Consider the following 57,495-nt stretch of genomic DNA (forward strand, 5'->3'; position numbering starts at 1 on the left):
GTAGGAAAAACTGAATCTGCATTTATTCCGGCTTCCCTGTTTGTTGCAAGGTGATAGACATAAATACCGACTGTACCTTTAAAGTCTTTGGCGAGCTCTACTAAAGCTTCCTGTAATTCAGTATCAGTCTCAGGTTTTTGAGCTTTAACTTCATTAAAATTACCTGAGCACAGGAAAAAGAGCAGAAATAGGGGGTAGATGTAAATTCGCATAGCTAAAATGGATTATAATCTTACGAATATACAATTAGAATGGAAAATATCTTCTGATTTCTATAGAACCGAAAATTTTTTGGAATTTTCCAGTATTTTCATTTTTCTGAAAGTGCATCTTCCGGTGTAATTCAGGGATTACTATTTAGTAAACCTGCATCAGGAAGGCAACTTTTGCCCAATTGGTTCAAATGTATCTTGAAATCAAAAAAAAGGCTGCCTAAAACCACTTTTTTCGTCAACCTGAACTTGTTTCAGGTTCGAACCAATTCCGGAAATCGGAATAATAAGATTCTGAAGTAAATTCAGAATGACGATTTTAGCTCTTAGACAGCCTCTTGTGAAGTAATCCTGGTAAATGAATTTACCAGATATTAATTACCTGTTTAGAATAGTATTCAGCGTTTCACTTGGACGCATAGCATTACTGGTTTTTTCCTCAACTGGCTGATAGTATCCACCTATATCTACAGGAGAGCCTTGTGCCCCGTTGAGCTCTTCAATGATCTTGTTTTCATTGTCCTGGAGCTCTTTCGCTATAGAAGAGAAATGCTCTTTCATTTCAGTATCTTTAGACTGGCCGGAAAGAGCTTCTGCCCAATACAGTGCCAGGTAAAAATGGCTTCCGCGGTTATCCAGTTCATTCACTTTTCTTGATGGGGATTTATCATTTTCCAGGAATTTCTCTGTTGCAGTATCTAAAGCTTCAGATAAAATTACGGCTTTCTCATTGTTGTATTTACTTCCAATGTGCTCAAGGGAAACAGCCAGCGCTAAAAACTCACCAAGGGAATCCCATCTCAAATGCCCTTCTTCCACAAATTGCTGAACATGTTTAGGGGCAGAACCACCGGCTCCTGTTTCAAACAATCCACCTCCATTCATAAGAGGTACGATAGAAAGCATTTTTGCACTGGTACCTAATTCCAGAATAGGAAAGAGGTCGGTTAAATAATCACGCAATACATTTCCGGTGACAGAAATAGTGTTTTCTCCTTTTTTTACTCTTTCTAAGGTAAACTGAGTAGCCTCATCTGGAGTCATGATTCGTATGTCCAGTCCGGAAGTGTCATTTTTGGGTAGATATTTATTTACTTTTTCTATGATCTGTGCATCGTGAGCACGGTTTTTATCCAACCAGAAAATGGTTGGCCACTGGGTTGCTCTTGCACGGTTCACTGCAAGTTTTACCCAATCCTGGACAGGAGCATCTTTTGTCTGGCACATTCTCCAGATGTCTCCTTTTTCAACGCTGTGCTCCATTAAAACATTCCCTTTGGAATTTTTTACCTGTACAGTTCCGTCTTCAGGAATTTCGAAAGTTTTGTCATGAGATCCATACTCTTCGGCTTTTTGAGCCATGAGTCCAACGTTGGGTACAGTTCCCATTGTGGTTGGATCAAAAGCACCATTCTTTTTACAGAATTCAATGGTAGTCTGGTAAACTCCGGCATAACTGCTGTCGGGAATTACTGCTTTGGTATCCTGAGGTTTACCTTCAGCATTCCACATTTTTCCGGAAGTACGAATCATTGCCGGCATGGATGCATCTATGATCACATCACTTGGAACATGGAGATTTGTAATTCCTTTATCTGAATTTACCATGGCTACATCAGGTCCATCTTTCAGGTCGGCCTGAATATCTGTTTCTATAGCATTTCGTTTGTCCTCCGGAAGGGTATGGATGGCACTCAATACTGCGCCAAGGCCACTGTTTGGATCTGCCCCGGCAGATTTTAAATCTTGTGCATATTTGTCAAAAACATCTTTAAAGAAAACCTTTACAGCATGCCCAAAAATCACAGGATCTGAAACTTTCATCATGGTTGCTTTCATATGCAGAGAAAAAAGAACTCCCTTTTCTTTGGCATCTTTTACCTGTTCTTCAAGAAAAGCTACCAAAGCTTTTTTGCTCATGTAGGTGCCATCTATGATCTCACCTTTTAAAATATGAAGGTCTTTTTTTAATATTTCGGTATTTCCTGAAGCTGTTTTCAATTCAATTCTCACAGTATCTTCTTCCTGAAGAGTCACAGATTTTTCATTGGAATAAAAATCTCCATTGCCCATTGTTGCTACATGACTTTTGGAATCTGAACTCCATTTCCCCATGGAATGCGGATTCTTTTTAGCGTAATTTTTAACCGCTCTTGGTGCACGTCTATCAGAATTTCCTTCTCTCAAAACAGGATTTACAGCACTACCTTTTACTTTATCATATTTAGATTTGACCTCTTTTTCGCTGTCATTGGAAGGCTCGTCCGGATAGTTGGGCAGGTCATAGCCTTTTTCCTGTAGTTCTTTAATAGCAGCTTTAAGCTGTGGGATAGAGGCACTAATATTTGGTAACTTAATAATATTAGCTTCAGGCTTTTTTGCCAGTTCTCCAAGTTCTGCAAGAGCATCTGCAACTTTTTGAGAATCTGTTAATTTTTCGGGAAATTGGGAAAGGATCCTTCCAGCCAGGGAAATATCTTTGGTTTCCAGATCGACATTGGCGGGTTTGGTAAAGGCCTGTACTATGGGAAGAAAGGAAAAGGTGGCTAAAGCGGGAGCTTCATCCGTTTGAGTATAAATAATCTTAGATGTCTGTGTCATTATATTTTTGAATTTTTAGGTAATACACCGCAATTTACTATTTTAAAAGTTTTTTTCATAGGTAATTATCTCTAAATGGTATGAAAGCAGAGGGCATAAAAAAGCCATTTCACTATATAAGATAATGAAATGGCTTCTGTTGAAATAACACTTTATCGTTGAATTTTACATTCTTTAAATAAGATTTTTCATCATCTTATAACGTGTGTTATTTCATTTTGAAGAATTAAATCTCAGTACCCTGAAATTTGAATACTTCAAAAACGTTTTTATCGGATTAAACCATCCATGGTTTGCATGATGTTGTTTAAAAGGATAAAAACTATGCAAAGATCAAATGCTTTACAAAGAATTGAAAGGAAAACTCCTTGCGACGTTTTCTGCTTTCAAAATTCTTATATTAAATATACAATATTATATCTATGAATGCAAATAACTACAGGTCAGAAACTTATAAAAATATCATAAATTTATACTTTAAAATTTACTCATAAAAAAAGCCCTGTAATTTACAGGGCTTTTGATATTGTATTTTGAGGTGTTATTCTGTCACAGCGCGATATGCATTCACACGACCTTTTCCGAAGAACGTGCTTTTGCCACGACCATCTATCTGATCTGCTGTTTGTTCAATTTGTTTAGCAACTTCTCTTGGATCCATTTGTCCACCATTCTTACCAATAATCAAAGCTGCAACTCCTGAAACATGAGGTGCTGCCATACTTGTTCCAGACATCCAGCTCCATCCTGTTGGAGTACTACTCAAAATATAGTCAAAATGATGAACAGAACCATCTTCATTGAATGTATCAAAATCTCCTCCTGGTGCGGCTACATCTACCAGAGATCTTCCATGAGTGGTATAACTTGAAGGGATGTCATAGTTGGCATCAGGATTAAAATTCCATCCATCTGGTGCTGTTGCAGAAACAGTGATCACATTATTCAATCCTCCAGGAATCTTTACGTCAGATCTGTTACCGTCGTAATTCACTCCGTCATTTCCTGCCGATGCAACTACGGTTGTTCCTTTTCTAAAGGCATAATCTATAGCTCTTTGCTGCGCACGGATTACTTCCTGAATGTATACTGCAGGAATGTGATAAGGAATTCCATCTGCATCAATTAACCATCCGTTTTTGCTTAAGGTAGCTCCTAAACTCATGTTTACAACATCTGCACCGGTGTTAGCAGCGTAAATGATACCTTGATTTATTGCACTGAAAGGTCCGCTTCCGGTCACTCCAGAAAGTACCTTTACGGCAACTAATTCGGCGTTTGGAGCAACTCCTATCACTCCCATATTATTGTCGGCCGCGGCTACGGTACCGGCTACATGGGTTCCATGTGCAGAATAGCCCGGTGCTGCGTTCCATCCTTCACCTTCAATAAATGACATTGAAAGATCAACATTAAGGTTAGGTGCAATATCAGGATGGCTTGCGGAAACGCCAGAATCCAGAATATAAACAGTAGCGCCTTCACCAGTGTAACCTGCATTCCAGGCTTCCGGAGCATCAATGGCATCCATGCCCCACAGATATGAGAAATAAGTCTCATCATCTCCAATACTTGGGGGATTAGCCTCTGCAGTAATTTCTGAAGGAATCCATTTGATTTCATAATCAGGTACTACAGACTGGATTTCTCTGTTTTTCAAGGTGTTTTTTACAAAATCAGCATCTTTGGAGCTAACTACAGCGATTCCAATTTCAGGAATTGTGCGGATAATTTTTCCGGTGCTGGTTTTAAGATAGTCTTCAACACTTTTGGTAAGTTCATCACTTTTTGAGATCACCATATAATTTTTATAAGGTGCTTCCTGTAATTCAACGGCTGCAGTGTCAATTTCTTCAGCGGTTTCTTCTTTTTCACAGGATGTAAATACGACTCCGAAGGCGAAGACCGTCATTAATAATCTGGGTAACTTAAAATTTTTCTTCATAATTTAGAATGGATTAATTAATTGTTAATGAGGCCAATATAAACACAAATTTGCTATTGCTGAAATTTTTAACGTTTAAGGATATCATTTGCGTATTCGCTGGTGTCTCCTGGTTTAGATTATTTAATCCATAAAAAAAGAGCTCCATTTTTGGAGCTCTTTAAAATAAATTGAAGATGATGATTATCTTCTAGCTTCTTTGATTCTTGCCTTTTTACCGGTAAGTTCTCTAAAGTAGTAAATTCTTGCTCTACGTACTTTACCTCTTTTATTAACTTCAATTTTTTGAAGCGCAGGAAGGTTTAACGGGAATATACGCTCAACTCCTACAGTACCACTCATTTTTCTAATGGTAAATGTTTGTGAAGAACCGGTTCCTCTTTTTTGAATTACAACTCCGCGGAAAAACTGCGTACGGGTCTTGGCGCCCTCTGTAATTTCATAATAAACTGTGATAGTGTCTCCGGCAGAAAATTCCGGAAAATCTTTTTTTGTAACAAATTCGTCTTGTACAAATTTAACTAAGGATTCCATAAGTAATGGTTTAAAATAAAGTCCAAAACAACATTCACGGTTTTCGCCAGAGGTTGGTTCAGAAACGATTGCAAAATTATAAAATTAATTTTTAGTAGAAACTACTAAATCTAATTATTTTTTGTTTACTCTTCGAGCAGGTCCGGACGTAGCTTTTTAGTCCGTTCATAAGCCTGTTCCTCCCGCCATTCCTCAATTTTCGGGAAATTTCCCGAAGTTAATATCTCAGGTACTTTCCAGCCATTATATTCTGCCGGCCTGGTATAAATAGGGGGAGCCAGTAAATTGTCCTGAAAAGAATCGGTTAAAGCAGAAGTTTCGTTGCCCAAAACACCCGGCAATAATCGAATAACGGCATCACACAAAATAGCGGCACCCAGTTCGCCACCCGAGAGAACGTAATCCCCAACAGATATTTCCCTAGTTACAAAATATTCCCTTACCCGCTGGTCTACGCCTTTATAATGTCCGCAGAGAATAATGATATTTTCTTTCAGGGAAAGTTGATTGGCTATTCCTTGCTTTAAAGTCTCCCCGTCTGGCGTCATGTAAATTACTTCGTCGTAATCTCTTTCTGCTTTTAAGCCCGAGATACATTTGTCAATGGGTTCGATCATCATCACCATCCCCGCTCCGCCGCCAAACTGATAATCATCAATTTGCCGGTAATTATCGGTTACATAATCCCGAAGGTTATGTAGATGGATCTCTACAAGGCCTTTTTCAATCGCTCTTTTTAAAATTGAAGCTTCAAAAGGGCTTTTCAGAATATCTGGAACAACAGTAATGATATCTATTCGCATGATAAAATATTAGCTACGGGAATAATTATTTAATTCCGCAATGGGGTGCAAAAATAAGGTTTTGCAGTCGTTTCTCTCAGGAAATTCAGTAGCAAAATTAAGATCTTATTTTGCTACTTTCATATGCTTGTTACGCTCATCCTGAAGTTGTCTGCCCATTCGCTGCTCTTTTTCCAGAGCTTTTGCTCTAAAAATTTCAAATTCTTTTTCGGTTTCTATCAACTTTTTGCGTGATTCCTTCGTGCGGGCATTGCTACTTTTAAAGCGGGCAAGAAGAAGTACAACTGCCAGTACAAGAACCCCCACGATTCCCCACATAACGGTAGAGTAGGTGCTTTTACTTAAAGGCATTCCAAGGAAACTGATCGAATCTTTTTCGGCAGTTACCTCTATTAACTGATTTTGAACACTAGCTAAATCAGTTTTTAAATTTGTTATGGTGTCTTTCTGGGTTTGTAAGGAAACTTCGTAACCAGTGATCTCGTTTTTCAACTCACCAATATAATCTTCAGTTTTATCCTGTAACGTGGTCAATTCGTTGAAATCAACTACTTTATATCCTTTAAAATTATTGGAGTTTTCAATGAGCTCTGAAAATTCCCTGTCAATAGGATTATTTGCAGGGGTGGATTGTGAATGGCCTATAAATGTTACCAGTAATAACGAAAGTGTGGAAATAATATACCTTTTCATGGATCAAATTTTTGCATGGTTATTCCTTACACAACGAGCAGCACAACTTCTTATTCCAGGTGTCTTAATTAAAATGATAAATAATTGAAATGGAAAATGATCTAATTCCTATTTAAGCGCATTATTGAAATTAAAATGCATATCTACTTCGGTGTTGATAAATAAGAAACGGTCTATGGCGAATAATTCGGTAATCCCTGAACTACAATACGGGTCTTTTCTTGAACATAAGTCTTTGCTGTGATTTTAATTTTCCCGTTCATTTCCGGGGAAGAACTTTATGTAAAGAAGAGGCTGTCTAAAAAACCCGATTGATGTCAACCTGAACTGGTTTCAGGTTCTTATTGAAATAAGGACAATAAGATTCTGAATAAAATCAGAAGGACGTTTTAAAGTTTATAGACAGCCTTTTCACGATCAGGATTATTAAGCTATTAATAATAGGTATACCTTCTCACTTTGGCAATATATTTTGCAAGACGTATCACCTGATGGCTGTAACCATATTCATTGTCATACCAAACATAAAGAATGACCTTTTTGCCATCTTCAGTAACTATTGTTGCTTTACTGTCATAAATAGAAGGCTGGGCAGATCCTACAATATCACTTGACACCAGTTCATTATCCAGGGAATATTTTATTTGTTCTACCAGATTTCCTTCAAGGGCATATTTTTTCATGATGGCGTTTACCCCTTCTTTGGTAATTGGGTTTTCTACCTCAAGGTGAAGAATAGCAAGGGATCCATTAGGAACCGGCACCCTAATGGCGTTTGAAGTTAACTTTCCTTCAAAAACAGGAAGTGCCTTGGAAACTGCTTTTCCGGCACCAGTTTCGGTGATTACCATATTGAGTGCTGCGGCACGCCCCCGGCGGTATTTCTTGTGCATGTTATCTACGAGATTCTGGTCGTTGGTGTAGGCATGGATGGTTTCAAGGTGACCATGAACCACACCCAAAGAATCATCCATGGCTTTTAATACCGGAGTAATGGCGTTGGTAGTACAGGAGGCGGCAGAAAAGATATCTACTTCATCTGGACTGTATTCCAGGTGGTTTACCCCGTGAACAATGTTTGGAACTCCTTTTCCCGGGGCAGTCAATAACACCTTTGCAGCTCCTTTTGCCGACAAATGTCTTTTCAAGGCCTCTTCATCCCTGAATGCTCCGGTATTGTCAATAATTAATGCATCTTCAATGCCATATTGGGTATAGTCAATTTCTTCCGGATTATCTGCCGTGATCATATGGACGGTGGTTCCGTTGATCACAAGGCAATTCTTTTTGATGTTTACGGAAACTATTCCTGAAAAATCTCCGTGAACAGAATCATTTTTCAGCAATGAAGCGCGTTTTTCAAGAACAGTGGCGTCTATTTTTCCGCGGGTGACAATAGCTCTCAACCGTAACTGACTTCCTTTTCCTGTGCGGGCCATCAATTCCCTGGCCAGTAATCTCCCAATTCTTCCGAAGCCATAAAGAACCACATCTTTTGGGATTACTTCTTCAACTTTTCTGGCTTCTTTCAATTTTCCAGAAACAAAAGCGGTGGCATTGGAGGAGCTTTCATCTTCAAGATGATACTCATAGGTAAGTTTGCCAATATCCAACTTTGCCGCAGGAAAATCAAGCGTTTTGATTGCATGGGCAATCTCTACGGAATCAAAAATAGAAATAGGTTTTTGTACAAATTCACCTGCATATTCATGAAGGTTTAAGATGTCACTTACATTTCTATCTATTAATTGATTTCTGAAAAGAACCAGTTCAATGGATTTGTCATACCACAGGTCGCTCACAATTTTAATAAATTCGACGGCTGCACGTCGCCTGTCGGCCTGGAAAGCAAGTTCTTTCTCGTAAACTTCGTTTGTACTCATATTCGTTGGTTGTGGGTTTAAAATAAAATTTGCTGCAAAAGTATATATTTCAATCGTTTTCGTAAAAATAAAGTGTCATAAAAAAACCTGCCCTTTTACCGGCAGGTTATGATTAATTTTATTCCTGAATTATCTCCAGACGTACTTCTGTTTCTCTCCATTTGGGGCAACGAAGGTTACACTAATGGGCTCTGAACTGTCTTTATTGCTGATGATTCTTTTTACATCATCCACATTATTCACAGCCTGATTGTCTATTTCTGTTATAATGGTTCCTGTAAGTCTTTCAGATTCCATTTGTGGTGTAAGTCCGCGGGTGATTTTTACTCCGTTTTTTACTTTGTTCTTTTTAAGATCGCTTTCACTGGCATTGGTGACCTCGAGCCCTATTGCCTGGATAGGGAAAACTTCATATTCGGTTAACCGGACATTTAAGGCTTTTTCATTTCCGTTTCTAAGCACATTTACCTGTACAACATCTCCAGGCCTTTTAGAACTTATATATCCTATAAGATCTGAGAATTTTCTAATTTGAACATTATCAATTTTCCTGATAACATCACCAGATTTGATTCCACCTTCTTCAGCTCCGCTTCCAGACTCCACATCGCTAACATAAACACCTTCAGAAATACTTCGGTCAAGCTCTCGTGAGTCCGCTGCTTCTGTTCCACGTATTCCCAGGATTCCCTGTTGTACGTTTCCGAATTCCATAATATCTTCTACGATCTTTCGGGCATTATTGGAGGGCACAGCAAAGGCATAACCCACATAGCTTCCGGTTTGAGAGGTAATAGCTGTATTGATGCCTATAAGCTCCCCGTTAATATTCACAAGGGCACCACCACTATTTCCGGGATTTACGGCAGCATCTGTCTGAATAAAGGAAGAGACATTTTGATCCATTCCTAGATCTCTGGATTTAGCACTAATTATTCCGGCAGTTACAGTAGAGGTAAGGTTAAAAGGGTTTCCAACGGCCAGCACCCATTCCCCGATCCTTGCATCATTGGAATCTCCGAAAGGTAAATAACTAAGGTCTTCGGCATCAATTTTTATTAATGCGATATCCGATTTTGGATCCGTTCCAATAACTTCAGCTTCGTAATTCTGATTATTATTAAGGGTTACCTGCAATTTATTGGCTTTCTGGATAACGTGGTTGTTAGTCACTATATAGCCATCGGGAGAAATAATCACTCCAGATCCAGCTCCGCGTAAGGCAAGATCTCCCTGAGTTCTTTGAAAAGGGCTTCTGGTTACGGCAAGATTCTTAACGTGAACTACCGAGTGTACGGTTTTGTTTGCAGCTTCTGTGAAATCTACATTTGTCCCACTTACTCTGTTGGAGTAGTTCGCTGGAATATATTCCGGAAGACTGGCTTTTTCTTGTGAAAAAAAATCCTTTTCTTCAAAAAACATCTTGTAACTACCCAAAGTAAGCACACCGGCCAAAATAGAAACAAATACTAAGCTTATTAAATTTTTCATATTTTTAAAGTTGTATTACTAATAGGTTAAACATTTATTTTATTTAAATTTTATGTGATTTCCTGTTTTTACGGTCATTTATCACCGGGGGGTTCTATGCTTATTTATATCTTTGCAGCTGTTAAAATAAATTCATGGCGCTTTCTTTTTATAAATATCAGGGTACTGGAAACGATTTTGTGATGATCGATAACCGTCAGCAAGTAATATCCAAAAACAATACCAAATTGATAAAGCACCTTTGTGACCGAAAATTTGGCATTGGCGCAGATGGATTGATCCTGCTCGAACAACCAGATAATCCCAATGAAGATTTTAAGATGGTGTATTTCAATGCGGATGGGAATGAAAGCAGCATGTGCGGGAACGGTGGAAGATGTATCGTGGCCTTTGCGGGTTTTCTGGGAATTATCGGGAAAAAAGCAGCATTTTCGGCTATAGATGGGTTTCATGAAGCCAGCATTGAAGATGGTAGGGTAAGCCTGAAAATGGCAGAGGTGAAGAAGGTGGAAGAGAATTATTCTTATCTGTTTTTGAATACAGGTTCTCCTCACCACGTCATTTTTTCCGAAGGAATTGAGAGTCTTGATATTAAAAAAGAAGGGGCGGCAATACGTTATTCAGAATTGTATAATAAGACAGGCGGTACCAACGTGAATTTTGTTGAGATAGAAGCTGAAAATGTTCTGAAAGTAAGAACTTACGAGCGGGGCGTGGAAGATGAAACATTATCCTGTGGAACGGGAGTGACAGCGGTGGCAATTGCGGCCTATGTTACCGGAAAGGTTTCTTCGGCACCAGTACAGCTAAAAACACCAGGAGGCAAATTGCAGGTGTCTTTTGAAAAACATGGGGAAAACTTCCGGAATATATGGTTAACAGGACCGGCTAAGCAGGTATTTAAAGGTTTTGTGGAATGCTAACACTTTACGGTCAAAATATTTTCCTAAGAGCCCTGGAGCCTGAGGATTTCGAAATGATCTTTTCGGTTGAGAATAACGAAGAATTCTGGGAGATAAGTACCAACAGTACACCGTATTCCAGGTATATCATTAAGCAGTATATTGAAAATTCCCATAAGGATATCTATGAAGTGAAGCAGTTACGACTGGTGATCTGTACAAATGATAAAACCCCGGTAGGTTTGATTGACCTGTTTAATTTTGAACCAAAACACAGAAGGGTAGCGGTGGGAATCGTGATCGATAATAAAGAGAACAGGGGGAGTGGATATGGCGGTGAGGCTTTGAAATTGCTGTGTAATTTCTGTTTTGCACACCTGGGCTTACATCAAATTTATGCCAATATTGGCATAGATAATGTTCCAAGTCAGCAGCTGTTTGAAAAAGCAGGTTTTAAAAAATCGGGTCATAAAAAAGACTGGAATTACGTTAACGGAAAGTTCAAAGATGAACTTACATACCAATTAATACATAATGTACATTAAAAAAATATTGCTGGCTATTGCCATTTTGGGACTGGTAGGCCTGGGAATTTTTTCATACAATATCTACCAGATGATTTTTTCTCCAAACACAGCTTTTGAAGAGGAAACGGTGGAAGTTTTCGTACCTACCAATGCTACTTATACCCAAGTAAGGAATAATTTGGAACCTTTTCTGGAAGACATCAATGACTTTGATGTAGTTGCCGAAAAGAAAGGATATATCAATAACCTGAAAGCAGGAAGATATATTTTACGCAAAGGGATGAACAACAATGAGATCATCAATGTGCTTAGAAGTGATAACCGCCCTGTTTCTGTAAGTTTTAATAATCAGGAAAGGTTGGAGAACCTGGCAGGAAGGATATCCAGGCAAATAGAAGCGGATAGTGTAGAGCTTTTGCAGGTAATGAAAGATTCAACTTTTCTGGCGCAAAATGAATTTACCCAAAGAAATGCTTTAGGCATGTATATTCCCAATAAATATGAATTTTTCTGGAATACTTCTGCGGAAGAATTTAGGAGCAGGATGCTGCGGGAGAACAAAAGGTTTTGGAATGAACGCAGGCTTTCAAAGGCTGAAGAAATAGGGCTGACTCCTGCTGAAGTAATGGTGGTGGCTTCCATTGTTCAAAAGGAAACCGCTAAAGTAGATGAACGACCTCGTGTTGCCGGTGTATATATGAACAGGATCAAAAACGGATGGAAACTGGACGCAGATCCTACGGTTATATACGCATTGAAAGACCGGGAACAGAATTTCGATACTATTATCAAACGGGTGCTGTATAAAGATCTCACCTTAGATTCTCCCTACAATACTTATAAATACCGTGAACTTCCACCGGGCCCTATCTGGATGCCCGATATTTCTTCTATTGATGCGGTGCTTAATTATGAGGATCACGATTTTTTCTTTTTTGTAGCCGACGTTGAAAATTTCGGTTACCACAAGTTTGCAAAAACCCTAGCTCAGCATAATGCCAATAAAAGGGCCTATGTACGATGGATAAACGAACAGGGCATCAATAGGTAGTGTATCTGATTGATTATCAGGTATAAAATATTTTATTTTTCATTTTAATTTTCTTTTTGGCACGTTCTGTGCTTAATGGAGGGAAATCATACTTCAACGAGTTGATTTTCACCAAAATAAAATGTTTAACAGGCTGATAATGAGATTTATAAAAAATGTCTTACATTTGCCAGCTGAATTCAGGAAACCTCCAGTAGTTTTCCCGAAAACAAAACAAAACAGAATGAAAAAGAAAATTGTAAAATTTTCCGTGTTGCCTTTAATTGCAGCGTCCATGTTTTATAGCTTCTCAACGAAAGAGGCTTTAGGGACAGAAGAATTTGAAGGCACTGCATTTTTAACTTCTAGCCTTGACGAATTTAACTACACCGTCACCGAACATACAGATCTTGCGATGTTGGAAACAAAAGTCAAAGCATATCCCGAATTAGGAAAATCTTATCTTGCTTTCAAGGAAGCGGTAGGGTTTAAAGAATCGGGTGGTAATTACAAAGTGGTGAATGAGTTCGGGTACCTGGGGAAATATCAGTTTGGCCGCGGGACTTTAGAAGTCATTGGGATTAGGGATACCAACCTTTTTCTAAATGAGCCACACTTGCAGGAAGCTGCATTTTATGCTAATACTGCCCGTAATAAATGGATCCTGAGAAGGGATATCGAAAGATTTTCCGGAAAAACCATTAATGGAGTGGAGATCACAGAATCGGGAATTCTAGCAGCCGCGCATTTAGCCGGTCCAGGGAATGTGAAAAAATATCTTCGAAGCTGGGGTGCATCAGATTTTAATGATGGCTTCGGAACTTCTATAAAAACGTACTTTAAGAAATTTGCAGGATACGATACTTCTTATGTAGAAGCAGAAAGGCTTCCGCAGGTTAATATTCCTTCTGAAGTATAAAGATTGTGGGCCTTTTATGAAGGTCCACTTTTGTTTTAGCCCATTCAGAAACAGGCTTTGTAACGATATATTCCGAATCTAAGGTGATATCACAGGCGATACATACGCGTGTTCCCGGGTGGAGTTGCTGAATAAGGTCTTCCAGCATTTTATTATTACGGTACGGAGTTTCTATGAATACCTGCGCCTGATCCTTTTCCAGTGAAAGTCTCTCCAGGTTTTTAATTTCAGATTTTCTCTCCGCTTTATCGATAGGAAGGTATCCGTTAAAGGCAAAATTTTGTCCATTCATTCCGGAAGCCATCATTGCAAGCAGAATAGAGGAGGGGCCTACTAATGGAATAACTTTGATTCCTTCTCTATGGGCAATCTTCACAACTTCAGCTCCGGGATCTGCTACTCCGGGACAACCAGCTTCGCTTAATAATCCCATGTCAAATCCATTCTTGCAGGCTTCCAGGAAAGCAGGAATCTCAGAAGGATCGGTATGCTTGTTGAGCAGCTTGAATTTTAAAGTAGGTTGAGATTTTTCAGGAACCAGGTTTTTTATTGCCCGGCGGGCTGTCTTTTCATTTTCCACAATGTAATGATCCAGTTTTTCGATCATCTGTTTCACAGAAACCGGAAGAACTTCCAGGGGTGCATTATCTCCAAGAGTTGTTGGTAAAAGATATAGTTTTCCCTGATGTGAAAATTGGTTTTCCAAAATAGAACAGCTTATAATTTTTTAGCGATTACTTCGCAGGCTTCATCCAGCATCTTGTAGACATTGTTGAAACCTTCATTTCCGCCATGGTATGGATCGGGTACTTCTACATTTTCTTCCGGAAAGATCTCATTCAGGATGAGTTTCACTTTCTTTTTATCTTCTTCATTACGTGCCAGGGAGATTACATCCTGATAATTGGACATATCCATTACATAGATATAATCAAATTCATCAAAATCTGAAACTGAAAACTGTCTTCCTTTCTGGCTGGTGATATCTAATTTGTTCTGCTGGGCTACTGTCACAGAACGTTCATCTGGCGAATGCCCAACATGGTAATTGCTAGTTCCGGCAGAATCAATATAAACTTTATCGGGATCAACTTTAGATTTAAGTATGCCTTCGGCCAAGGGTGACCTGCAGATATTTCCAAGACACACCATCAAAACTTTGGTTTTCATACTTAAATTTTAAAGAGTAAGCTTTTTGTTTATGTCTTCAACGAATTTATTGAACTGCTTGTCTGTAGAAGCTAAATTATCTACAGTTTTGCAGGCGTGGAGAACGGTGGCGTGGTCCCTTTTTCCAATTTGTGACCCAATACTGGCTAGAGAGGCTTTGGTGAACTTTTTAGCAAAGAACATCGCTAGTTGCCTTGCCTGGACAATATGCCTTTTTCGGGTTTTGGACTGTAGGGTTTCCACATCCATCTGGAAATAATCACTAACGACTTTCTGAATATAATCTATTGAAACTTCACGCTTGGTGTTCTTGACATAATTGTCAACTATCTTTTTCGCAAGATCGAGCGTAATATCTTTTTTATTGAAAGAAGAATGGGCGATCAATGAAATGATGGCACCTTCCAGTTCCCTGATGTTTGTTTTGATATTGTTTGCGAGGAATTCCATGATCTCATCGGGCATATCAACCCCGTCACGGTATAATTTATTCTGAATTATAGAAACGCGGGTTTCAAAATCTGGATGTTGCAATTCGGCCGAAAGTCCCCATTTAAATCGGGATAAAAGCCTTTGTTCAATATCCTGCATATCAACGGGAGCCTTGTCACTGGTAAGGATCACCTGTTTTCCGTTTTGATGCAGATGGTTGAAAATGTGGAAAAATACATCTTGAGTTCCGGCTTTTCCCGAAAGCAACTGGATGTCATCCACTATGAGCACATCAATGATCTGGTAGAAATGAATAAAATCATTTCTGTTATTCTTTTTAACCGATTCTATATACTGCTGCGTAAACTTTTCCGCAGAAATATACAGCACTGTTTTTTCAGGATATTTGTCTTTAATCTCAATTCCAATGGAATGTGCCAAATGGGTTTTTCCTAGTCCCACTCCGCCAAAAATAAGCAACGGATTAAAAGAAGTACCTCCAGGTTTATTGGCTACTGCCAAACCAGCCGAACGTGCCAGCCTGTTGGAATCACCTTCCAGGAAATTCTCAAAACTATAATTCGGATTTAACTGAGATTCGATTTTAACATTTCGAATCCCCGGAATAATAAAAGGATTTTTAAGCTCCGGATTTCGGTTTTTCACAGGTACATCAACTTCTTGTGAAGCAACATTGGAGCGCTGCGTGCTAGGTATTTTTTCGGTGAAGGGTTGCTTGTTTCCGTATGTGTTTTCCATTCGTATAACATACACCAATTTTGCCTGATCTCCTAACGTCCGATTTAACGAAACTTTAAGAAGTTTAACATAATGCTCTTCAAGCCATTCGTAAAAGAATTTGGAAGGTACCTGAATGCTCAAAGCCTTATCGGTTAACTTTACTGCCTGAATTGGTTCAAACCAGGTTTTGTACGCCTGGGGAGTAATATTATCTTTGATAAAAGCTAGACAGCTATTCCAAACTGATTGCGCAGTTTCTGACATTCCTGATTCTAAATTTATAAATTGTTTGTTAGTAGTAACTTCCATAAGAGAAGAGAAAAGATTTCTTTTCCCGGATTTAGAGCAACAAATATGTGAACAAATTATCTGAAAAAAAAACGTTCTCGCTATTGAATTTTAACAAAATTTTTACCATACTTGGTTGCAGTGATGAAAGTACGAAACCCATTTAAATAATACCATTAAAATTTCATGAAAAGCTACACAACCTATGTTAAAGTTCGTTATGCCGAAACCGATCAAATGGGGGTGGTGTATCACGGGAACTACGCGCAGTACCTTGAGTTGGCACGTATTGAATGGTTGGGAGACCTTGGAATTTCGTACAAAGAAATGGAAGAAAACGGCATTATGTTACCGGTTTATGAATTAAACCTGAAATATCTTAAATCTGCCAAATTTGATGATGTTTTGAGGATAGAAACCAGGCTCTCAGGGCGACCAAATGTTAAAATAGAATTTGATTACCAGATCTTCAATCAAGATGATGAATTATTAACAGAAGCACATACTGTTTTAGTTTTTATGGATGTGGAACGGAAGAGACCAGTTAAGTGCCCTGAGTATGTTTTGGAGAAACTAAATCTTTGACCACCCCGCCTTTCAGGCATCCCTCCTTTTCAAGGAAGGGAACAAATGAATGTATTTTAATTTCCCTCCTCGGCGAGGAGGGGTGTCCGCAGGACGGGGTGGTCACTTCTCCACCTCCTTAATCCCCACCTTATAAATATGTTCAAACTTTTCAAAAATAGCTTCAGCTTCTCTTTTTCTTACCGAAATATAAATTTTGCAATTCAGCTCCAGCTTTTGATCCAGTACATTCAGATTGTTTTCCTTGATGACCCGCATTACTGTTCCCATTTCGGGATAATCAAAGGAGATGACGAATTTCACATCAATGGTTTTTTTGACGATTTTTGAAGCTTCCAGGGCCATTTGTGCACCTGTTTTGTAGGCGTTGATTAATCCACCGACACCAAGTTTGACTCCGCCGAAATACCGTACCACTACAATAAGAACATCCGTAACATCAAAAGACTGGATTTGTCCGTAAATGGGCATTCCGGCGGAATTGGAGGGTTCGCCATCGTCGTTGGCCCGGTAATGGTAATTTTCCTCTTCCTTGCCAATTTGCCAGGCATAGCACCAGTGCCGTGCAGAATGATGTTTTTTCTTCAGGTCTTCCAGGTGTTCTTTCGCCTCTTCTTCCGAAGTAATTGGGAAGGCATAGCCAAAGAATTTGCTGTTCTTGTCCTTAAAAAGAACTTCTTTCGAAGGGTTGGTGATCGTCCTGTACGTATCTTTAAGTTCTTCCATAGTTAAGCAAAAGCTATTAAAATGATGCTGATGACGGCTAAAGTAATCCCAATCCAGTTCTTCGGAATAATCTTTTCCCCAAATAATAAAATTCCGAGGAAGGTGGAAAGCATTACGATGGCTACATTGTTAATAGGAAAAATTGTGGAGCTGTCATATCCTCCCGATCGCAGTGCCATCACCAGGAAATAGATGGAGAAAAAGTTAGGGATTCCCAATGCAATACCACCCAGAATATTTCTGAAAGTGATTTTTAAAGTTCCTCTTGCCGCCTGAATTATTAAGATGGAAATCCCTATGCATCCCGCAATAGCAAAAATAGTAGCAGAGAAAAGCGCAACATCAACTTCCGCGACATAGGTTGTTTCAAGATATTTTATGGTGGCGTCAATAATTCCGCTTCCAAAGAACACGAGCAAGGGATAGATCAGGTTTTTCTTTTTGATGGCAATTCCGTCCGATTTTTTGATCGAAGTGAGGTAAACGGCGATCATGGCAAGAACAATCCCTGTGATCTTCAGAATTCCAGTGCTTTCTGAATAGAGAAAAATTCCGAATAAAACTGGAATTGCAACCGACATTTTAGTAGCCACGGAAACAACTGAAAGTCCGCTGCGCTGCGTTGTAACCGCCGCCAGGTAAAAGACCGCAATAAACAGGCAGCCAAGAACCAGCGTGCCCGGAAACCATAATTCCCCGGGAATCCTTTGCAGATTCAGAGGCTGATCATCAATTGCCAATCCGACAGAAAAAGCGATGAAATAATTGACGATTATCGCCTGCAATGTGTTTACGCCGTATTTGTTGTAAAGCTTAAAAATGACAAAAATGACACTGGACGATAAGATACTTAGCAGTAGAAATATCAAAACAGCTCCTTTTTGATCTCAAATAATTGCGTCACATCCTCTTTTACGGGATCAATATTCCAGGTTTTAATTCCCAATTCTGCAGCGGCATCTGTATTTTCCTTGGTATCGTCTATAAACAAGGTTTCTTCCGGTTTTAGGTCATGTTTTTTAAGCACATATTCATAAATGGAAGGTTCCGGTTTTCGCATATTGATCTCCTGGGAAAGATAAAACTCATCAAAGCAATTCGTGAAATCCTCAAAAAATTCCACATTTTCTTTCACCCAATCAATATGAATATGATTTGTATTGCTTAAAAGGATAAGCTTATACTTCTTCTCTTCAGAAAGTTTCCGAATAAAATTAAGTCGGCTTTTTGGGAAATCGACTAAAATTGAGTTCCAGGACTTTTTAAAACCTTCTATAGTCAAATGCGGATAGGATTGGATGTAAGCATTCAAAAATTCATCTGAAGTCAGCAGCCCTTTTTCGTACTCCATATTTTGTTTCAGGTCTTCTTCAGAAAAGCTTCTTATTTCCAGCTTTTCAAGTTCCCGGAGGGTTGCAGCTTTATCAAGGTTGATGAAAACATCTCCAAAATCAAATATTATAGTTTTAATCATTCCTGTATATCTTTAAAGTATCTGAAGCTATCTTTTTTTCTGAAATTAAATTCCCTGAAAATTCCGGTGCTTTCACCCCTTTTTTAAACTGAATATCTCCTGAAAATATTCTTGCTTCATCCCATAACCCCTGATCAATAAACGTCTGAAGCGTTTGCGTTCCGCCTTCAATAATAACTGAATGTAAATCGTATGCATGCAATAAACTGCAGACCAAGGTACCCAGGTTTTGGCTGAAATCTACTGATTCGAAAAGAAGGTTTTTATGCGGAATTATTTTTTGTTGATCTTCTTTCTCCTGAAGCACTTTTTCTCCACAAATAACAATCGTTTTGATGCTTTTGTTGAAGAGTGCGGAATCTTCAGGAATCCGTAGATATTGATCGATCACCACACGCACCGGACTCTTTCCTGTCCAGGTTCGGGTATTTAATTTTGGGTTATCTGCCACGGCAGTGTTGGTGCCTACCATGATGGCCTGCTCTTCAGAACGCCATTTGTGAACCAGCTGGGAGGAATATTTATTCGTGATCCACACCGGTTTTCGGTCCTCAGAATTTTCGATCACAGGAGCAATGAATCCGTCTTCAGATTGTGCCCATTTCAGGATGATATAAGGTCGTTTTTTAAGGTGGAACGTGAAGAATCTTTTATTTAATTCCTGACATTCCTTTTCCAGGATTCCTACCAAAACTTCACAACCGGCTTCCAGTAATTTGTTGATCCCGCGGCCCGAAACTTCCGAAAAAGGATCTACCGTTCCAATCACCACTTTTTTGATCCCTTTTGCAATGATCAAATCACTGCAAGGAGGAGTTTTTCCAAAATGGCTGCAGGGTTCCAGACTTACATATATGGTGGAGGCCTTTAAGAGGCTTTGATCTTTGACCGAATTGATGGCATTAACCTCTGCGTGAGCTTCGCCAGATTTCCGGTGCCAGCCCTCACCAATAATTTTATCTTTATGAACGATCACGCTGCCTACCATCGGGTTTGGATAGGTGCGTCCGAAGCCGTTTTCGGCCAGTTGGATGCAGCGTTTTATATATTTTTCGTGTATCTTCACGACCGCTAAAATACTACATAATTAAGAGAATGAATAGTGTGATAATCCGGGAAATTCAACCAAAAGACAATCAAAAGGTTAAAAAAGTGGTGCAGGCTGTGCTGGTAGAAATGGGAGTGCCAAAAGTAGGGACTGCTTATGAAGATGAATCTTTGAATGATATGCATGCGGAATACGATCAGCCGCGAATGGCCTACTTCGTAGTGGAAGAGGATGAAAAAATTATTGGCTGCGCCGGGATTGCGCCTTTAAAAAATGGAGATCCTGAAGTAAGCGAACTTCAGAAAATGTATTTTTTACCTGAAGCCCGCGGTCGTGGAATTGGAAGTCAGATGATGGATCATTGCCTTAATTATGCGAAAGAACAGGGCTTTAAACAATGCTACCTGGAAACTCTGCCGTATATGCAAAATGCCATCAAACTCTACAACCGCACCGGATTTAAAAATCTGGAAAAACCAATGGGAGACACGGGACATTATAATTGTTCGGTGTGGATGATTAAAAGTATTGAGTAGTTAGTTCTTAGAATTGAGGTGGTTCTTCCTCTATTCGATTTACAAAGTAAAGCATCCAACCTGTAAGGTCTTTTTTCGGCCTTGTAGGGGTACTCTTTATAATGAAAGAGACCTTCAAGGTTGTGAAAATCTTGAAAGACCGGCTGAAGAGAAACTTTGAGCCCTTTGCGGGAATCTTTGCGTCCTTTGGCGTGAAAAAAAGGGGCAACAATGGACAAAAAACTAGAAATTCCTTAATGAAACTACTACGGTTTAAAGAAAAGTTTACGGATATCCTGAAACAGGGATACCCTCTCCAGGAGGTGAATTCTTTTTTTAACCTTTTGACCGAGGAAATTCTTGGAATGTCCCGACTTCATGTCGCATTGGATCCTGAGAAAGAGATTTCTGAATCTGAACAGCAAAAGTTGGAAGATGCCCTTCAACGTCTGCAAGAGCACGAACCGATTCAGTATATCCTGGGGGAAACAGAATTTTTCGGACTAACTTTTAAAGTTGACAAAAACGTCCTGATTCCCCGCCCCGAGACCGAGGAGCTGGTGGAATGGATCCTTTCTGATGTGAAAAATTTACAACAGAAGGAAATCCGTATTCTGGATATTGGTACGGGTAGTGGATGTATCGCTATATCTCTCGGTAAGAATCTCCCGAGCGCCAAAGTCACTGCGATTGATATTTCTGAAGGTGCTTTAGAAATGGCAAAACGGAATGCTGATTTTAATAATGTGAATGTGGAATTCATTCAGCAGGATATTTTAGAAGCCGAAGCTTTAGACTCCAATTATGATATCATTGTGTCGAATCCGCCGTATGTGCGGGAGTTGGAAAAGAAGGAAATGCAGGCCAATGTGCTGAATAATGAACCGGCAGGAGCTTTGTATGTAAAAGATGAAGATCCGTTAGCGTTTTACAGGAAGATCACTGAGCTGGCAACGAAAAACATCAAAAAAGGGGGTTCTTTATATTTCGAGATTAATCAATATCTGGGAGAGGAAACAAAGGCACTTTTAACGAACAATTATTTCACTGCAAGCCTTAAAAAAGATATCTTCGGGAATGATCGTATGTTAAAAGGAGAGATTAAGAAATAATGGCACGATGAAAATTGAACAGCTGCAGGTTTTTACCAACAATCTTCAGAAGCAACAGGATTTTTATGAAAAAGTTCTTCAGCTTCCTTTGAAAAATGTTTCTGAAACATCTTTTCAGGTGCAGACAGGTTTTTCGGTTTTGGAGTTGCAGCAGAAAGAATCGGCTACCCCATACCATATTGCATTTCATATTCCGGCGCTTCAGGAGGAGAAGGCACTGCAGTGGCTGAAAAAGCGGGTCTCCATCCTTAAAGACGGGGAAGTGAAAATTGTAGATTTTCCTGCATGGAAAGCAAAATCCATTTATTTTTATGATGCCGATAAAAACATTTTGGAATTAATTTCCCGAAAAGATTTTTTTCCTCCGGAATCGGAGCAATTTTCAGAAGGAAGTATTGTGGGGATTAGTGAAATAGGACTTGCTACAAGTGATGTGAAATTTTCATTTGATTTTTTAAATCAGCATTTTTCACTGGAAAAATTTACCGGGGATTTTGAGCATTTTTGTGCAACCGGCGACGATGAGGGACTTTTCATAGTAATAAATAAAGAACAAAAAGATTGGTTTCCGTCTAATGATAAAGCATTTGCATCGGAATTTAAGATTGGCTTTTCCACAGCTTCAGGAAAAGCGGAATTAGCATATAAAAACGAGAGATTACAACTTTTATGAATATCGAAGAGAAAATAAACCGGTTACGGGAAGAACTGCATCATCATAACTATCAATATTACGTGCTGGATAAGCCGGAAATTCCGGACTACGACTTCGATATTAAACTGAAAGAACTGCAGGAGCTGGAAGAAAAGCATCCTGAATTTGCAGATCCAAATTCTCCGACGCTTCGTGTTGGAGGAGCTGTTACGAAGAATTTTGCAACTGTGGTTCACGAGTTCAGGATGTATTCTCTCGATAATTCCTATTCAAAAGAAGATCTGGAGGACTGGGAAAAGCGGATCAAAAAAATGGTAGACGGCGAGGTAAATTATACCTGCGAATTAAAATTTGACGGTGCTTCCATCAGTCTCACCTATGAAAATGGTGTTTTTAGTAAAGCAGTCACCCGCGGCGACGGATTCCAGGGGGATGACGTTACAAATAATGTGCGGACGATCAATTCGGTGCCGTTAAAACTAAAAGGAGATGATTATCCCGATAAATTCGAAATTCGTGGAGAGATTGTGCTGCCGTATGAAGGTTTCGCGCATCTCAATGCAGCCCGCGTGGAAGCAGGGGAAGAACCTTATGCGAATCCGCGGAATACGGCTTCGGGAAGTTTGAAGCTCCAGGATAGTGCCGAGGTAGCAAAGAGGCCGTTGGATTGCCTGCTCTATAATATTACCGGAAATAATCTGGGAATAAAAACCCAATACGAAAGCCTTCAGAAGGCAAGGCAATGGGGTTTTAAGGTCCCTGATGAAGCCAAGCTGGCGAAGAATATTAATGAAGTACTGAGTTTCGTGAATTACTGGGATGTTCACCGGCACGATTTACCGTACGAGACAGATGGAGTGGTGGTAAAAGTGAACGATCTTCACCAACAGGAAGAACTTGGATACACTGCCAAAGCGCCACGGTGGGCGATGGCATATAAATTCAAGGCAGAACAGGTTTCTACCACACTGGACAGAATAACCTACCAGGTGGGGCGGACAGGAGCGATCACTCCGGTGGCTAATCTGGAGCCGGTGCAACTGGGAGGAACAATTGTAAAACGAGCTTCCCTGCACAATGCAGATCAGATAGAAAAACTGGATGTTCGGGAAGGAGATACTGTTTTTGTGGAAAAAGGCGGGGAGATTATTCCGAAGATCGTGGGAGTGGATTTTACCAAACGGGATCCGAAATCCAGACCTACGCAATATGCCACACATTGTCCTGAATGTGAAACCGAACTGGTTCGGAATGAAGGTGAGGCTCAACATTACTGCCCAAATGCAACGGGTTGTCCCCCGCAGATCATTGGCCGGATTCAGCATTACATTTCCCGAAAAGCAATGGATATTGAAGGTCTGGGAGGGGAAACTATAACACTTTTCGTCAACAACGGACTCATCGGAAATTACGCAGATCTTTACGAGCTAAAAAAAGAACAAATCCTTCCTCTGGAAAGAATGGCTGAGAAATCTGCTGAAAATATTATCCTCGGAATTGAAAAATCAAAGGAAATTCCTTTTGAACGGGTGCTTTTTGCATTGGGGATACGGTATGTGGGAGAAACTGTGGCCAAGAAACTCGCAAAGCATTTCAAGAACATAGAAGCCATTGAAAATGCATCAAAAGAAGAACTGGAAGCGGTAGACGAAATTGGCGAACGAATTGCCGAAAGTGTGGTGGATTTCTTTGCCGTTGAAGAAAACAAGATGACGGTAGATCACCTGAAAGAATATGGGGTTCAGTTGGAGATCTCCGCAGAGAAATTAGCGAATCAAACGAACAAACTGGAAGGGCAGACGTTTGTGGTTTCAGGGGTATTCAATATGTCCAGAAATGAACTTAAGAAGTTGATAGAGGACAACGGCGGGAAAGTTTCCGGTTCCATTTCATCCAAAACCAGCTATGTAGTTGCCGGTGAAAATATGGGGCCCAGCAAACTTGCCAAAGCAGAAAGCCTGGGAGTCCCGATTATTAGCGAAGATGACTTTTTAAAGATGGTGGATTAGATATTCAAAATTTCAAAGTTAAAGCTTAAAATTTTTTTCGGTTTCACAGCTTTCCATTAGAAATATAAAATTCGCAGAGTTTAGTAATACGATCGTACCAACTCAATGAGTTCTCCCTGTATGGATTCTGTTTCGTTCCTTTCATACCAGGCGTGTACTTTAGGGATGATTTGGTTAAGACCTAAGCCTTCATTTTTCCATTTATCCATTTCAATTTGCAGAAGTGAAGGCCGGGGCCCCCAGGTTCCTAATTCCTGCAGGTCCTTATCCAGAACAATCAGCTTGGGAATTGAACGTCCTTCATTGGTAAGGTGAGCATCCATTAAATCAAGATTTTGGTTACGAAGCAAAAGTTTCAGTTTGACTTTATCGGGCAAAGCCTGTTCAATCGTAGCCAGCATAGGTACAATAAAAGCGGCATCACCGCACCAGCCTTCTGTAAGTACCAGCCAGGTCACTGCCGGGCCTACTTCAACAGTGGTGCGCAAGTCTTTAGAGACCTTATAACTTATATCAAATTTTTCCATGAGCCCCACATTCTTTTCGGTGTAAGGACGCATCTTTTGCTCCTGTTCATCTCCAGCAGGTCCCTGTAGCAATTGATTTAGATGTTCCCGGTATTCAGGATAGGTGAATGCATTTTCAGCAAGTTCATTGGTGTAATTAAAGGCCATGCTTCCTGTTTTTTTTGATGTTTTACATTTCAGCCAAAATAATGATTAAGTATATAAGAATGATCCTTAGTTGAGCATCTTTTTTATAGTAATGAAACTTTATAATTTAGTAGTGGATCCAATCATTAATCTGGCTTCAGATACTGGGGGAGCTTAAAAACGTTTATCTAGTAACAGAAATATGTGATCCGATAATTTAGAAGAGTGATTTAATAACATTGTTAACTTCAGGTTAATTTACCTATTTTTGTCTCGCATTTTATGTCTTTTGTCGATGTATAATGTGGTACGTCGAGGAAAAGCAAGGTGTTGCTCAATGTGTATGCATTGGCTGGTATAAATACAAGGGATACATGAGTGAGATTTATAAGGTTCTTCACCTAATCAGGGAATCGGAAGATGCAGAAGTAGTTGAAGGAATTTTGGAAACAGGTGATATTATTTTCAGTCAGGTTGTTGTGGAGACAAAGCAGGATTTTCTGACTGCTTTTGAAAATTTTGAGCCGGAAATTGTGCTGGTTCAGGACGGTGTACCATCTTTAAGCCTTTTTCTGGCTCTGGAAATACATAAAGATCTCGGCTCACGAGCTGCGTTCATTGGGATTTCAACCAATACTTCTGTAGAATACGCGGTCAATCTTCTTAAAAACGGTGCAGATGATTATATTCTCAGGAATACTATTGAGCAGCTCTCTTCTGCTATTCCGAATGCGCTGGAAAAGATTCGAAAAGCTTCAGAAAAGCAAGATCTTGTTCAGGAAACAGTATCCCGGGAAAGAAAGTTTCGAAGGCTTATTGAACATGGCAATGATCCCGTTATTATTTTTACTCCGGAAAGCGAAACCCTGTATATTTCTCCTGCGGCTGAAAGGACTTTGGGATATACTGAAGAGGACCTCGATAAACTTCAAATTAAATCCATTATACATCCCGAAGATTTACCAGTTGCCTCTCATTATATGTCTCTTTGTATAGAGAATCCCGGCGCATCTATTGGTACCATGACAGGTAAGGTGAAACATAAGGATGGTTCGTGGCGCTGGATGGAAGCTACTTTTACCAATCTTTTACACGATGAAGATGTAAAAGGGATCGTTAATAATTTCAAAGATATTAATGACCATAAACTGGCAGAACTCGCTATCAAAGAAAGCGAAGAAAGGTATCGTTCTTTTTTCGAAAACAGCATGGATGCCATTTTACTAACCCATCCCGACGGGCAGGTTTTTGCAGCTAACCCTGCAGCTTGTGAAATCTTTCAACGTACAGAAGAAGAGATGATCAAAGTGGGTCGTGCGGGCGTTTTGGATATGTTAGATCCCAGTGTTGTAAAGGCTATAAGTGAAAGAAAAAATACCGGTAAGTTTAAAGGGGAATTAATGATGCTTCGGAAAAACGGAGTCAGTTTTCCTGCAGAAGTTTCTTCTGAAGTTTTTAAAAATGATGCAGGACAGGAACGGTCTTCTATAATTATTCGAGATATTTCTGAAAGAAAGCAGGTAGAGGAAGAATTGAGATTTTCTAAAGAGAATTACCAGCATCTGTTCCACTTTAACCCTCTTCCTAACTGGATATATGATCTGGAAACATTAAGCATCCTTGATGTGAACCAGGCTGCGATAGAGCATTACGGCTATACAAAAGAAGAATTTTTGCAGTTAAACCTGGTGGATCTAAGGCCCAAAGAAGAAATTCCGGGGTTATTAAGGGACCTGGAAAGAATAAAACGAGACAGAGGTAATTTAGGCTATGGTAAATTTGTCCATAAAAAGAAAGACGATTCCAGAATTACCGTTGAAATTCACGGGTATGGCATTAGGTTTCAGAATAAAGAATGTCGGCTTATAACCTGCGTTGATGTTACAGAAGTAGAAGCGGTAATGCTTAAACTTCGGAAAAAGAGCGAAAAACTTCTTTTGGCAGAAAAACTCGCGAAACTGGGTTATTGGGAAGTGGGGCTTCAGGAGAATTATTTTTTTTGGAGTGAAGAAGTTTACAGAATATGGGAACAAAAAAAGGACGAGTTCCAGGTTAGCAGGAATGTTTTCGAAGAAACTATTCATCCAGATGACCTGGAAAAATTCAGAAGTCATCAGGAAGAAGCTTTTAAAGGAGTGAAGGAGCTGGATTTTGAACATCGTATAATCCTGCCTGGTGGAAGCATTAAATGGGTTCACGAAAGAGGAAAAGTAATTAATGATAAACGTGGTTTGCCCTTGCGTTTTGAAGGTTCTGTGCAGGATATAACTGCTCATAAAAATGCATTGGAGAAATTGACCATTAGTGAAGCTAGGCACAGGGGGATCTTAAAATCACAGACCAATTATCTTACTCGAATTGATCTGGATGGCAGGTATTCGTATGTGAATGATAAATTTCACAAAGACTTTAGCTGGATCTTTCCCGATTTTATATTGGTAGGTAAAGAAGCAGAATCCACAGCAAAAGAGCATCATCACGAAAAAGTTCAGGATATTTTTCGAAAATGTTTAAAAAATCCCAATGATATATTTCAGGTCGAACTGGATAAATTAAAACAGGATGGCGGGGTAAAATCCACACTTTGGGATTTTGTATGTTTGACAGATGTAGAAGGAGAACCTCTGGAAGTGCAGGGGGTAGGAGTTGATATTTCAGAAAGGGTAAAAGCAGAGCAGTCATTATTGGAAAGTAATACGAGATATGAACTGGTTTCTAAAGCTACTTCAGATGCTATTTATGACTGGGATGTCAAATCGGGCTACTTGTTTTGGGGAGAAGCATTTTACTCACTATTCGGTTATCCCCAGGAGGGATTCACTCTGACTGTTGATGCCTGGTTGAGTAAGATTCATCCTGAAGATAGCTCAAGAATCAAAAAGAGCCTGGAGGAAGTTATCAAAGGAACAGAAAATCATTGGAAAGCAGAATACAGGTTTAAAAAAGCCGACGGGAAATATTCTTTCGTGATAGAAAAAAGTTTTATTCTGCGGGATGAAAATTTAAAAGCCATTCGACTGGTTGGAGCTATCCGGGATGTCACAGAAAAGAAGAAACTGGAAGAATTGCTCGATGAGGCTTCAAGATTTGCACGTATAGGAAGTTTTGAATTCGATTTTGAAAATAAAGGAAATACCCTTTACTGGTCTCCTGTGACCAAAGAAATTCATGAAGTAGAAAAAGATTATGAACCTACTTTGGAAACAGGCATTCTATTTTATAAAGAAGGAGAACACAGGGATAAGATGTACAGGGAGTTTGAAAAAGCTGTTGAACATAACATTCCTTATGATCTTGAGTTGAAACTCATTACAGCAAAGGGCAATGAGCGATGGGTTCGAAAAATAGGAAAGCCTACTTTCGTAGACGGTAAATGCGTTCGTATAAGCGGAAGTTTCCAGGATATTACTAAAATCAAAAGATCTGAATTAGCGGCTTTAAAAGCTTCGGAAGAAAAAGAAATTATCCTGGAGAGTATTGGGGATGCTTTTTATGCTGTAGATCAAAACTGGATTTTCACCTATTTCAATAAACATGCAGAAAAATTACTGAATGTTGCTAAAGAAGAGGTAGTAGGAAAAAATATTTGGGAGGTTTTTTCTGATGTTCTGGATACATCATTTTTTACAAAATATCATCAGGCAGTAAGGCAGCAGGAAATCATAGATTTTGAGGAATATTTTGATCGGGTAAACAAATGGTTTAGTGTTTCAGCTTATCCTTCTTCCACAGGGCTTTCGGTGTATTTTAGAGATGTCACAGAGCGTAAAAATTCCGAACTGGAAATTTTGGAATTGAATAGAAACCTTCAAGCTCATACAGATGAACTTGTAGAGGCAAACAAAGGTCTGGAACAATTCTCGTTCATCGTTTCCCATAACCTGAGGTCTCCTGTAGCTAATATCCTTGGATTGGCAGATCTTATAGGAAGTGAAGACTATCCGCAGGAAGTCAAAGAAAATTTCCTGAAAGAGTTGCTGAACAATGTACAGAGACTGGATACCGTGATCATCGATCTTAATGATATATTGCAGGTGAAGATGGAGATGGATTCTAAAAAGGAACCTGTCATTTTAGATAAGCTGGTCAATTCTATAAAATCCAGTATTCATAATTTGATTGAAAAAGAAAACGTGCAGATAAGTACTGATTTTGAGGTGGCCCGGCTTCAAACGGTGCAAAGTTACCTGTACAGTATTTTCTACAATTTGATAGCCAATAGCATTAAGTATAGAAGACCGGGAATTACTCCGGAAATAAAAATAAGTTCTGAAAGAAAAGATTCCGGAATTAGCCTTATTTTCGAGGATAATGGCCTGGGAATTGATATATCGAAAAAGGGAGAACAGGTTTTCGGGCTCTATAAAAGATTTCATTATCATGTAGAAGGTAAGGGAATGGGATTGTTTCTGGTAAAGACCCAGGTCCAGTTGCTGGGAGGAAAGATTTCGGTAGAAAGCAGGGTGAACGAAGGAACCAGATTCATTATTACATTTAAAGAAGAAGCTACAAATCTAATTTTTGAAGATGAAAAAGATATTTCACTTTATGGTGGTTGATGATGATCCTACTAATAATATGATTTGTGAGTTTACCATTAAAAGATATAATAAAAACGCCGAAATCAAGCTGTTTACGAAGCCTGAAGTAGCACTTTCCTCAATTAAAGAAACCTATACCGGAAACAAAGAAAACCAGGATACAGTACTATTTCTTGACTTAAATATGCCAACCATGAGCGGTTGGGAGTTTCTGGATGAATTCAATCTTTTAGATCCAGCTGTGAAAGACCAGTTCACCATCTATATATTATCTTCTTCTATTGAAGACTTTCAGGAAGAGGCAAAGCTTTATCCCGACCTAAACGGATTCCTCTCCAAGCCTTTAAAGCTTGATTATATCGAAGAGGTAATGAATGACCTTCAGAATAACTAATCCGGGAATTTTTTTTGCCGCTGTGCCTCCGGAATCTGTTTAAACCAGGATGGTAGTACCTTCAGCGCTACTTTTCCCAGAATCATCCAGATAAAAGTCGATCCTGCCAAGGTTTAATCCTGCCCAGCCTACCTGATTGATCAGCATGTTTTTGCCTTCACTGTTTTTTGTGACCGTGGGTCTGTCCAGGAACGTATGCGTGTGTCCGCCAACAATTAAATCAATGTCTTTTGTAAGTCCGGCGAGCTTCAGGTCACTTATTTTTTCATTACGATAATGATATCCCAAATGTGAGAGGCAGATCACCAGATGACAGTTTTCTTCTTCTTTTAAAACACGAACAGTATCAGTAGCTATTTCTACAGGATCCAGGTACTGTGTTTCTTTAAATAGTTTCTTTCCAACTAATCCTTCCAATTCAATGCCAAGGCCGAAAACTCCGATTTTTATTCCATCTTTGGTAAATACCTTATAAGGTTTTGATTGCCCATCCATGACCGTATTGCTAAAATCGTAGTTGGCGCTTAAAAACTGAAAATGGGCGTGAGGAAGTTGGGCATACAAACCATCTATACCATTATCAAAATCGTGATTGCCGATAGTGGCAGCATCGTAGCCCATTTTGCTCATTAGTTTAAACTCCAGTTCGCCGCCGTAAAAGTTGAAGTAAGGAGTTCCCTGGAAAATATCACCCGCATCCAGCAGCAGGGTATTCGGATTTTCTTTCCGGATATTGTTGATGAGAGTATACCTTCGGGCTACGCCTCCCTGGTTTGGGAATTTGGCATCTGTCGGCTCAAAAGGTTCAATATGGCTATGCACATCATTAGTGTGCAAAATGGTGATGTGTTTTCTTTTTTCTTCCGGAGAAAATGAATACAAACCAAAGCTACCTACACCGGCCAAAGCCCCTGCAGCTGCTGTTTGTTTTAAAAATGTCCTTCTTTTCATCTTATTCTCTTATGAATCTTTTGTCTGCAACGGGATCAATGGTATCCTTTTGTTTAAAATAATCTATGAGCAGATTTCTGATCTTGTAATCCAACCCCGTAACATTTTCTGATTTAGAAAAGAAGCTCATATTGTCACCTCCCTGGTAGAGGTAATCATTAGTGGCAACATAATATATCTTTTCATCTTCTATTGGTTTTCCCTGAATATTAGCATGTACTATTTCATTGTTGTTGTTAAGTACAAGTTCTATTCCTGAAACAGGATGTGCAGTTTGTCCTTCTATGAGGTAAGTGATCAAATCCCTGATGTCTTCCCCTTTCAGTTCGGCTACCACAACTTCATTTTCAAAAGGCATTAACTGAAATGCTGTTCCTGTGGTGATTTCTCCCTGATTTACAGCCGAACGAATTCCGCCGTGATTAAGAAGTACCACGTCTATGGATTTTCCGGTTCTGCTTTTGAACACAGGATTTGATAATTCCATGACGGCATCGGCCATCATATTTCCAAGGGCCGTGTTGAGATCACCATTGGATTTGCTGAGGTTGTTGGGAGCATACGCCAGTACGGAATCCATTTCCCGGGTGATCCTTTCTTTATAAGGTGCTATAAAATCTGAAATGGAATCATTTTCTGAAATAGAATCTTTAAGAGCAATTTGCTGTCCTTCAATCCGGTCCACCTGGTATTCGCTGTTTTTACAGGAACTAAAGAGGATTGGGAAAATGATAAGGAAATAAATTAACTGTTTCATTGGCGTGGTGTAAAGGGGCAAAAATAACTAATTGGAAGTTTTTCAGGAGTATTTAAGCACAAAAATCGGATTCCTTAACAGGAATTACTTTGAATTAAGCTGTCCTGGCATCTAAATTTAAAAAGTTGCATTTTTTTGTTTCAGGTATTCTATTTTCTTTATTTTAGACCCCTAAGACCTAACCTATAACGATTGAAAACAAGTAAGCTGGTACTTCTCATTTTCCTTTTTCTAGGTGTTTTATTTGTGGTAGGCAGTTTTTTTGATATCCCCGTGTTGTACACTCCAGCTAATTATTTGCTGGTCCCTTCCCTGTTAATCTATTATCTAATAAAGGTGAAAAAGATCTTTTGGCCGGTTGTTGCTATGTTGGTTTGTTTCTACATTCGTGATCTTTTAATGATGTATAGCCTGGAAAATTATATTCAAGGGGTAATGGTAACTTTTGTGTTCGCAATGATTCTTTGGTACTTATGTGTAATAACGAGGCTGCCAAAATCCCCGATACAAAAAGTGGAAATTATGTCCCTGGTCATTATGTATAGCTTTCTTGGATTTTTGACCTATTCCATGAGTGAGGTAGTAACCGATGTAATCCCGAGTTATTCAACTGCCACCTATTTTTATTTATTTATACTAAATGTTCTGGTGGCTATCACATTTACCAAATATATTCTAAAGTCTCACTGGGCATCCCTCTGGCTAATGATAGCATCGGCTGCCTTACTGGTATCGGAGATCTCCCTGTTCTTTAAGTTATATATCATTGAAGATTTAAGTGTGAACATTTTTTATCCCACTTTCCATCTGTTCATGTTTTACTGCCTAGTGCAGTTTGGAATTCACAGAAGGAAAACCGGGAAATTATGGTTCTTCTGATTCTAAATTAGAAATGGATTTGAATTGTTAATTTTCTGATAATTAGTAGATAATAATTTTTATATTGCAGTCCCTTTAAATCTGTAATGAAAACCAAATCTTTATGCATTTTTTTGATTGTACTGGCAGTTTTGGCCGGACTAACAGCTATTTTTTATGAAATAGACTGGTTGCAAAGGGCTTCTCAGTTATTCATTATTTTTCCTCTTTTTGGATATTTTTTTAAAGATCTAACCGGACAAAGACTGAACTTTTATGGTTTTTTCCTTAGTCTCATAGCCGCTAAAATGGCTTTGATCATTAATGACTACTGGTATTTTTCTCACATAGCCATTGGTTTCTGGCTTGCGGGCTTTGGGTTTCTTATCAGGGAAGCCATACAATACATTGAGTATTCTAGGGGAAGTAGATTAATGCAGTTTTATTTTGTACTGGTAGTAGGGATTTACACCTATTTACTTTCTATGCATTTTATGGAAATTCATGGAGGTATGAAAGATGGATTTCAGTTCTTTATGTATCTTCTCTATTACTTTAATATACTGGTCCTGGGAATTACAGCCCTCATCTATTATCTTAATTCTTTTTCAAGAAAATCTGTTTACTTTCTCTGTTTTATAATTTCCCTCATCTTTTCAGATGTTCTCCGGGATATAGGAGTTTTTTATTTCAGGGATTTAAGTGTGGAAATAGCAGGTGCTTTTATAAGGTTTTCAGCCTTGGTTTTTATCTTCCTCTTCTTTGTTACCAAAGAAAAAAGGCTTCGACTTCTCAACCTTATATAAGTATATTAATTAAGGTTCTTCTGCTTTCGTGTGCAATATATAACTAATTTTGCATCGTGGTTATTTCTAATATAAAGCTTGGGTTCGCCCAGAAAAAAGTGACAGATTTGTCCCGTAAATTCAGTTTATCGGCACAGGAAAGTTCTGTCAAAAGAGTTTGTGTCATTTTAGATGAAGCAGACGCCCGGTTGATGAATAAGTTCAAAGAGTTTGCGAAAGATCTTAATGTAAAGGAAGATAATTTCAAAATGCTGATTTGCCTGTCTACCAGGTCTAAAGAGAAAGATTTGGAAAGTATTGTTTTTAGAACTTCAGATCTTACGTGGAGCGGCAAAATCAGGAATTCTGAAATTCAAAATCTTTTAAAAGAGCATTTCGATCTTTTGATTTCTTTTACAGCGGTAGAAAGTAAAACGGCAAACTTTATCACTGCAGCCTTATCTGCAGATTTAAAGGTAAACCGGCGGGAAGAAACAGCATCAGGTTTTGATCTTACAATATCAACAGGCTATAAAGAGTTAGATGTCTTCATGACTGAATTAAAAAAATATTTGAAAATTTTAAACAGGATAAGAGAATGAACAAATTTGTGGGCACAGGAGTGGCTTTAGTTACACCATTTACAACTGATAACAAGATTGATACGGAGGCGCTTCGGAAGGTGGTAAACTATCAGATTGAGAATGGGGTTGATTATTTGGTGGTGCTGGGTACCACTGCCGAAAGTGCTACTTTAACCAGGGAGGAGAAAAGGCTTATAGCTGAAACTGTTATATCTGAAAATAACGGAAGATTGCCTCTTGTCCTCGGAATAGGAGGGAACAATACTGCAGGCATTGCCGAAGAATTAAAAACAACAGATCTTTCTGCTTTTGATGCAGTATTGTCTGTCTCACCATATTACAATAAACCCTCACAGGAAGGTATTTATCAGCATTTTAAAGTGGTGGCAGAAGCTTCTCCCGTTCCGGTGATCCTTTATAATGTTCCCGGGAGAACCGCCTCGAATATGCTTCCGGAAACCGTAAAAAGACTGGCTACAGATTTTAAGAATATTATAGGAATAAAAGAAGCGGCAGGGGATATCGTACAGGCAATGAGACTTGTAAGTGGTGTCCCTGAAGGATTCCTTATCATTTCAGGCGATGATATGGTTACCCTGCCAATGATCCTGGCAGGAGGTCACGGAGTGATTTCAGTAATAGCGCAGGGATTCCCTTCAGAATTCTCTCAGATGGTAAAGCTGGGACTTCAGAAGGAGGTTAAAAAAGCTTATGATTTACACTATAAAATAGCTCCTTCCATAGATCTTATTTTTGCTGAAGGGAATCCTGCAGGGATAAAAGCCCTGCTTGCAAAAAAAAATATTTGTGAAAATGTAGTGCGGTTGCCCCTCGTGAAATCCAGTGATAAACTTACGGGTGAAATAAATTCCTTTGTAGATCGTTTTTAGTGAAAGCATGCGGGATTGGATAGAGTTAAACCAATAGAATCCTGAAGAAATTTGCCTGCAACTAAAGTTTTTATAATATGGCAGAAAAGAGTACTTTTGCCAGATGTTTTTACAAAGAATGAAAAAAGGAATACTCTTACTAAGCATTTTATTCGTAGCAGTTTCCTGCAGCGAGTACCAAAAAGTATTAAAAAGCGAGGATACCGGCTTGAAATACACAAAGGCCGAACAATTGTACAATGAAGCCAAGGCCGACGAGGGCAATACCAGAAAAAAGTACAGGCAGGCAGCACGTTTGTTTGAACAATTGGTTCCTGCTTACCGCGGTAAGCCACAGGCTCAAAAACTGATGTTTATTTACGCAGATTCTTATTATCAGCTGGAAGATTATTTCCTTTCAGGATATCAGTTCGAGCGTTTTGTAGAATCCTATCCCGAGAGTGAAAAACTGGAGGAAGCTGCTTTTAAAGGCGCCAGAAGTTATTATTTCCTGTCTCCAAGGTATGATCTTGATCAAACGGAGACGATTAAGGCAATTGGAAAACTACAGGCTTTTATAAACCGTTTTCCTGAAAGTGAAAACCTTGACGAGGCCAATGAGTTGGTAACCGAATTGAGGGTGAAACTGGAAAGAAAAGCATACGAGATTGCAAAGCAATACCATCACACCCGAAATTACAAAGCTGCCATCACAGCGTTTGATAATTTCCTGTTGGATTATCCGGGATCACCTTTTCGTGAAAGAGCATTTTACTACAGGTTCGATTCAGCTTACGAGTACGCCATCAACAGTTATGCGTATGTAATGGAAGAAAGGCTGGAAACTGCACTAGAATTTTATAATGATTACAAAAGGTATTATCCGGAGGGAGAGTTTATTTCCGGTGCCGAGGCTGCCTATAATGATATTGATACAAGACAACAAAATTTTTAATTAGAAGTACTACTATGATTGATCTAAAAAGAACAGATGCGCCTGTGAATACCACTACTTTGAACAAGAACAAAGTAGATGCGCCTACCAATAACATTTATGAGGCTATTTCAATTATTTCCAAAAGAGCTACTCAAATCAACACCGAGATAAAGAAGGAGTTGTTGGAGAAGCTAGATGAATTTGCTACTTACAATGATAGTCTTGACGAGATTTTCGAAAACAAGGAGCAAATAGAAGTTTCTAAATTCTATGAAAAATTGCCAAAGCCACACTCTTTGGCGGTTCAGGAATGGCTTGATGATAAAATCTACTTTCGCAATACACAAAGCGAAGAATAATATTATATGTCTGTAATAAGCGGCAAGAAAATAGTACTTGGTATTACCGCAGGTATTGCCGCTTATAAAACAGCTTTCCTGGTAAGGCTGTTTATAAAGGCTGGGGCAGAAGTAAAGGTTATCATGACCCCTGCGGCTAAAGACTTTATTACACCTCTTACCTTATCTACCTTATCAAAAAATGAAGTTTTTTCATCTTTCACCAAAGAAGAAGATGAAAACCAGCATTGGAACAACCATGTTGAATTAGGGCTTTGGGCAGATCTTATGCTTATCGCACCTGCGACGGCTAATACCTTGTCCAAAATGGCCTCTGGCGCTTCAGATAATTTTTTGCTCGCCACGTACCTTTCTGCTAAATGTCCTGTGTATTTCGCTCCTGCGATGGACCTGGATATGTATCAGCATCCTTCTACCAAAAACAGTTTTGAAAAGCTTATTTCCTTCGGAAATGTTATGATTCCTGCGGGTACAGGAGAGCTGGCCAGCGGACTTTCAGGTGAAGGAAGAATGGCAGAACCCGAGGAGATAGTTCAGTTTATAGAAGACCATATTGCCAAAAGTCTTCCGCTTCGGAATAAAAAAATATTGATTACCGCAGGTCCAACATACGAAGCAATTGATCCTGTTCGTTTTATAGGGAATCATTCCAGCGGAAAAATGGGTTATGCATTGGCAGAATCAGCAGCAAAAGCAGGGGCAAAGGTGATCCTTATTTCGGGACCTACACATTTGCAGCATCCGGGATTTGGCATTGAACTTATCAGGGTGCAGTCAGCACAACAAATGTATGATGCTGCAAACACACATTTCGATGAGATGGATGCGGCTATCGCATCTGCAGCGGTTTCAGATTATCGTCCCAAAAATGTTGCGGCCCAGAAGATCAAAAAGAACAGTGTTAACCTGACCCTGGAATTGGAACGAAATCCAGATATTCTGGCTTCACTGGGAAAAAGAAAAAAAGATCAGGTCCTGGTGGGTTTCGCCCTTGAAACCGAAAATGAAAGAAAAAACGCTTTAGGAAAACTTGAACGTAAAAGCCTGGATTTTATCGTCCTCAACTCCCTGAACGATGAAGGTGCCGGATTCCAGAAGGATACCAATAAAATCTGTATCCTGTTTAAAAGCGGAATAAAAAAAGACTTTCCCCTGAAATCAAAAAAAGAGGTTTCTAAAGATATTATTAATGAGCTAACGTTGCTGCTGAATGAATAGGTTTATTTTATCTTTCGTGCTTTTTTTTATGGCAGGAGTATCATCTGCACAGGAACTAAACTGTGAAGTGATTGTAAATGCGGAACAAACGGGCAATACGAATATCACCATTTTCCGGACGTTACAGAATTCGTTATCGGAATTTGTGAACCAGAATAAATGGACGAACAGGGATTTTCTTCCCCAAGAACGCATTAATTGCAGTATGTTTATCAATGTTCGGGATTATGACCCGAATACGAATTCTTTTAACGCTACTATCCAGGTGCAGTCATCCCGCCCGGTGTATGGATCAACTATGGTCAGTCCGGTGTTTAATTATAATGATGAGCAGTTTAGCTTCAGGTATACCGAGTATGAACCTCTGGATTACAATCCTAATCAGTTCGATTCCAATCTTACTTCTGTAGTGAGTTTTTATGTATTTACCATTCTGGGGCTGGACGCAGATACGTTTGAAGAAGATGGTGGTACGTCATATTATGAGCAGGCAAACCAGATTGTAGGAACCGCTCAACAGGGGAATTACCGCGGCTGGAAAGCCGGTGATGGTAACAGTTCCAGGTTCAGATTTAATTCCGATCTTTTGTCCAATGCCTTCAGCGATTATCGACAGGTTCTTTATAACTACCATCGCAAAGGTCTCGATTTAATGCACATGTCGCCAGAAAATGGCAAAAAAGGCATTACAGCTTCTTTGCTGAATCTTCGCAGTCTTAACCGCAACAGACCTAATTCTCTACTGGTAAGAACCTTTTTTGATGCCAAAGCCGATGAGATACAACAGGTTTACAGCGGTGGGCCACAACTTTCCACAAGAGAGGTAGTGGATGCTTTAAACAATATGGCACCTACTTTTTCTGATAGATGGAGTAACATCAGGTAGTTTTAATTCTGAAGGAGTGACTCCCACTGTCAAAATAAATCAAATCTGAAGGAAACATGCTGTCAAATGCATTTTCAGAAATCAATTCCTGAGGACTTCCCTTGACGATCTTATTTTCCTGCATCAGGATAATTTTATCACATAGCTGGATGGCAAGGTTCACTTCGTGTGTGGCAAAAAGGATTGCTTTATTGGTTTTCTGACTCAAATTCTTCAGAAGCTTTAATACCTGCGCCTTGTGATACATGTCCAGGTGGGAAGTAGGTTCGTCGAGGATCACCACTGGTGTGTCTTGTGCCAGGGCACGTGCAATTAAAACTTTTTGTAATTGTCCGTCACTTAGCTCATAACACCGCTTATGCTGAATTTCTTCTATATTTACCAGCTTTAACGCATTCTTTATTTGTTGTTTGTCCTGTGCATTTACTGAGCCAATCCAGTTTGTGTATGGTTGCCTTCCCAGGGCAACCAGTTCGGCTACCCGAAGATTTTTAGAAATCGGTTGATTCGTGAGGACGAGGCTTATCAAAGAAGCTAATTTTGGAGCAGGTAAAGTTTCCCGGTCTTTCTGTTCAATGAAAATCTTTCCTTTTAAAGCAGGTTGTATACCGCTAATTGTTCTGAGAAAAGTAGATTTTCCAACGCCATTCACCCCTACAATTCCTACCAGCTCTCCCTTCACTAGCTCCATATTGATGCCAGATGCAATCACTGTGTTGTTTTGCTTCTGCCGGTAACCTATACTTAGATCTTCGGTTCTTAGAATACTATGTGAATCGGTTTTTCTGATAATATTATTCTTTAAAAAATAAACTTTCGTTTTCGTACCAGAAGCCAGATCACCACCGGTGCACCAACTAAAGAGGTGATCGCATTGATTGGCAGCGTGTAATTTGTTCCCGGTAATTGTGCGACAATATCACAAAACAGCATAAGGATGGCCCCTCCTAAAATTACGGCGGGAAGCAATATTCTGTGATCATTGGTCGGGATTATTTGCCGAATGAGATGAGGTACAGCAAGGCCTACAAAAGCAATTGGACCTGCAAATGCGGTGATACTTCCGGCTAAAAAGCTGGTAGCGATAATTAAAACTGCCCGGTTCCGGTTGATGCTTATTCCAAGACTTTTTGCATACTGCTCTCCCAGTAAAAGGGAATTCAGGTTTTTGATTCGGGTAATTGCAAGAATAATCCCCAGGGCCCAGAAAAATGATAGAACCCCTACTTCCTGCCAGTTAAGATTACCCACACTTCCGAAGGACCAGAAAACATATTGCTGTAATTGATCTGCCGGACTGAAATAGGATAAAACACTCACCACAGCAGAGGTAAGGCTGGCAAACATGAGTCCGATGATGAGAATAGCCATCGTGTCTTTAAGCCTTATAGAAGCTGCCATAACAGCTAACAGCACCAGCAAACTCCCCAGGCTGGAGGCAATGACCATTCCCCAACCCGATAACAGCAGACTTAAAGCAATTCCTCCAAACATGGAGGCACCCATTAAAACCAGGGCAACCCCCAGACTTGCTCCGCTGCTAAGTCCAAGTACGTACGGTCCGGCCAGCGGATTCCGGAACATGGTCTGCATGAGCATGCCGCTTACCGCAAGACCCGAGCCTGCCAATATGGAGGTGAGCGCTTTCGGGATCCTGTATTCCAGAATGATGTATCGCCAGCTCTCCTTGCTGACTTCCCCATTAAAAATTACTGCAAAAACCTCACTGAAAGGAATGTCTACAGAACCCAGGCTAATATTTAAAAAAGCGGTGACCAGCACTAAAAATAGCAGGAGGGCAAAACTTAATTTATATTTTCCGGGGGTATGCAACTATTGTAATGGTTTATAAAAAGTGGTTTCGTAATTGGGCAAAAGTTCTGGGTGAAAAATGGAGATAAGATCTTTTAAAACAAGATCTGGTCGAATTGGAGCCAATTCGTAAAAAATAACGCCGCCGGTTGTACCTGTTGCACTGGCAAAGGTGTAAATATTCTTTTTTTGAAAGGCATCAAATTCGCGGTAATGTTGAGAGGTGTTTTCCATTTCTTCATAAGTTAGAAATTGCGCCGGTCCTGCCCAGAAATCGGCGTCTTTGGCTTTCTCCAGGACATTTTCAAAGGAGAGGGAGATGCTTCCGCTCCCCCGGGAGTCACTGTAAAGATAATTGGCGTTGGCATCTTCCATAAACTGGGCCTGCCAGCTGTCTCCGGCTGGTAAGTACCATTGATCCTGATACATTGCACCAGATATTACCGTAGGTTGTGAAGAAGAATTTTCTGCAAGTTTTTTTGCATCCTCATAGGCAGCACTTACCTCCTTGAAAAATTCTGCTGCTTCTTCAGATTTGTTGTAGAAGGCTCCAAAAAACTTGATCCATTCTGCTTTTCCAAGTGGAGAACTTTCTGTCCAGTCCCCATTGAAAACCACTGGAATTCCGCTTTTCTGGATAGTATTGAAGGTTTTGTTACTTCCATCAAGAGAGAAGCCAATCACTACATCGGGCTGCAAGTCCAGGAGTATTTCGGTATTTATCGCTTCATTTTTTCCAAGTTCTGTGACGCTTCCGTTATTGATCAACTTTCTTGTTTCTTCAGAAGAAATATAGTCCAGGCCGGGAAAACCAACAAGGGTTTGCTCTTCCTCCAGTACTTCCAGTGAAGGAATGTGAGTAGTGGAGGTTACCACCACTTTTTCTACCGGAACAGTGATTTTTTGATCGTACTTTATATTTTTTGGAATTTCAGCATCTTTTTCGGCAAGTAAATATCTGTAGGAAACATCTGCTTCCGGCCATGGATTTTCTACAGTAAGGATCTTGTAATTTCCAAAATCTGTCAGCGTAAAACCTTTGGCATAATCCACTGGAATTGTGTTGCCTTCAGTAGATTCGGCAGCTTCATCTTTATTTGGCTCAGATTTACATCCGAAGATCAAAAACGAAATAAGCAAGAATGATATTTTTTTCACCGGTAGTAGTTTTCAGAATTCAAAAGTAAGATTTTTAATTTTTCAGCTGCCAAATAAGACAAAATGTTTACTTTCGTGCAAACTTTGGTTCAATAACGACTCTGAAAAGTTCAGAGATCTACGTTGATTAAAAGGGAATCAGGGGAAAACAAGTTTAGAGGTTGGAAGTACGAGGTACGAAGTTAAAAGTACAACGTAAACATAACTTTTTAAAGAGTTTTCCATTGAAGTAAAGAATGAAAAAATGAATTAGACAGACTTCTAATTTCACGTTTTTCACCTCTAACTTCAAAAAAGCCTGAGCTGTTCCCGCAACTGTAAGCTAAGTCCCGTAAGGGATGCTTGTTGTTAAAACTTCAAATACCACTGTTCCGGAAAGGGATGGGAAGGTGAACAACAAGACGCAAGCCAGGAGACCTGCCAAACAAAACTTTAAATCGAGACTTTCGGGATAAGAGTCAGAGGCAGATGAAAAAACTACGTCACTACACACTGTTGTTACTTTTGTTACAGGTACTTTCCGTATCCGGACAAAAAGATTCTATTAATGTTCTCGAAGAGGTGTTAATAGATGCGAAACTGAATGTTTTCTCAACCGGACAAACGGTCCTGAGTATTCCCGATTCGATTACGAAACGGAGCAGACCGTTGCTCGCTTCTATCTTGAAATATAACACGCCCGTTTATTTCAAAGAGAACGGACTCGGGATGGTTTCTTCCCCCTCTTTTCGTGGTACGAGTGCTTCACAAACTGCGGTGTTATGGAACGGGATAAATATCAACTCACAATTTAACGGACAAACAGATTTTAATGCCATAAATGCCGGTGGTTATGATGAGATCGCGGTTCGCGGCGGCGGCGGAAGTGTGGTGTATGGTACCGGCGCAATTGGGGGAACGGTGCATCTCAATACTCATTTATCTTTTCGGAAAAAACTGGAAAACGATGTGTTTGTTCAGTACGGTAGCTTTAATACGCTTGATGCAAGATATCAACTGGAAGCCGCAACCGGGGATTGGAGCATCACGGTTTCAGGAGCACGTAATAGTTCAGATAATGATTATGAATATGCGGACAATAAGGGAGAAAATATTAACGGAGATTTTTACAGTAACAGTTTTAATTTGGGGCTTGCCTACCGGGTAAATAATCGGAATACGATTAGGTTCTACAGCGAACTTTTCGATGGAGAAAGGCATTTTTCTTTAATCCGGCCTTCGGACACTAAAACTAAATATCAGAATTTAAATAACAGGAATTTGCTGGAATGGGAGAGTGAATTATCCCGGTTCACTTCTACTGTGAAGCTTGCTTTTCTTGATGAAAACTACAAATACTTCGGAAATATAGCTTTTGAAAATCACACTTTTGGAGAAGCAGATACCTTTATTGCCAAGTATGATCTTAAGTTTGAAGCTTCAGAATATATTCAGCTCAATACAGTTCTCACCAACACCTACAATAGCGGCAAAGGGAGCAGTGTTGGACAAGCAAACCGGAATATTTTTTCGGCAGCATTTTTAATGAAGCACTGGCTGAATGAGAAATTAAGCTATGAAGCCGGTGTTCGTACAGAAATTACAGATAATTACGAGAGTCCGGTGTTGTTTTCTGTAGGTACAAATTACCGGTTTTTCGATTGGTATAGTTTGAAATTAAATGCTTCACGAAATTTCAGGATTCCCACCTTTAATGATCTTTACTGGTCCTCTTCGGGAAATACCGATTTGGCTGCCGAGGCTTCCCTGCAGGGAGAAATCGGGAACCGCTTTACCTGGCAAGATATTGAATTGAACCTTACAGCTTATTATATAGATATTGAAGATATGATTCGCTGGATTCCCGAAAGCGGAGGCTTGTGGCGGCCTGAAAATGTAGATGAGGTGAATACGTACGGGTTGGAAGCTCTCCTTGGCTGGAAGAAACAACTGGAAAATTATGGCTTCATAAACTTTAGAAGTACTTATGCCTATACTATTTCAAAAAACAAGCAGACGAAAAACTATTTAACCTTTGTTCCCAAACATAAAGCCACTGCCGCAATTGATTATTCTTATAACCGTTGGGCGATAGATTACCAATTCCTTTTTAACGGTGAAGTCTATACCCGTTCCAATAATGACACCAGGTATAACCTTAACAGCTATTCGGTTTCCAATCTGGGAATTTCTTATGAGTTAGGGAAGGAGCATAATTACAGAGTAGGAGGACGTGTTCTGAATCTTTTTGATATAGCTTATGAAAGTGTAGAAAACCGGTGGATGCCGGGCATTAATTTTAATATTTACCTAAACTTTAATTTTTAAAACGATGAAAATTAGCAAACTATTTTTATTCGGAGTACTTGGAGCATTTTTGCTTAACTCCTGTAGCAGCGATGATGATACCAATATTCCGGAGCCAACTCCCGAAAGCGATTATTCCAATGGGATTTTCGTGGTGAATGAAGGTAGCTTTAGCGGGAGTGGAACCATTACTTATATTAGTAATGATCTTCAAATGGTAGAAAATGATATTTATTCAAAGGTTAATGACGGAGATGACCTCGGCGCCTTTGCTCAATCCATTTTTTTTCATGATGATCTTGCTTTTGTAATTTCAAATGGCTCCAATCTTATCACTGTTGTTGATAGAAATACTTTTGAACTGGTAGGAAAAGTGGATAGCGGCTTACAGGTACCTTATTATGGGGCCGTGGTAGACGGAAAAGTTTATGTTACCAATCTTGCAGATTTTATGGATAACAAAGATGATTATATTGCTGTGATCGATGTTGAAAGCCTGGAAGTTGAGGAGACGATACTCATTAATGATTTTGGGGACAACTTAATTGAAGAAGATGGGTTGCTTTACATTCCATCGTACTCCAGCGGAACATTAAACGTATTCAATCCATCTTCCGCAAATGTGGAAAAGGTTATCCCGGTAGGAGCAGGGTTTAATTCATTGGAAATTGATGATAATACTCTTTACGCTTTAACTTCAGAAAAATTATTGGAATTAGATCTTTCCACATCTGAAATTATTTCTGAAATTGAATTTCCAGAAGAACTTTCCGGAGCCCGAAACCTGCGTATCGAAGATGAACAGTATTATTATACTATAGGGAATGCAGTTTATGTAACAGACATCACTGCAGCTGAACCTACAGAAACGGCTTTACTGGAATATCAAAGTAATTCGCAGTATGGAAAAACCTATGGATTTGCTGTAAAAGATGACAGGATCTATATTGGGGATGGAGGGGATTTCGAATCCAATAGTTTTGTGGAAATATATACTGTAGAAGGAGAACTTCTTGAGAAAATTAATGTGGGGATAGCTCCAAATGGTTTTTACTTTAATGATTAAAACTCCTATGTTAAAAAACAAAAAATCCCGCGAATGTGGACTGAACCCCAAAAGTTGGAGGGTTAAACAAATATTTAATTATTGATAATGGGCCCGATATTTTATCGGGCTCATTCCATTTAATGCCAAAGATATTCTTTCTTTGTTGTAATATTTGATGTATTCCTCGATATCTTTTCTTTAATTCCTTAACGTTTCCATACTTTTTCAGGTAGTACAATTCGGATTTTAATGTTCCAAAGAAGTTCTCTACCACCGCATTATCTAAGCAGTTTCCTTTTCTGGACATGCTTTGGTTAATGTTTTTCTTTTCCAGTATCTTTTGATATTGTGGCATTTGATATTGCCATCCCTGGTCGGAGTGTAGCATAAGACCTGTTAGATCCGGTAACTTTTTAAAAGCTTTGTTCAGCATGGTAAGTACCTGTTTGAAGTTAGGGGATTCTGAAAGTTCATAGCTGATGATCTCCCGGTTATAAAGGTCCATGATAGGAGATAGGTACAACTTTCCTCCAGCCACTTTAAATTCCGTAATATCTGTCACCCATTTTTCATACATCCTGGAAGCCTTAAATTGCCTGCCCAGCATATTAGGGGCTATCCTCCCGTGTTCTCCCTTGTAGGACCTATATTTTTTAATCCTTATCCGCGACTTTAAACCTAGTTCTCCCATTAGCCTGAGGACAGTTTTGTGATTGATAATAACTCCAGATTGTTTTAACTCCAGAGTAATCCTGCGATATCCATATCTGCCTTGATGCTTGTGGTAGATTCTGCGGATATCACGTTTGATTTGCTGGTATTTGTCCTTTTTCTTTAGGACACTTTGATGGTAATAAAAACTACTTCTGGCCATTGGGGCATGCTGTAACAGTAAAGACAGCTTATGCTTAGGCCTTAACTCCTCAATGGCTACTGCTTTTTCTTTTTGTCTTGAGCTAAGGCGTGCAACTTTTTTAGCAGTGCTAATTCTGCTTTTAAAGATTCATTCTCTTGTAGAAGTTCTTCCTCCCTTGAGAGTGGTTTGCCGGTTGATTCTTTGGACTTGGTTTTCATAGATCGGGGTCGCCCTCTCCTATCTTTTTCGAATCCGGTACCCCCTTCATTAATATAGGTCAAGTACCATGTACGAACAGTAGAGGGAGTGGGAATATTATATTTTAAACTTGCTGCCTTAAAAGATAATCCCTTTTCTTCAATACTGCGAACAACCTGGAGCTTAAATTCTTTAGAATAAGTCGTATTGGATGTTCTAGGGGTTAATCCGGCAGCACCATACTTCTGGTAAAATGAAACCCACCTTTGCAAGCAAGCCCGATCAACTCCCAACTGATTACTTACCATATTAACTCCTTGATGTTCCTCCAGTACTGCCTTAACAGCTTTAATTTTAATTGACTTTCCGTATTTAATTTTTCTACTCATAAAAATGCCCCCAAATAGTGTCTAACTTTTTGGGGGCACTTCAAAAATGCGGGTTTTTTTGTTGATAAGAAGAATTTACCTTGTTGCATTAAACTCTTAAAAAATTATTTTTCCTTAGTCCTTTTTTCTTTCAGATGCTGTTTAAGGAAATCGGGTAATTCCTGGATGTACATTCTTTGATAACTGGGTTCGTTCATTCCGCTTTCTCCTACCAGTTTGAAATTAAAAGTAGCTCTTTTAGCCATAGCAATTTCTTCCTGATCCTGTGGGATTCCTGCAATATCATTAAGGGCAGCTTTTAATAAAGGTTCGTTTTTATCACCTAAAACTCCCATGTTGCCTGGATCTTCCTCCACTTCAATGTCCGGATCAATACCTTCTACATAATCACTTACCCCATCTTTGTTTGTCGATTTATAAACCAATGGCTGGATGGCATAAGTATGATTTTCATTAGCTCCTTCCCGACCAAAATTCGGACTATCATAAAGAGTTACAGACGCCTGAAACTTTCCTGTGGTGGTAGTTCCTATCTGCACCACATCAATATAAGGGTCTAATCCATTAATGATCAATTCACTTGCAGATGCAGTACGATCTGTAGTTAAAACATACACTTTGCTTAAGCCTAAGCTGTTAAGCAACACATCTCTTTCACTCTCCAATTGCCGGTCCAGGGTGATATTATCTTTAAACCTGTTGATATAGCTTTCGGCCGGCCAGGCGTTTTGATATTTTTCATTCCATTGCTGTTTTAAAAACACCTGATCTTTATATTGTCCTGTGATCATCCCTGCTAGGCCTACTGCAGAGGCTACAGATCCACCTCCGTTATACCGAAGATCCAACACAAGGTCTGTTATTCCTGCAGTTTGTAATTCGGCAAAGGCATTGTTTAGTGCCTCGTCATAATTTGCTGTAAAACTGTTATACATGAGGTAACCAACTTTCCTCCCATCAACATCCATGGTTTTTGTAATAAAAACAGGATTGGTATTGTACTCGATCTGGTTAAGGGTAACGGTTTCCTCGGTAGCATAAATGGTACTCCCTTTAATTTCTGCAATCGTAATTGCATAACTTTGTGCAGCCAGTAAGCCTTGATAATTATTTAAAGTCATTCGTTTGCCATTAACTTCAGTAAAGGCAACTCCACGTTTTATTCCCTTCTCTTCAGCAGGTGTATTTGGAAGAACATAATTTACAATAGCAAGGATCTCATTGTTTCCAAACAGGTACAATCCAAGCTGCATTCCGTTAGTGGTTGCTTTACCTGCAAAATTATTTTCCAGTGCTACATAATTATCTGTCATAAAACTGAAATTGTCTACTGAGGATTGAAGACCTTCATACAGATCTAGCGGAGAATCAAATTCATCCAGGAAATCTCTCCATTCCAGTTCTGTACTAAAAGTGTTATCTGCCAAAGTGGGAACATCTGCTTTATATAAATAAATCTCGTTCATTCCGGCGTAAATAAATTCTTCTACTTCCAGGTTACGGGTATCTTCTTCTTCTTCCTCTGGTTCTTCTTCAATTTCCTCTACCGGGTCTACAGCGGGTTCTTCCGTTACGTCATCATCCTTGGAACAGGAAGTAAAGAGAAATCCGAAGACAAAAAATGGTAATAACAATTGGGTCTTTTTCATATATAAGTTTTAATTAAGATGCTAAAAATAAATACATTCCGCAGGAATAAAAATATTTCTAAAAGAAAAGTTAATTTTTAACTTTTAAGGAATGGAAACAGACTGGTCATACATTCTCTTGTAAAGTAGATTTTCCATTCCGCTTTCACCAATTAAATACATAGGCCTTAAAACACTACTTTTTTGAGCTGATATTCCTTCAATATTGTCTAAAGCAGCCTGTAGCAGCGGTTCATTAGGTTCACCAATTATGCCAAGATTCGTCAGATCTTCAGATATTTCAATATCAGGAAGCAAACCGTTGAGATAATCTGTGGTGCCGGCTGCATTTGCAGATTTATAGATCAAAGGCTGGATAGCGTAAGTATGTCCCGGATTTGCACCTGTTCTTCTGAAATCGTGGGAATCGTACAGTGTAACCGAAGCCTGAAATTTTCCTGTAGTCCTTTCCCCAACCTGAATTACTTCAATATAAGGTGATAGCCCGTTGATGACCAGCTCACTTGCAGAGGCTGTTCTTAAAGTTGTGATGATGTACACGCGGGTTAAGTTGAGACTGTTAATGCTACTTCCGGTTCTTATTTTATCATTGAAACGGTTGATCAAATCTTCAGGTTCATTTTCTTCATAGTAAGCCTGGTAATCTTCGTTCCACAATTCTGTAGAAAAAATTTCTCCGGAATATTGTCCGGTGATCATACTGGCAAGATCTGTAGCGGTTTCTACAGATCCACCTCCGTTATAGCGAAGATCCAGAATAAGCTCTGAAATATTTTCTGATTTAAAAGCTCCAAACGCAGCATTTAGTTCTTCGTCAAAACTTCCGGTAAAGCTATTATACATAAGGTAACCGACTTTTCCTAGATTGGTAGAAAATGTCTTCGCTACAAAAACCGGATTTTCCGTGTATTGTTCTTTGGTTAAAGTAACGGACTCGCCAGTAGGTCGCACTTCAGATTCTTCCAAAGTGGCAATTCCAATGGTGTATTGTGGCAGGTTTATCAAGCTTCGGAAATTATCATCGGTTAGCTGTTCTCCATTGATGGTATGGAAAAGATCTCCCCGTTTTACTCCCTGTGCAGCTGCTGAGGTATTCGGTAAAACATACCGCACGTAGCCCAGCACCAGGGGAGAAGATTCAGAATATCGTACCAGCCCGAATTCCATTCCGTTGGTTAGGGCAATTCCTTCCAGCGCATTTTCCAATTCAATATAATCGTCTACAAGAAAACTGAACCTGTCCTGTGGAGCAACCAATGCATCAAAAAGAGCTTCGGGAGTTGCGAAATCGTCAAGAAAAGTGTTGAGGTCTTCGTTGTTTATAAAATGATCATCTGCCAGCTGCGGGATTTCAGATTTATACAGATAAAAATTGTTCATGCCCCTCCAGATGAAATTATTTATTTCTAGGGTGGTGGCATTATTTACCACATCATCCATATCTTCGGCACATGCGCTCAGCAAACTTCCGAAGAAAAGGGAAAGGATTATAATTTTTATAGATCTCATAGATTCTTTACTGCTCATAATTGGCTAAAAGTAAGTAGATTCAGATAAATTAAAAATTAATTGTAACAATATTGTTTGTTGGCCGTCGTAATAGAAAGGGCCTTAAAAAAGCTTTTGTAACTAACCAAAAATGAAACAGAATACCTTCATTGATCTCATGAATCCTGTTCAGGATAAGATGTATCGAATGGCAAAAAGGCTGCTGGTTTCGAAAGAGGCTGCCGAGGATGCCATACAGGAGGTGATGATGAAATTATGGAGCAGAAAGCAGACACTTTCGTCTTATGACAATCTGGAAGCTTTTGCCATGACAGTTACCAAGAATTATTGTCTGGACCAGTTAAAACTGAAAGGGAACAATAATTTAAGGATCGTTCACAGCAATTATGAAGACGGGAATCCTTCTCTTCAGAAAAAAATTGAAGTACAGGATGACCTTGACTGGGTTCAGAAAATAATAGAAAACCTGCCCGAACAGCAAAAAGTACTGGTTCAACTAAGAGAAGTAGAGCAGTATGATTATGACGAGATCGCGGAGATGACAGGAATGCAACAAACAGCAATAAGAGTTGCTCTTTCGCGGGCACGAAAAAAAATTAAGGAAGAAATGATAAAAAGACACCGCTATGGAATCAAAAGTAATTGACAACTTAATGGAGAAGTACCTCAATGGGGAAACTTCTTTACAGGAAGAGGCAAGGCTTAGGGATTATTTTGGATCTGGCTGGGTGGCACCTCATTTGCAAGAGTACATTCCCTTGTTCGCTTACTTTCAAATGTCCAGAGAAGAGAACTATTCAGGAAAGATCCACTTCCACAAAGGGAAAAAAAGAGTGTACTCCTGGGTAGGAATAGCGGCCTCCATAGTGCTTGCTGCAGGATTGTTTCTTCAGCAGCCTAACAAAACCACAGAATTTGGTTCTTATGAAGATCCCGAACTGGCCATGCAAAGAACAAAAGAAGCCCTGCAACTTGTTTCTCAATATATGAACAGCGGTACAGAGGAGTTGGTGTACCTGAAAGAATTTGACAACGCCAAAAATAAAATTTCAAGAAAATAACTAAATCTAAAAACCCATGAAAAATTCAATTCTCGCACTTTGTGCCTTTCTCATCCCCTTTCTTTCGGGTGCACAAAATTTTGCTAAATATGAGAACATGAAAGAAGTAGACGCGGTAGTCATTACCAGTAAAATGTTTAAGCTTCTTACGAAAATAGACCTTAATGCCGATGATCCTGAAACTCAGCAGTACATTGACCTTATTGAGAATCTTCAGGAAATCAGGGTATTCACTTCCAAACAGGAAGGTGTACGAAAACAAATGGCTTCAGATGTGCAGTCGTTTCTTAAAAATGGTACCATGGAAGAGTTAATGAGAGTATCCAGCGATGGTAAGAATGTGAAGTTTTACTACAAACCCGGCAGGAATGATGATTATGTAAGTCAGTTATTCATGTTTATGGAAGGGCAGGATGAAAAGACCCCTGTTTCGGTTATCTTGAATATTACCGGTGATATAAACCTTTCACAAGTTTCCAAACTGGCCCAGGATTTTAAAATTCCGGGAGGTGAAGAACTTGAGAACATTGAAACCAACTAAAGATGAAAAGGTTTAAAATTTTACTGGCTCTTGGGGCACTGGCATTCTATTCCTGTGATAATGAAACTACTTTACAAGAATATTATGTTGAAAATCAGGGAAACAAGCAGTTTCTAGCACTGGATGTTCCGTCAAGTTTATTGACAGGGAGTGGATCCAGACTTGATACAGAACAGAAAGCGACACTCGAAACGATTAAAAAAGTCAATTTAATGGCTTTTCCCATGAATGATGAGAATAAAGCTTCTTATGAGCAGGAAAAAGAAAAACTAACTGCCATCCTGCAAAACGACAAGTATAATACCCTGATAAAATACGGAGGGGGCTCAAGAAAGGCTGAATTATACTACCTCGGGGAGGAAGACGCTATCGATGAATTTGTAGTATTTGGATCGGACGAGGAGAAGGGATTTGCAGTAGCCCGGGTGTTGGGGGAAGACATGAAGCCGGAAGCTTTAATAAAACTTCTGAAGTCTTTCCAGGAAGGAGATATTGATATCCAAGGCCTACAAAGCCTGACATCTTTTAAAGATTAAGAATTTGGTTTAATTGATTTTGTACCAGGTTAAACTAGTAGAGGCTGTCTAAAAAGCTTTAAAATCGTCCTTCGGAATTTATTTCAGAATCTTATTATTCTATTTTCTAGAATTTATTAGAATCTACAACAAGTTCAGGTTGACGTTAAAAGTGCTTTTTAGATAGCCTCTTTTTCATTTTTAGATCCCGGTGTAGTTTTGAGGAGTGATCTGTTTCAGCTCTTTTTTAATGTCATTAGAAACTTCCAGTCCGTCTATAAATTCAGCTATACTTTGTTTGTTGATAGTCTCATTGGTGCGGGTAAGACCCTTTAAAGCTTCATATGGATTGACATAGCCTTCGCGCCTTAAGATCGTCTGAATAGCCTCTGCAACAACAGCCCAGTTATTTTCAAGATCGGCATTTAGCTTATGTTCGTTTAGAAGCAGTTTATCCAGCCCCTTTAATGTAGAAGCAAAACCTATCAAGGTATGTCCAAAAGGCACACCTATGACCCTTAAAACAGTGCTGTCGGTTAGATCGCGCTGCAACCGGCTGATGGGTAGCTTTGCAGACAAATGTTCAAAAAGGGCATTTGCGATCCCTAAATTTCCTTCACTGTTTTCAAAATCAATCGGGTTTACCTTGTGAGGCATTGCAGAAGATCCTACTTCCCCTTTTTTGATCCTTTGCTTAAAATAATCCATGGAAACGTAAGACCAGATGTCTTTGTCAAGATCAAGGATAATGGTGTTGATCCTTTTTAAAGCGTCAAAAAGGGCCGCCATGTGATCATAATGTTCAATCTGGGTAGTAGGGAAGGAGTGGTGAAGCCCCAGCGTGTTTTCTACAAAATCAGATCCGAATTTTTTCCAGTCGGTGTTGGGATAAGCCACTTTGTGAGCGTTGAAATTTCCGGTAGCCCCGCCGAATTTTGCTGCGGAAGGAATCTCTTTGAGAAATTTTATTTGTCCCTGCAATCTTTCTACAAAAACTGCTATTTCTTTCCCTAATCTCGTTGGAGAAGCAGGCTGACCGTGGGTTCTTGCCAGCATTGGGATCTCTTTCCATTCTTTGGAAAGATTCTGAAGCTTTTCCACCAGTTTGTTCAATTCTGGAAAATACACAGCAGCCAGAGCATCTTTTATGCTCAACGGTACTGCAGTATTATTTATATCCTGAGAGGTGAGTCCGAAGTGGATAAATTCTTTTGACTGCTCCAGCCCAAGATCATCAAAGCGTTTTTTTATAAAATATTCAACCGCTTTTACATCGTGGTTAGTTACTTTTTCAATGTCTTTAATAGCCGCAGCATCTTCGGTGGTGAAATCTTTGTAGATCTTTCTAAGATCCGGGAATAGTGCGTAATCCACTTTGGAAAGCTGTGGTAACGGAAGCTCACAAAGTGCAATAAAATATTCTATTTCTACTTTTACCCTGTAACGAATAAGGGCTTCTTCACTAAAGAAATTAGACAGTTCTTTCGTTTTTTGGTGGTATCGACCATCAATAGGAGAAATTGCTTGAAGGGCAGTCATTGAAATGAAGTTAAAATTAAGAAGTAAAGATACAGCTTCAAATGAAATTCCAAACCTTGAAATTCCAAATTCCGTAGCTTTTATGGGATCATATCTTTTTACAATATCTTCATCACATCGAAAATTTACCGCCCCTAATTCACTCCCGAAGCAATTCTGAAACTACATTAGGTACGCCCACAGAGGCTTTTTCGGCAAAGACTTTGAGGTTTTTCTTTGGTTCTATTGCCGGTTTGGGATCGATAAAGTAGATGGGGATTCCTTCCGGAGCATAATGTATGAGTCCGGCGGCAGGATACACCTGCATTGATGTGCCAATGATGATCAAAATATCTGCCTGCGAAGTGACTTCCATAGCATTTTCCATCATAGGGACAGCTTCTCCAAACCATACGATATGTGGCCTTAACTGGTGGTTGTGTTCGCAGAAATCTCCCTTGTTGAGTTCTTCTTCCCAATCCAGGATGAGGTCTTCATCAAAGGTGCTTCTCACTTTCTTCAACTCTCCATGGAGATGGATCACATTTTTGCTTCCGGCGCGTTCGTGGAGATCATCAACATTCTGAGTAATTATATGAACATCATATTTTTCTTCCAACTTTTTCAGAGCGGTGTGTGCGGAATTAGGCTCTACTGTTTTTAACTGTCTTCTGCGTTTGTTATAGAAATCCAGCACCAGTTCCTGATTTTGCTCCCAACCTATGGGGGAGGCGACTTCCATCACATCATGACCTTCCCAAAGTCCGTTGGCATCCCTAAAGGTATTAATCCCGCTTTCGGCGCTTACTCCGGCGCCTGTGAGTATAACTATTTTCTTCATTTCTGAGCTTTAATTATAAAGATAAGGATAAATTAAAAATGCTATTGATGAAAGGACTTGTTTCAGCTTCTTCAGATATATAAAATTCAATATTAAAATAATGTTGGTTCTTAGGTGTAATAAATCCAATTTTCAGCCACTAAACAGGAAAAGAACAATTTTGAGCAGCGATTTTTACACCAATTCTATTCTGCCTTATGCGCCCATAATTATAAAGATATGCAGGGCGTATACCAATTGTCAGGAGGATTATGAGGATTATTATCAGGAGGTTTGCCTTCAGGTTTGGAAGAGCAGAAATAATTTTAAAGGAAATGCACAATGGTCTACCTGGATTTATAGGATTTCTTTGAACGTTTGCCTCACACTTTTAAAGAAGGGGAAAAAGAAAGAGGAATTTCCCACTGATAATATTCTGGCAGCAGAGGTCGAGAAAAATAATTTTTTTACTGAAGATTCCCTTAACCTTTTATACGCAGCCATTAAACAACTTTCGGAAGTAGACCGTGCGGTTATTTTGCTTTACCTGGAAGAAAAGTCATATAAGGAAATCGCAGAGATTACCGGCACTAGTGCCAATAATATTGGTGTAAGGATTACTAGGATTAAATCACGACTTAAAAAATTATTAGATGGAAAAATCAATTGAACAAATGTGGAGCAACGGCTTTTTGAAGGACGAAAGTTTGCTGGTCCCAAAAATTAACGATTTGTACAACCAAAAATCACAGTTGCTTATAGAGAAGTTTAAACGTACCTACAGCATAGATAATAAGAGTATGATCCCGCTAGGATTGGCGTTTTTCGCAATTTCCGCTTTTTATGGATATTTACTTCTGGGTGTTTATTTAATGTTGCTTACACTCACTATGTTTTTCCTAAACAGGAAAAAGCTGAAAGAGTTGGAAAGCATTAGTATTGGTTCCAGTAGCTATGAATATTTGTTGGAATACCGGCAAATGATCAAAAAAACAGTGACATTTTATACCAGGTTATTGGGTTTTGGGCTTCCGGTAATGGGAATGATAGGATATTACCTCTATTTTAAAGACACACCAAAATTTCAGGAATTTTTAGGACAGGATTCAGGGGATAAAGTACTAATTGTTCTTGGAATAGGTATCATGTTGGCCATTATAGGAGTGGGAGCGTATAAAATCACTACCCATTTCGTCTACGGTAGGTTCGTGAGGAAAATGGAAGAACTCATAAGAGATATGAAGGAATTGAGGGAAGAGTAAATATGCTGTCTCCTATGGAGTAAAAGAAAGTGAAGCAGGATTCGAAATAATTGCAATTGAAACACTGAATTTTACTTATTGGCTACTTTTTTCCTCCATTTAAAAAGTGGCAACTAACACAGGCAAAGAAGAATGAGAAACCTGCTTTGTTTGAATTGATCTTCTGAAGCTAAAAAGCCACCATAACTGGAAACTGAGGTGAATTTTTCTTTTCTTTGTTCTTATTTTCAATATGGCAGTAGATCAAGAGTTATTGCATTTTCTGGAAGGTCAGTTGAGTCAACGCCGCAGAAATCTGTTTAAAAAAGTAATTGATAAACGAACTAATCATTTTACCGTTGCGACCCAGGATGTATATCAATTGCACAACACCAGTGCAGTTATAAGAAGTTGTGATGTGTTTGGGGTGCAGAATGTTCATGTAGTGGAAGAGGTGAACCTTAAAAAGATCGATAGGGAAATCGCCATGGGAGCTCAAAAATGGGTGGATATCAACAGGTATACAACTACGAAAGATTGTATTAAGAGTCTCCGCAAAAAAGGTTACAGGATCATTGCCACTTCGCCTCATGAAGGGAAGGCACTTCAGGAATTTGATATAAATTCTCCGGCAGCCATTTTCTTCGGAACAGAAACAAACGGACTTTCTCCCGAGGTGCTGGAAGAAGCCGATGAGGCAATCCAGATCCCAATGGTGGGATTTACCGAAAGCCTGAATATTTCGGTTTCAGCAGCAATTATTTTGCAGGATCTAACCTCGAGATTGCGAAGTAGCGATTTGAACTGGCAGTTTTCAGAAGAAGAGAAATTACTAAAACGTTTTGATTGGGCAACTAAAAATATCAAAAATGCAGCTGAATTAATAGAACGCTTTCAGACATCACTTTAATTCTATACTTTTAGACCTCCCAACAGGAAAATATGACCCTATTCTTCTATATCATTATTGGAATGATCACCTTTGTGGCCTTCCTTCATGCCTGGTCAAAAAAACAATACGATCTCAACCGGACCATTATTATTAACAAACCAAAACCTGAAGTATATGCCTATATACGACAACTCCAAAAACAACCATTGTGGATGGTGTGGTATCAGGAAAATCCAGAGGTAATCATTAAATACAAAGGAGAAGACGGTAAAATGGATGCGGCGTCTTACTGGAAAGGCAATAACAGAAATATAGGGGAAGGTATCCAGAAGATCACGAAAGTGAAAGAAGGAAAAGTGCTTGAAATGCAACTTTTATTTTTAAAGCCATATAAAACATTGGCCCTGCAGTATTTTGGAGTAAAGGAAGTGGAACCAGAGAGAACAAAACTCATTTGGGGTGTACGGGGTGCACACAAATTTCCTGCCTCTGTATTCACAATTTTCTACGGTTTAGAAAGAGCTATAGGAAAGGAATTTGAACAAGGGCTTAAGAATTTGAAGAACAACCTCGAAAACAGTAAGTAAAATGAAAGTTTGGTCCAAGAACATCATTGTGAGGTTCTCCACTTTTTCCTAAGTCCTTAATAAAAAGAGGCTGTTTAAAAAGCTTATATTCGTCCTTCTGAATTCATTTTCAGAATCTAATTATTCCGGTTTCCGGAATTTTTTAGAACTTTAGATTCCCGAAGTTCGGGACAGGTTGACAAAAAATGCTTTTTAAACAGCCTCTTCAATATTACATGTTCTCTTGAACTATCTTATCTGTTCAATAACTTGTATTCTTCATAACATCCGCTAATAGCATCCAGGATCTGGAGGTCATTGGCAGACTCCATAAAGTCTTTGGAATAATCACAACGCCGCAGGATTTCATCAATATCCATCCTGTTTACCTGAAGTAGGGCCATCAAGGTCTGCCTGTCAAATTTTGACTGCAGCAGGTTTCGTATTGCATCGTCATCTTTCATCTCTCGCAACTTTTTCATCTCCTTGGGTTTTTTTCCGAAGAGATTGTACAAAGCATCTGCCGGATTAAAAATGGCTCCAATCACCCTTGAAACTGCATTGGGACTATTATCGCCACCTTCATAACCAGTGTTCAAACCGGAAATGCTGTAGCGGTAATTCTCATAGATAGGGATGTTCCTGGCGTCAATTTCAAGGTATCCGGTTAATTGTACCGGCCGCACCACAACCTCCTCCAGGGCAATTCCCAGTTCGGTCATTTTTACTTTTACATCTCCAAAACGTTTCCAGTCATTTGTCACCCTTACCTGCAAAGATTTGAAACCCAGATAAGAAAAATACAGCGTATCATTGACGGCTGCCTTGATACGAAACTCTCCATCCTCATTCGTTATCGCACCAACCACCTGATTAAGGTTGACAATATGTGCGTTCTCAATAGGTACATCATTGGCAGCATTAAGTACTTTTCCCGATACCATAGTGGAATCCTGGCCGTAGGAAATAATGCTGAACAATAAAAAAAGAGGAATAAAAATGTATTTCATGGAAAAATTTCTTCGGCTTAAAAATAAAAATTAAGTAAGGAAAACCGTACCAAAATGAAAATATCTTGAATTTTTTCCGCTATTTTTTGGATCTCCTTCTTTGAATGGAACTTTCGATATTACCGCTCCTTCCACCGCCTTTTTTGCTTTTTCCTGCATCAGAGGAATCAGAAGACCTTCTTCGTCCTTTTCCAGATGATGATGATGATTTGTCAAAACTTTTAGGCTTATCAAAACTTTTCCTTTTTTTACTGTCTCCGTCAAACTTGCGTCTTCCGCCGCCACCGCCACCGCCGCCACCTCTCGGTGAGCTTTTGGTGATCTCAACATTTACCTGGC

At 39.3% G+C, this 57,495-nt stretch carries 58 protein-coding genes and 1 riboswitch (2 of these 59 running past the window's edge); of the genes, 29 read left to right on the forward strand and 29 right to left on the reverse strand.

Going from position 1 to position 57,495, the window contains the following annotated elements; all coding sequences use genetic code 11:
- The 8 genes from IE056_RS07710 to IE056_RS07745 all read right to left on the reverse strand — a co-directional run.
- A protein-coding gene (locus IE056_RS07710) for a serine hydrolase (RefSeq protein ID WP_189604125.1) crosses the window boundary here: on the reverse strand, positions 1-212 show its start. 733 nt of this gene lie to the left of the window's left edge; only the first 212 of its 945 coding nucleotides appear in the window; the start codon lies at positions 210-212; its stop codon lies beyond the left edge, outside the window.
- A 378-nt stretch (positions 213-590) separates the two neighbouring features.
- Positions 591-2,813 (reverse strand): NADP-dependent isocitrate dehydrogenase, encoded by a 2,223-nt coding sequence (locus tag IE056_RS07715; protein WP_189604126.1) that lies wholly within the window; start codon positions 2,811-2,813, stop codon positions 591-593.
- A gap of 541 nt (positions 2,814-3,354) precedes the next feature.
- Positions 3,355-4,758: a S8 family peptidase gene (locus IE056_RS07720; protein ID WP_189604127.1), complete on the reverse strand. Its 1,404-nt coding sequence runs from the start codon at positions 4,756-4,758 to the stop codon at positions 3,355-3,357.
- 183 nt (positions 4,759-4,941) lie between these two features.
- Positions 4,942-5,292 carry a 50S ribosomal protein L19 gene (rplS, locus tag IE056_RS07725; protein ID WP_189604128.1) on the reverse strand — a complete coding sequence of 117 codons (351 nt, stop codon included), beginning with the start codon at positions 5,290-5,292 and terminating at the stop codon, positions 4,942-4,944.
- A 125-nt stretch (positions 5,293-5,417) separates the two neighbouring features.
- Complete coding sequence (gene trmD, locus IE056_RS07730; protein WP_189604129.1) at positions 5,418-6,095, reverse strand: tRNA (guanosine(37)-N1)-methyltransferase TrmD; 678 nt, start codon at positions 6,093-6,095, stop codon at positions 5,418-5,420.
- A 105-nt stretch (positions 6,096-6,200) separates the two neighbouring features.
- A complete protein-coding gene (locus IE056_RS07735) occupies positions 6,201-6,788 on the reverse strand; it encodes a hypothetical protein (RefSeq protein WP_189604130.1) in 588 nt (195 codons plus the stop codon).
- A gap of 434 nt (positions 6,789-7,222) precedes the next feature.
- Entirely contained in the window at positions 7,223-8,671 is a 1,449-nt protein-coding gene (locus IE056_RS07740; RefSeq protein ID WP_189604131.1) for a glyceraldehyde-3-phosphate dehydrogenase, read from the reverse strand.
- A 129-nt stretch (positions 8,672-8,800) separates the two neighbouring features.
- Complete coding sequence (locus IE056_RS07745; protein ID WP_189604132.1) at positions 8,801-10,162, reverse strand: S1C family serine protease; 1,362 nt, start codon at positions 10,160-10,162, stop codon at positions 8,801-8,803.
- A gap of 134 nt (positions 10,163-10,296) precedes the next feature.
- Here IE056_RS07745 and dapF point away from each other — a divergent pair, with 134 nt between their 5' ends.
- From dapF to IE056_RS07765, 4 genes are all read left to right on the forward strand, one after another.
- A complete protein-coding gene (dapF, locus tag IE056_RS07750; protein ID WP_189604133.1) occupies positions 10,297-11,085 on the forward strand; it encodes a diaminopimelate epimerase in 789 nt (262 codons plus the stop codon).
- Positions 11,079-11,609, forward strand: a complete 531-nt coding sequence (locus IE056_RS07755; RefSeq protein WP_189604134.1) for a GNAT family N-acetyltransferase — start codon at positions 11,079-11,081, stop codon at positions 11,607-11,609. Before dapF ends, IE056_RS07755 begins: the two co-directional genes overlap by 7 nt.
- Positions 11,599-12,642, forward strand: coding sequence for an endolytic transglycosylase MltG (mltG, locus tag IE056_RS07760; RefSeq protein WP_189604135.1), 1,044 nt, complete (start codon positions 11,599-11,601; stop codon positions 12,640-12,642). Before IE056_RS07755 ends, mltG begins: the two co-directional genes overlap by 11 nt.
- A gap of 223 nt (positions 12,643-12,865) precedes the next feature.
- Positions 12,866-13,540 carry a peptidoglycan-binding protein LysM gene (locus IE056_RS07765; RefSeq protein WP_189604136.1) on the forward strand — a complete coding sequence of 225 codons (675 nt, stop codon included), beginning with the start codon at positions 12,866-12,868 and terminating at the stop codon, positions 13,538-13,540.
- Here the strand turns inward: IE056_RS07765 and IE056_RS07770 are convergent.
- Genes IE056_RS07770 through dnaA form a run of 3 tightly spaced genes read right to left on the reverse strand, consistent with a single transcriptional unit; the run spans position 13,518 to position 16,147 of the window.
- Positions 13,518-14,249: an SAM-dependent methyltransferase gene (locus IE056_RS07770; protein ID WP_373297300.1), complete on the reverse strand. Its 732-nt coding sequence runs from the start codon at positions 14,247-14,249 to the stop codon at positions 13,518-13,520. The genes IE056_RS07765 and IE056_RS07770 overlap by 23 nt on opposite strands.
- 8 nt (positions 14,250-14,257) lie before the next feature.
- Positions 14,258-14,710, reverse strand: a complete 453-nt coding sequence (locus IE056_RS07775; RefSeq protein ID WP_189604138.1) for a low molecular weight protein-tyrosine-phosphatase — start codon at positions 14,708-14,710, stop codon at positions 14,258-14,260.
- Positions 14,711-14,719: 9 nt separating this feature from the next.
- A complete protein-coding gene (dnaA, locus tag IE056_RS07780; RefSeq protein ID WP_189604139.1) occupies positions 14,720-16,147 on the reverse strand; it encodes a chromosomal replication initiator protein DnaA in 1,428 nt (475 codons plus the stop codon).
- Between the two features lie 210 nt (positions 16,148-16,357).
- Between dnaA and IE056_RS07785 the strand changes: the two genes are divergently transcribed.
- Entirely contained in the window at positions 16,358-16,756 is a 399-nt protein-coding gene (locus tag IE056_RS07785; protein ID WP_189604140.1) for an acyl-CoA thioesterase, read from the forward strand.
- Positions 16,757-16,858: 102 nt separating this feature from the next.
- Here IE056_RS07785 and IE056_RS07790 read toward each other — a convergent pair whose 3' ends face one another.
- From IE056_RS07790 to ribD, 4 genes are read right to left on the reverse strand one after another with little or no spacing between them, the layout of a single operon-like run.
- Positions 16,859-17,482 (reverse strand): IMPACT family protein, encoded by a 624-nt coding sequence (locus tag IE056_RS07790; protein ID WP_189604141.1) that lies wholly within the window; start codon positions 17,480-17,482, stop codon positions 16,859-16,861.
- 2 nt (positions 17,483-17,484) lie between these two features.
- Positions 17,485-18,351 carry a DMT family transporter gene (locus tag IE056_RS07795; protein WP_189604142.1) on the reverse strand — a complete coding sequence of 289 codons (867 nt, stop codon included), beginning with the start codon at positions 18,349-18,351 and terminating at the stop codon, positions 17,485-17,487.
- Positions 18,348-18,956 carry an HAD family hydrolase gene (locus IE056_RS07800; RefSeq protein ID WP_189604143.1) on the reverse strand — a complete coding sequence of 203 codons (609 nt, stop codon included), beginning with the start codon at positions 18,954-18,956 and terminating at the stop codon, positions 18,348-18,350. Before IE056_RS07800 ends, IE056_RS07795 begins: the two co-directional genes overlap by 4 nt.
- Positions 18,949-20,022, reverse strand: a complete 1,074-nt coding sequence (ribD, locus tag IE056_RS07805) for a bifunctional diaminohydroxyphosphoribosylaminopyrimidine deaminase/5-amino-6-(5-phosphoribosylamino)uracil reductase RibD (RefSeq protein ID WP_189604144.1) — start codon at positions 20,020-20,022, stop codon at positions 18,949-18,951. The genes IE056_RS07800 and ribD overlap by 8 nt, the downstream gene beginning before the upstream one ends.
- Before the next feature lie 29 nt (positions 20,023-20,051).
- Here ribD and IE056_RS07810 point away from each other — a divergent pair, with 29 nt between their 5' ends.
- From IE056_RS07810 to ligA, 4 genes are all read left to right on the forward strand, one after another.
- Positions 20,052-20,540: a GNAT family N-acetyltransferase gene (locus IE056_RS07810; RefSeq protein WP_189604145.1), complete on the forward strand. Its 489-nt coding sequence runs from the start codon at positions 20,052-20,054 to the stop codon at positions 20,538-20,540.
- Between the two features lie 236 nt (positions 20,541-20,776).
- On the forward strand, positions 20,777-21,631 hold the full coding sequence (prmC, locus tag IE056_RS07815; protein WP_189604146.1) for a peptide chain release factor N(5)-glutamine methyltransferase: 855 nt from the start codon (positions 20,777-20,779) through the stop codon (positions 21,629-21,631).
- Between the two features lie 7 nt (positions 21,632-21,638).
- Positions 21,639-22,304, forward strand: coding sequence for a VOC family protein (locus IE056_RS07820; RefSeq protein ID WP_189604147.1), 666 nt, complete (start codon positions 21,639-21,641; stop codon positions 22,302-22,304).
- The gene (gene ligA / locus IE056_RS07825; RefSeq protein ID WP_189604148.1) at positions 22,301-24,295 is read left to right on the forward strand and encodes an NAD-dependent DNA ligase LigA; all 1,995 of its coding nucleotides are present in this window, start codon (positions 22,301-22,303) and stop codon (positions 24,293-24,295) included. The genes IE056_RS07820 and ligA overlap by 4 nt, the downstream gene beginning before the upstream one ends.
- Positions 24,296-24,375: 80 nt before the next feature.
- Here the strand turns inward: ligA and IE056_RS07830 are convergent, their stop codons facing one another.
- Positions 24,376-24,969, reverse strand: coding sequence for a thioredoxin family protein (locus IE056_RS07830; RefSeq protein WP_189604149.1), 594 nt, complete (start codon positions 24,967-24,969; stop codon positions 24,376-24,378).
- Between the two features lie 353 nt (positions 24,970-25,322).
- Between IE056_RS07830 and IE056_RS07835 the strand changes: the two genes are divergently transcribed.
- Both IE056_RS07835 and IE056_RS07840 read left to right on the forward strand, forming a co-directional pair.
- Positions 25,323-29,507, forward strand: a complete 4,185-nt coding sequence (locus IE056_RS07835; RefSeq protein ID WP_189604150.1) for a PAS domain S-box protein — start codon at positions 25,323-25,325, stop codon at positions 29,505-29,507.
- Positions 29,476-29,883 (forward strand): response regulator, encoded by a 408-nt coding sequence (locus IE056_RS07840; protein WP_189604151.1) that lies wholly within the window; start codon positions 29,476-29,478, stop codon positions 29,881-29,883. The genes IE056_RS07835 and IE056_RS07840 overlap by 32 nt, the downstream gene beginning before the upstream one ends.
- A 39-nt stretch (positions 29,884-29,922) precedes the next feature.
- Here the strand turns inward: IE056_RS07840 and IE056_RS07845 are convergent, their stop codons facing one another.
- On the reverse strand, positions 29,923-30,834 hold the full coding sequence (locus tag IE056_RS07845) for a bifunctional metallophosphatase/5'-nucleotidase (RefSeq protein ID WP_189604152.1): 912 nt from the start codon (positions 30,832-30,834) through the stop codon (positions 29,923-29,925).
- A gap of 1 nt (position 30,835) precedes the next feature.
- A complete protein-coding gene (locus tag IE056_RS07850; protein ID WP_189604153.1) occupies positions 30,836-31,591 on the reverse strand; it encodes a 5'-nucleotidase C-terminal domain-containing protein in 756 nt (251 codons plus the stop codon).
- A gap of 192 nt (positions 31,592-31,783) precedes the next feature.
- Here IE056_RS07850 and IE056_RS07855 point away from each other — a divergent pair, with 192 nt between their 5' ends.
- From IE056_RS07855 to porD, 8 genes are all read left to right on the forward strand, one after another.
- Positions 31,784-32,470, forward strand: coding sequence for a hypothetical protein (locus IE056_RS07855; protein ID WP_189604154.1), 687 nt, complete (start codon positions 31,784-31,786; stop codon positions 32,468-32,470).
- An 86-nt stretch (positions 32,471-32,556) separates the two neighbouring features.
- Positions 32,557-33,255 (forward strand): hypothetical protein, encoded by a 699-nt coding sequence (locus tag IE056_RS07860; protein WP_189604155.1) that lies wholly within the window; start codon positions 32,557-32,559, stop codon positions 33,253-33,255.
- Between the two features lie 56 nt (positions 33,256-33,311).
- The gene (locus IE056_RS07865; RefSeq protein ID WP_373297297.1) at positions 33,312-33,836 is read left to right on the forward strand and encodes a DUF6913 domain-containing protein; all 525 of its coding nucleotides are present in this window, start codon (positions 33,312-33,314) and stop codon (positions 33,834-33,836) included.
- On the forward strand, positions 33,833-34,708 hold the full coding sequence (dapA, locus tag IE056_RS07870) for a 4-hydroxy-tetrahydrodipicolinate synthase (RefSeq protein ID WP_189604157.1): 876 nt from the start codon (positions 33,833-33,835) through the stop codon (positions 34,706-34,708). The genes IE056_RS07865 and dapA overlap by 4 nt, the downstream gene beginning before the upstream one ends.
- Before the next feature lie 118 nt (positions 34,709-34,826).
- Positions 34,827-35,642, forward strand: coding sequence for an outer membrane protein assembly factor BamD (locus IE056_RS07875; RefSeq protein WP_229793698.1), 816 nt, complete (start codon positions 34,827-34,829; stop codon positions 35,640-35,642).
- 17 nt (positions 35,643-35,659) lie between these two features.
- Positions 35,660-35,983 carry a DNA-directed RNA polymerase subunit omega gene (locus IE056_RS07880; protein WP_189604241.1) on the forward strand — a complete coding sequence of 108 codons (324 nt, stop codon included), beginning with the start codon at positions 35,660-35,662 and terminating at the stop codon, positions 35,981-35,983.
- Between the two features lie 6 nt (positions 35,984-35,989).
- Positions 35,990-37,201 carry a bifunctional phosphopantothenoylcysteine decarboxylase/phosphopantothenate--cysteine ligase CoaBC gene (gene coaBC, locus IE056_RS07885; RefSeq protein WP_189604159.1) on the forward strand — a complete coding sequence of 404 codons (1,212 nt, stop codon included), beginning with the start codon at positions 35,990-35,992 and terminating at the stop codon, positions 37,199-37,201.
- Positions 37,194-38,087, forward strand: coding sequence for a type IX secretion system protein PorD (gene porD, locus IE056_RS07890; protein WP_189604160.1), 894 nt, complete (start codon positions 37,194-37,196; stop codon positions 38,085-38,087). The genes coaBC and porD overlap by 8 nt, the downstream gene beginning before the upstream one ends.
- Here porD and IE056_RS07895 read toward each other — a convergent pair.
- The 3 genes from IE056_RS07895 to IE056_RS07905 form a co-directional block, all read right to left on the reverse strand.
- A complete protein-coding gene (locus tag IE056_RS07895; protein WP_229793699.1) occupies positions 38,080-38,799 on the reverse strand; it encodes an ABC transporter ATP-binding protein in 720 nt (239 codons plus the stop codon). The genes porD and IE056_RS07895 overlap by 8 nt on opposite strands.
- Positions 38,800-38,888: 89 nt before the next feature.
- Positions 38,889-39,920 (reverse strand): iron chelate uptake ABC transporter family permease subunit, encoded by a 1,032-nt coding sequence (locus tag IE056_RS07900; RefSeq protein WP_189604161.1) that lies wholly within the window; start codon positions 39,918-39,920, stop codon positions 38,889-38,891.
- The gene (locus tag IE056_RS07905) at positions 39,921-41,057 is read right to left on the reverse strand and encodes an ABC transporter substrate-binding protein (protein WP_189604162.1); all 1,137 of its coding nucleotides are present in this window, start codon (positions 41,055-41,057) and stop codon (positions 39,921-39,923) included.
- Between the two features lie 68 nt (positions 41,058-41,125).
- Positions 41,126-41,496, forward strand: a riboswitch (cobalamin riboswitch).
- A 29-nt stretch (positions 41,497-41,525) separates the two neighbouring features.
- On the opposite strand from IE056_RS07905, the gene IE056_RS07910 reads away from it, so the two are divergent.
- Together IE056_RS07910 and IE056_RS07915 are read left to right on the forward strand one after the other, a co-directional pair.
- Positions 41,526-43,364, forward strand: coding sequence for a TonB-dependent receptor plug domain-containing protein (locus IE056_RS07910; RefSeq protein ID WP_189604163.1), 1,839 nt, complete (start codon positions 41,526-41,528; stop codon positions 43,362-43,364).
- A 4-nt stretch (positions 43,365-43,368) separates the two neighbouring features.
- Positions 43,369-44,409, forward strand: coding sequence for a YncE family protein (locus IE056_RS07915; protein ID WP_189604164.1), 1,041 nt, complete (start codon positions 43,369-43,371; stop codon positions 44,407-44,409).
- A 10-nt stretch (positions 44,410-44,419) separates the two neighbouring features.
- Here IE056_RS07915 and IE056_RS07920 read toward each other — a convergent pair whose 3' ends face one another.
- The 4 genes from IE056_RS07920 to IE056_RS07935 form a co-directional block, all read right to left on the reverse strand.
- Positions 44,420-45,394 (reverse strand): IS3 family transposase, encoded by a 975-nt coding sequence (locus IE056_RS07920; protein WP_189604243.1) that lies wholly within the window; start codon positions 45,392-45,394, stop codon positions 44,420-44,422.
- Positions 45,322-45,834 (reverse strand): transposase, encoded by a 513-nt coding sequence (locus IE056_RS07925; RefSeq protein ID WP_189604165.1) that lies wholly within the window; start codon positions 45,832-45,834, stop codon positions 45,322-45,324. The genes IE056_RS07920 and IE056_RS07925 overlap by 73 nt, the downstream gene beginning before the upstream one ends.
- 104 nt (positions 45,835-45,938) lie before the next feature.
- The gene (locus IE056_RS07930; RefSeq protein WP_189604166.1) at positions 45,939-47,483 is read right to left on the reverse strand and encodes a GFO_1087 family putative carboxy terminal peptidase; all 1,545 of its coding nucleotides are present in this window, start codon (positions 47,481-47,483) and stop codon (positions 45,939-45,941) included.
- Positions 47,484-47,567: 84 nt separating this feature from the next.
- Entirely contained in the window at positions 47,568-49,010 is a 1,443-nt protein-coding gene (locus IE056_RS07935) for a GFO_1087 family putative carboxy terminal peptidase (protein WP_229793700.1), read from the reverse strand.
- A gap of 112 nt (positions 49,011-49,122) precedes the next feature.
- Here IE056_RS07935 and IE056_RS07940 point away from each other — a divergent pair, with 112 nt between their 5' ends.
- The 4 genes from IE056_RS07940 to IE056_RS07955 are packed head-to-tail and all read left to right on the forward strand — an operon-like array spanning position 49,123 to position 51,130.
- Entirely contained in the window at positions 49,123-49,638 is a 516-nt protein-coding gene (locus IE056_RS07940) for a GFO_1088 family ECF-type sigma factor (protein WP_189604167.1), read from the forward strand.
- Positions 49,619-50,053, forward strand: coding sequence for a PG0215 family putative anti-sigma factor (locus IE056_RS07945; protein ID WP_189604168.1), 435 nt, complete (start codon positions 49,619-49,621; stop codon positions 50,051-50,053). The genes IE056_RS07940 and IE056_RS07945 overlap by 20 nt, the downstream gene beginning before the upstream one ends.
- A gap of 16 nt (positions 50,054-50,069) precedes the next feature.
- Positions 50,070-50,594, forward strand: a complete 525-nt coding sequence (locus tag IE056_RS07950; RefSeq protein ID WP_189604169.1) for a GFO_1090 family protein — start codon at positions 50,070-50,072, stop codon at positions 50,592-50,594.
- Positions 50,595-50,596: 2 nt separating this feature from the next.
- On the forward strand, positions 50,597-51,130 hold the full coding sequence (locus IE056_RS07955; RefSeq protein WP_189604170.1) for a GFO_1091 family lipoprotein: 534 nt from the start codon (positions 50,597-50,599) through the stop codon (positions 51,128-51,130).
- 180 nt (positions 51,131-51,310) lie between these two features.
- Here IE056_RS07955 and purB read toward each other — a convergent pair whose 3' ends face one another.
- Together purB and IE056_RS07965 are read right to left on the reverse strand one after the other, a co-directional pair.
- A complete protein-coding gene (gene purB, locus IE056_RS07960) occupies positions 51,311-52,648 on the reverse strand; it encodes an adenylosuccinate lyase (RefSeq protein WP_373297298.1) in 1,338 nt (445 codons plus the stop codon).
- Positions 52,649-52,787: 139 nt separating this feature from the next.
- On the reverse strand, positions 52,788-53,468 hold the full coding sequence (locus IE056_RS07965) for an SIR2 family NAD-dependent protein deacylase (protein ID WP_189604171.1): 681 nt from the start codon (positions 53,466-53,468) through the stop codon (positions 52,788-52,790).
- Positions 53,469-53,628: 160 nt separating this feature from the next.
- Between IE056_RS07965 and IE056_RS07970 the strand changes: the two genes are divergently transcribed.
- The 4 genes from IE056_RS07970 (at position 53,629) to IE056_RS07985 (ending at position 56,167) form a co-directional block, all read left to right on the forward strand.
- Positions 53,629-54,117, forward strand: coding sequence for an RNA polymerase sigma factor (locus tag IE056_RS07970; RefSeq protein ID WP_189604172.1), 489 nt, complete (start codon positions 53,629-53,631; stop codon positions 54,115-54,117).
- On the forward strand, positions 54,101-54,709 hold the full coding sequence (locus tag IE056_RS07975; RefSeq protein WP_189604173.1) for a hypothetical protein: 609 nt from the start codon (positions 54,101-54,103) through the stop codon (positions 54,707-54,709). The genes IE056_RS07970 and IE056_RS07975 overlap by 17 nt, the downstream gene beginning before the upstream one ends.
- A gap of 232 nt (positions 54,710-54,941) precedes the next feature.
- Positions 54,942-55,598: a TrmH family RNA methyltransferase gene (locus IE056_RS07980; protein WP_189604174.1), complete on the forward strand. Its 657-nt coding sequence runs from the start codon at positions 54,942-54,944 to the stop codon at positions 55,596-55,598.
- A 32-nt stretch (positions 55,599-55,630) separates the two neighbouring features.
- Positions 55,631-56,167 carry an SRPBCC family protein gene (locus tag IE056_RS07985; protein ID WP_189604175.1) on the forward strand — a complete coding sequence of 179 codons (537 nt, stop codon included), beginning with the start codon at positions 55,631-55,633 and terminating at the stop codon, positions 56,165-56,167.
- Positions 56,168-56,400: 233 nt separating this feature from the next.
- Here IE056_RS07985 and IE056_RS07990 read toward each other — a convergent pair whose 3' ends face one another.
- Together IE056_RS07990 and IE056_RS07995 are read right to left on the reverse strand one after the other, a co-directional pair.
- Positions 56,401-57,156 carry a carboxypeptidase-like regulatory domain-containing protein gene (locus tag IE056_RS07990; protein ID WP_189604176.1) on the reverse strand — a complete coding sequence of 252 codons (756 nt, stop codon included), beginning with the start codon at positions 57,154-57,156 and terminating at the stop codon, positions 56,401-56,403.
- 79 nt (positions 57,157-57,235) lie between these two features.
- Positions 57,236-57,495 carry the end of a DEAD/DEAH box helicase gene (locus tag IE056_RS07995; protein WP_189604177.1) on the reverse strand. It continues 1,558 nt past the right edge of the window, so only the last 260 of its 1,818 coding nucleotides appear in the window; the start codon falls outside the window, past its right edge; its stop codon occupies positions 57,236-57,238.

Source organism: Salinimicrobium marinum (genome assembly GCF_014651535.1).
GTDB classification, from domain to species: Bacteria; Bacteroidota; Bacteroidia; order Flavobacteriales; family Flavobacteriaceae; genus Salinimicrobium; species Salinimicrobium marinum.

What these genes read in the sequence shown, in the direction of transcription:
- IE056_RS07810 (WP_189604145.1), top strand. Translation starts at nt 20,052, where the DNA reads ATGAATAGTGTGATAATCCGGGAAATTCAACCAAAAGACAATCAAAAG.
- IE056_RS07790 (WP_189604141.1), bottom strand. Translation starts at nt 17,482, where the DNA reads ATGGAAGAACTTAAAGATACGTACAGGACGATCACCAACCCTTCGAAA.
- IE056_RS07775 (WP_189604138.1), bottom strand. Translation starts at nt 14,710, where the DNA reads ATGAAAACCAAAGTTTTGATGGTGTGTCTTGGAAATATCTGCAGGTCA.
- IE056_RS07850 (WP_189604153.1), bottom strand. Translation starts at nt 31,591, where the DNA reads ATGAAACAGTTAATTTATTTCCTTATCATTTTCCCAATCCTCTTTAGT.
- IE056_RS07990 (WP_189604176.1), bottom strand. Translation starts at nt 57,156, where the DNA reads ATGAAATACATTTTTATTCCTCTTTTTTTATTGTTCAGCATTATTTCC.
- IE056_RS07875 (WP_229793698.1), top strand. Translation starts at nt 34,827, where the DNA reads ATGAAAAAAGGAATACTCTTACTAAGCATTTTATTCGTAGCAGTTTCC.
- IE056_RS07910 (WP_189604163.1), top strand. Translation starts at nt 41,526, where the DNA reads ATGAAAAAACTACGTCACTACACACTGTTGTTACTTTTGTTACAGGTA.
- IE056_RS07720 (WP_189604127.1), bottom strand. Translation starts at nt 4,758, where the DNA reads ATGAAGAAAAATTTTAAGTTACCCAGATTATTAATGACGGTCTTCGCC.
- IE056_RS07915 (WP_189604164.1), top strand. Translation starts at nt 43,369, where the DNA reads ATGAAAATTAGCAAACTATTTTTATTCGGAGTACTTGGAGCATTTTTG.
- IE056_RS07845 (WP_189604152.1), bottom strand. Translation starts at nt 30,834, where the DNA reads ATGAAAAGAAGGACATTTTTAAAACAAACAGCAGCTGCAGGGGCTTTG.
- IE056_RS07715 (WP_189604126.1), bottom strand. Translation starts at nt 2,813, where the DNA reads ATGACACAGACATCTAAGATTATTTATACTCAAACGGATGAAGCTCCC.
- IE056_RS07950 (WP_189604169.1), top strand. Translation starts at nt 50,070, where the DNA reads ATGAAAAATTCAATTCTCGCACTTTGTGCCTTTCTCATCCCCTTTCTT.
- IE056_RS07965 (WP_189604171.1), bottom strand. Translation starts at nt 53,468, where the DNA reads ATGAAGAAAATAGTTATACTCACAGGCGCCGGAGTAAGCGCCGAAAGC.
- IE056_RS07745 (WP_189604132.1), bottom strand. Translation starts at nt 10,162, where the DNA reads ATGAAAAATTTAATAAGCTTAGTATTTGTTTCTATTTTGGCCGGTGTG.
- coaBC (WP_189604159.1), top strand. Translation starts at nt 35,990, where the DNA reads ATGTCTGTAATAAGCGGCAAGAAAATAGTACTTGGTATTACCGCAGGT.
- IE056_RS07935 (WP_229793700.1), bottom strand. Translation starts at nt 49,010, where the DNA reads ATGAGCAGTAAAGAATCTATGAGATCTATAAAAATTATAATCCTTTCC.
- IE056_RS07800 (WP_189604143.1), bottom strand. Translation starts at nt 18,956, where the DNA reads ATGATTAAAACTATAATATTTGATTTTGGAGATGTTTTCATCAACCTT.
- IE056_RS07735 (WP_189604130.1), bottom strand. Translation starts at nt 6,788, where the DNA reads ATGAAAAGGTATATTATTTCCACACTTTCGTTATTACTGGTAACATTT.
- porD (WP_189604160.1), top strand. Translation starts at nt 37,194, where the DNA reads ATGAATAGGTTTATTTTATCTTTCGTGCTTTTTTTTATGGCAGGAGTA.
- IE056_RS07765 (WP_189604136.1), top strand. Translation starts at nt 12,866, where the DNA reads ATGAAAAAGAAAATTGTAAAATTTTCCGTGTTGCCTTTAATTGCAGCG.
- IE056_RS07930 (WP_189604166.1), bottom strand. Translation starts at nt 47,483, where the DNA reads ATGAAAAAGACCCAATTGTTATTACCATTTTTTGTCTTCGGATTTCTC.
- IE056_RS07945 (WP_189604168.1), top strand. Translation starts at nt 49,619, where the DNA reads ATGGAATCAAAAGTAATTGACAACTTAATGGAGAAGTACCTCAATGGG.
- IE056_RS07835 (WP_189604150.1), top strand. Translation starts at nt 25,323, where the DNA reads ATGAGTGAGATTTATAAGGTTCTTCACCTAATCAGGGAATCGGAAGAT.
- dapA (WP_189604157.1), top strand. Translation starts at nt 33,833, where the DNA reads ATGAACAAATTTGTGGGCACAGGAGTGGCTTTAGTTACACCATTTACA.
- IE056_RS07980 (WP_189604174.1), top strand. Translation starts at nt 54,942, where the DNA reads ATGGCAGTAGATCAAGAGTTATTGCATTTTCTGGAAGGTCAGTTGAGT.
- IE056_RS07975 (WP_189604173.1), top strand. Translation starts at nt 54,101, where the DNA reads ATGGAAAAATCAATTGAACAAATGTGGAGCAACGGCTTTTTGAAGGAC.
- IE056_RS07940 (WP_189604167.1), top strand. Translation starts at nt 49,123, where the DNA reads ATGAAACAGAATACCTTCATTGATCTCATGAATCCTGTTCAGGATAAG.
- ligA (WP_189604148.1), top strand. Translation starts at nt 22,301, where the DNA reads ATGAATATCGAAGAGAAAATAAACCGGTTACGGGAAGAACTGCATCAT.
- trmD (WP_189604129.1), bottom strand. Translation starts at nt 6,095, where the DNA reads ATGCGAATAGATATCATTACTGTTGTTCCAGATATTCTGAAAAGCCCT.
- rplS (WP_189604128.1), bottom strand. Translation starts at nt 5,292, where the DNA reads ATGGAATCCTTAGTTAAATTTGTACAAGACGAATTTGTTACAAAAAAA.
- dnaA (WP_189604139.1), bottom strand. Translation starts at nt 16,147, where the DNA reads ATGTCAGAAACTGCGCAATCAGTTTGGAATAGCTGTCTAGCTTTTATC.
- purB (WP_373297298.1), bottom strand. Translation starts at nt 52,648, where the DNA reads ATGACTGCCCTTCAAGCAATTTCTCCTATTGATGGTCGATACCACCAA.
- dapF (WP_189604133.1), top strand. Translation starts at nt 10,297, where the DNA reads ATGGCGCTTTCTTTTTATAAATATCAGGGTACTGGAAACGATTTTGTG.
- IE056_RS07840 (WP_189604151.1), top strand. Translation starts at nt 29,476, where the DNA reads ATGAAAAAGATATTTCACTTTATGGTGGTTGATGATGATCCTACTAAT.
- IE056_RS07955 (WP_189604170.1), top strand. Translation starts at nt 50,597, where the DNA reads ATGAAAAGGTTTAAAATTTTACTGGCTCTTGGGGCACTGGCATTCTAT.
- IE056_RS07860 (WP_189604155.1), top strand. Translation starts at nt 32,557, where the DNA reads ATGAAAACCAAATCTTTATGCATTTTTTTGATTGTACTGGCAGTTTTG.
- IE056_RS07785 (WP_189604140.1), top strand. Translation starts at nt 16,358, where the DNA reads ATGAAAAGCTACACAACCTATGTTAAAGTTCGTTATGCCGAAACCGAT.
- IE056_RS07820 (WP_189604147.1), top strand. Translation starts at nt 21,639, where the DNA reads ATGAAAATTGAACAGCTGCAGGTTTTTACCAACAATCTTCAGAAGCAA.
- IE056_RS07740 (WP_189604131.1), bottom strand. Translation starts at nt 8,671, where the DNA reads ATGAGTACAAACGAAGTTTACGAGAAAGAACTTGCTTTCCAGGCCGAC.
- mltG (WP_189604135.1), top strand. Translation starts at nt 11,599, where the DNA reads ATGTACATTAAAAAAATATTGCTGGCTATTGCCATTTTGGGACTGGTA.
- prmC (WP_189604146.1), top strand. Translation starts at nt 20,777, where the DNA reads ATGAAACTACTACGGTTTAAAGAAAAGTTTACGGATATCCTGAAACAG.
- IE056_RS07985 (WP_189604175.1), top strand. Translation starts at nt 55,631, where the DNA reads ATGACCCTATTCTTCTATATCATTATTGGAATGATCACCTTTGTGGCC.
- IE056_RS07925 (WP_189604165.1), bottom strand. Translation starts at nt 45,834, where the DNA reads ATGAGTAGAAAAATTAAATACGGAAAGTCAATTAAAATTAAAGCTGTT.
- IE056_RS07755 (WP_189604134.1), top strand. Translation starts at nt 11,079, where the DNA reads ATGCTAACACTTTACGGTCAAAATATTTTCCTAAGAGCCCTGGAGCCT.
- IE056_RS07830 (WP_189604149.1), bottom strand. Translation starts at nt 24,969, where the DNA reads ATGGCCTTTAATTACACCAATGAACTTGCTGAAAATGCATTCACCTAT.